Source organism: Vagococcus silagei, assembly GCF_004795745.1.
GTDB lineage: Bacteria > Bacillota > Bacilli > Lactobacillales > Vagococcaceae > Vagococcus > Vagococcus silagei.
Map to the genome: position 1 here is coordinate 1 of NZ_SDGV01000022.1, position 57,671 is coordinate 57,671.

Annotated in this window: 57 protein-coding genes, 1 other RNA gene and 2 pseudogenes (1 of these 60 running past the window's edge); 15 read left to right on the forward strand and 45 right to left on the reverse strand. The window is 34.5% G+C overall.

Annotation, left to right across the window (positions count from 1 at the left end; all coding sequences use genetic code 11):
- From ESZ54_RS09685 to ESZ54_RS09700, 4 genes are all read left to right on the forward strand, one after another.
- Window positions 1-324, forward strand: a 324-nt coding sequence (locus tag ESZ54_RS09685) for a transposase (protein ID WP_162615058.1), incomplete at its 5' end; no start/stop codon positions are given.
- A gap of 367 nt (window positions 325-691) precedes the next feature.
- A complete protein-coding gene (locus tag ESZ54_RS09690; RefSeq protein WP_162615156.1) occupies window positions 692-994 on the forward strand; it encodes a hypothetical protein in 303 nt (100 codons plus the stop codon).
- A 321-nt stretch (window positions 995-1,315) separates the two neighbouring features.
- Window positions 1,316-2,430, forward strand: a protein-coding gene (locus ESZ54_RS09695; protein WP_239433793.1) for an IS3 family transposase whose coding sequence is annotated in 2 segments (ribosomal slippage) — window positions 1,316-1,544 and window positions 1,544-2,430 — 1,116 coding nt in all. Because the reading frame shifts where the segments join, the coding sequence is not laid out codon by codon here.
- Between the two features lie 137 nt (window positions 2,431-2,567).
- On the forward strand, window positions 2,568-2,738 hold the full coding sequence (locus tag ESZ54_RS09700; protein WP_136137553.1) for a helix-turn-helix domain-containing protein: 171 nt from the start codon (window positions 2,568-2,570) through the stop codon (window positions 2,736-2,738).
- Window positions 2,739-2,785: 47 nt separating this feature from the next.
- Here the strand turns inward: ESZ54_RS09700 and ESZ54_RS09705 are convergent, their stop codons facing one another.
- A complete protein-coding gene (locus tag ESZ54_RS09705) occupies window positions 2,786-3,265 on the reverse strand; it encodes an AAA family ATPase (protein ID WP_136137480.1) in 480 nt (159 codons plus the stop codon).
- A 176-nt stretch (window positions 3,266-3,441) separates the two neighbouring features.
- Here ESZ54_RS09705 and yqeK point away from each other — a divergent pair, with 176 nt between their 5' ends.
- Together yqeK and ESZ54_RS09715 are read left to right on the forward strand one after the other, a co-directional pair.
- Entirely contained in the window at window positions 3,442-4,050 is a 609-nt protein-coding gene (gene yqeK / locus ESZ54_RS09710; RefSeq protein WP_136137481.1) for a bis(5'-nucleosyl)-tetraphosphatase (symmetrical) YqeK, read from the forward strand.
- Between the two features lie 338 nt (window positions 4,051-4,388).
- Window positions 4,389-5,150 carry a class I SAM-dependent methyltransferase gene (locus tag ESZ54_RS09715; protein WP_136137482.1) on the forward strand — a complete coding sequence of 254 codons (762 nt, stop codon included), beginning with the start codon at window positions 4,389-4,391 and terminating at the stop codon, window positions 5,148-5,150.
- A gap of 215 nt (window positions 5,151-5,365) precedes the next feature.
- Here the strand turns inward: ESZ54_RS09715 and ESZ54_RS09720 are convergent, their stop codons facing one another.
- The 8 genes from ESZ54_RS09720 to ESZ54_RS09755 all read right to left on the reverse strand — a co-directional run bounded on the left by ESZ54_RS09720 (window position 5,366) and on the right by ESZ54_RS09755 (window position 14,882).
- Window positions 5,366-5,959, reverse strand: coding sequence for a recombinase family protein (locus ESZ54_RS09720; protein ID WP_136137483.1), 594 nt, complete (start codon window positions 5,957-5,959; stop codon window positions 5,366-5,368).
- A 205-nt stretch (window positions 5,960-6,164) separates the two neighbouring features.
- Complete coding sequence (locus ESZ54_RS09725) at window positions 6,165-7,193, reverse strand: ABC transporter permease (protein WP_136137484.1); 1,029 nt, start codon at window positions 7,191-7,193, stop codon at window positions 6,165-6,167.
- Window positions 7,180-8,442 carry an efflux RND transporter periplasmic adaptor subunit gene (locus tag ESZ54_RS09730; RefSeq protein ID WP_136137485.1) on the reverse strand — a complete coding sequence of 421 codons (1,263 nt, stop codon included), beginning with the start codon at window positions 8,440-8,442 and terminating at the stop codon, window positions 7,180-7,182. The genes ESZ54_RS09725 and ESZ54_RS09730 overlap by 14 nt, the downstream gene beginning before the upstream one ends.
- Complete coding sequence (locus tag ESZ54_RS09735; RefSeq protein ID WP_136137486.1) at window positions 8,443-9,276, reverse strand: carbohydrate ABC transporter permease; 834 nt, start codon at window positions 9,274-9,276, stop codon at window positions 8,443-8,445.
- The gene (locus ESZ54_RS09740) at window positions 9,273-10,112 is read right to left on the reverse strand and encodes a carbohydrate ABC transporter permease (RefSeq protein ID WP_136137487.1); all 840 of its coding nucleotides are present in this window, start codon (window positions 10,110-10,112) and stop codon (window positions 9,273-9,275) included. The genes ESZ54_RS09735 and ESZ54_RS09740 overlap by 4 nt, the downstream gene beginning before the upstream one ends.
- Before the next feature lie 16 nt (window positions 10,113-10,128).
- Entirely contained in the window at window positions 10,129-12,366 is a 2,238-nt protein-coding gene (locus ESZ54_RS09745) for an ABC transporter substrate-binding protein (protein WP_136137488.1), read from the reverse strand.
- A 17-nt stretch (window positions 12,367-12,383) separates the two neighbouring features.
- The gene (locus tag ESZ54_RS09750) at window positions 12,384-14,546 is read right to left on the reverse strand and encodes a peptidase domain-containing ABC transporter (RefSeq protein ID WP_162615157.1); all 2,163 of its coding nucleotides are present in this window, start codon (window positions 14,544-14,546) and stop codon (window positions 12,384-12,386) included.
- Between the two features lie 129 nt (window positions 14,547-14,675).
- Window positions 14,676-14,882, reverse strand: coding sequence for a hypothetical protein (locus ESZ54_RS09755; RefSeq protein WP_136137490.1), 207 nt, complete (start codon window positions 14,880-14,882; stop codon window positions 14,676-14,678).
- A 297-nt stretch (window positions 14,883-15,179) separates the two neighbouring features.
- Between ESZ54_RS09755 and ESZ54_RS09760 the strand changes: the two are divergent.
- A pseudogene (locus tag ESZ54_RS09760) lies at window positions 15,180-16,206 on the forward strand (IS3 family transposase).
- Window positions 16,207-16,274: 68 nt separating this feature from the next.
- Here the strand turns inward: ESZ54_RS09760 and glpK are convergent.
- From glpK to ESZ54_RS09790, 6 genes are all read right to left on the reverse strand, one after another.
- Window positions 16,275-17,792, reverse strand: coding sequence for a glycerol kinase GlpK (gene glpK / locus ESZ54_RS09765; RefSeq protein ID WP_136137491.1), 1,518 nt, complete (start codon window positions 17,790-17,792; stop codon window positions 16,275-16,277).
- 157 nt (window positions 17,793-17,949) lie between these two features.
- A complete protein-coding gene (dtd, locus tag ESZ54_RS09770) occupies window positions 17,950-18,396 on the reverse strand; it encodes a D-aminoacyl-tRNA deacylase (protein ID WP_136137492.1) in 447 nt (148 codons plus the stop codon).
- A 13-nt stretch (window positions 18,397-18,409) separates the two neighbouring features.
- Complete coding sequence (locus tag ESZ54_RS09775; protein ID WP_136137493.1) at window positions 18,410-20,623, reverse strand: RelA/SpoT family protein; 2,214 nt, start codon at window positions 20,621-20,623, stop codon at window positions 18,410-18,412.
- A gap of 115 nt (window positions 20,624-20,738) precedes the next feature.
- Window positions 20,739-21,491, reverse strand: a complete 753-nt coding sequence (locus ESZ54_RS09780) for a 16S rRNA (uracil(1498)-N(3))-methyltransferase (RefSeq protein WP_136137494.1) — start codon at window positions 21,489-21,491, stop codon at window positions 20,739-20,741.
- 5 nt (window positions 21,492-21,496) lie between these two features.
- Window positions 21,497-22,444, reverse strand: coding sequence for a 50S ribosomal protein L11 methyltransferase (gene prmA, locus ESZ54_RS09785; RefSeq protein WP_136137495.1), 948 nt, complete (start codon window positions 22,442-22,444; stop codon window positions 21,497-21,499).
- Between the two features lie 15 nt (window positions 22,445-22,459).
- A complete protein-coding gene (locus tag ESZ54_RS09790; RefSeq protein WP_136137496.1) occupies window positions 22,460-22,939 on the reverse strand; it encodes a DUF3013 family protein in 480 nt (159 codons plus the stop codon).
- Window positions 22,940-23,265: 326 nt separating this feature from the next.
- Between ESZ54_RS09790 and ESZ54_RS09795 the strand changes: the two genes are divergently transcribed.
- On the forward strand, window positions 23,266-24,462 hold the full coding sequence (locus tag ESZ54_RS09795) for a cation:proton antiporter (RefSeq protein WP_136137497.1): 1,197 nt from the start codon (window positions 23,266-23,268) through the stop codon (window positions 24,460-24,462).
- 72 nt (window positions 24,463-24,534) lie between these two features.
- Here ESZ54_RS09795 and ESZ54_RS09800 read toward each other — a convergent pair whose 3' ends face one another.
- Entirely contained in the window at window positions 24,535-25,005 is a 471-nt protein-coding gene (locus ESZ54_RS09800; RefSeq protein ID WP_136137498.1) for a VOC family protein, read from the reverse strand.
- A gap of 78 nt (window positions 25,006-25,083) precedes the next feature.
- Between ESZ54_RS09800 and ESZ54_RS09805 the strand changes: the two genes are divergently transcribed.
- From ESZ54_RS09805 to ESZ54_RS09820, 4 genes are all read left to right on the forward strand, one after another.
- The gene (locus tag ESZ54_RS09805; RefSeq protein WP_162615158.1) at window positions 25,084-26,025 is read left to right on the forward strand and encodes a helix-turn-helix transcriptional regulator; all 942 of its coding nucleotides are present in this window, start codon (window positions 25,084-25,086) and stop codon (window positions 26,023-26,025) included.
- A gap of 54 nt (window positions 26,026-26,079) precedes the next feature.
- Window positions 26,080-27,369 carry a replication-associated recombination protein A gene (locus tag ESZ54_RS09810; RefSeq protein ID WP_136137500.1) on the forward strand — a complete coding sequence of 430 codons (1,290 nt, stop codon included), beginning with the start codon at window positions 26,080-26,082 and terminating at the stop codon, window positions 27,367-27,369.
- A 51-nt stretch (window positions 27,370-27,420) separates the two neighbouring features.
- A non-coding RNA gene (gene ssrS, locus ESZ54_RS09815) (6S RNA) lies at window positions 27,421-27,609 on the forward strand.
- A 137-nt stretch (window positions 27,610-27,746) separates the two neighbouring features.
- The gene (locus ESZ54_RS09820; protein WP_136137501.1) at window positions 27,747-28,220 is read left to right on the forward strand and encodes a universal stress protein; all 474 of its coding nucleotides are present in this window, start codon (window positions 27,747-27,749) and stop codon (window positions 28,218-28,220) included.
- A gap of 77 nt (window positions 28,221-28,297) precedes the next feature.
- On the opposite strand, the gene ESZ54_RS09825 is transcribed toward ESZ54_RS09820, so the two are convergent.
- From ESZ54_RS09825 to ESZ54_RS09880, 12 genes are all read right to left on the reverse strand, one after another.
- Entirely contained in the window at window positions 28,298-29,488 is a 1,191-nt protein-coding gene (locus ESZ54_RS09825; RefSeq protein WP_136137502.1) for an acetate/propionate family kinase, read from the reverse strand.
- Between the two features lie 23 nt (window positions 29,489-29,511).
- Window positions 29,512-30,519 (reverse strand): class I SAM-dependent methyltransferase, encoded by a 1,008-nt coding sequence (locus ESZ54_RS09830; RefSeq protein ID WP_420824365.1) that lies wholly within the window; start codon window positions 30,517-30,519, stop codon window positions 29,512-29,514.
- Between the two features lie 115 nt (window positions 30,520-30,634).
- Window positions 30,635-30,973, reverse strand: a complete 339-nt coding sequence (gene comGG / locus ESZ54_RS09835; RefSeq protein ID WP_136137503.1) for a competence type IV pilus minor pilin ComGG — start codon at window positions 30,971-30,973, stop codon at window positions 30,635-30,637.
- A complete protein-coding gene (gene comGF / locus ESZ54_RS09840; protein ID WP_136137504.1) occupies window positions 30,942-31,382 on the reverse strand; it encodes a competence type IV pilus minor pilin ComGF in 441 nt (146 codons plus the stop codon). The genes comGG and comGF overlap by 32 nt, the downstream gene beginning before the upstream one ends.
- Window positions 31,366-31,686: a hypothetical protein gene (locus ESZ54_RS09845; RefSeq protein ID WP_136137505.1), complete on the reverse strand. Its 321-nt coding sequence runs from the start codon at window positions 31,684-31,686 to the stop codon at window positions 31,366-31,368. The genes comGF and ESZ54_RS09845 overlap by 17 nt, the downstream gene beginning before the upstream one ends.
- A complete protein-coding gene (gene comGD, locus ESZ54_RS09850; protein ID WP_162615159.1) occupies window positions 31,661-32,107 on the reverse strand; it encodes a competence type IV pilus minor pilin ComGD in 447 nt (148 codons plus the stop codon). The genes ESZ54_RS09845 and comGD overlap by 26 nt, the downstream gene beginning before the upstream one ends.
- Window positions 32,100-32,393 carry a competence type IV pilus major pilin ComGC gene (gene comGC / locus ESZ54_RS09855; protein WP_136137507.1) on the reverse strand — a complete coding sequence of 98 codons (294 nt, stop codon included), beginning with the start codon at window positions 32,391-32,393 and terminating at the stop codon, window positions 32,100-32,102. The genes comGD and comGC overlap by 8 nt, the downstream gene beginning before the upstream one ends.
- A complete protein-coding gene (gene comGB / locus ESZ54_RS09860; RefSeq protein ID WP_162615160.1) occupies window positions 32,394-33,458 on the reverse strand; it encodes a competence type IV pilus assembly protein ComGB in 1,065 nt (354 codons plus the stop codon).
- Window positions 33,388-34,362, reverse strand: coding sequence for a competence type IV pilus ATPase ComGA (gene comGA, locus ESZ54_RS09865; protein WP_136137509.1), 975 nt, complete (start codon window positions 34,360-34,362; stop codon window positions 33,388-33,390). The genes comGB and comGA overlap by 71 nt, the downstream gene beginning before the upstream one ends.
- 534 nt (window positions 34,363-34,896) lie before the next feature.
- On the reverse strand, window positions 34,897-35,193 hold the full coding sequence (locus tag ESZ54_RS09870) for a hypothetical protein (protein ID WP_136137510.1): 297 nt from the start codon (window positions 35,191-35,193) through the stop codon (window positions 34,897-34,899).
- A gap of 173 nt (window positions 35,194-35,366) precedes the next feature.
- Complete coding sequence (locus ESZ54_RS09875; protein ID WP_136137511.1) at window positions 35,367-36,089, reverse strand: YebC/PmpR family DNA-binding transcriptional regulator; 723 nt, start codon at window positions 36,087-36,089, stop codon at window positions 35,367-35,369.
- Window positions 36,090-36,162: 73 nt separating this feature from the next.
- On the reverse strand, window positions 36,163-36,672 hold the full coding sequence (locus ESZ54_RS09880; protein WP_136137512.1) for a VanZ family protein: 510 nt from the start codon (window positions 36,670-36,672) through the stop codon (window positions 36,163-36,165).
- A 116-nt stretch (window positions 36,673-36,788) separates the two neighbouring features.
- Between ESZ54_RS09880 and ESZ54_RS09885 the strand changes: the two genes are divergently transcribed.
- Together ESZ54_RS09885 and ESZ54_RS12795 are read left to right on the forward strand one after the other, a co-directional pair.
- Window positions 36,789-38,597: a M3 family oligoendopeptidase gene (locus ESZ54_RS09885; protein WP_136137513.1), complete on the forward strand. Its 1,809-nt coding sequence runs from the start codon at window positions 36,789-36,791 to the stop codon at window positions 38,595-38,597.
- Between the two features lie 26 nt (window positions 38,598-38,623).
- Window positions 38,624-38,719: pseudogene (locus tag ESZ54_RS12795) on the forward strand (DUF3788 family protein); the annotation flags it as partial.
- 128 nt (window positions 38,720-38,847) lie between these two features.
- Here ESZ54_RS12795 and ESZ54_RS12770 read toward each other — a convergent pair.
- The 17 genes from ESZ54_RS12770 to ESZ54_RS09965 form a co-directional block, all read right to left on the reverse strand.
- Window positions 38,848-40,116 carry a C40 family peptidase gene (locus ESZ54_RS12770; RefSeq protein ID WP_162615161.1) on the reverse strand — a complete coding sequence of 423 codons (1,269 nt, stop codon included), beginning with the start codon at window positions 40,114-40,116 and terminating at the stop codon, window positions 38,848-38,850.
- Between the two features lie 116 nt (window positions 40,117-40,232).
- Entirely contained in the window at window positions 40,233-40,748 is a 516-nt protein-coding gene (gene mreD, locus ESZ54_RS09895; protein WP_136137515.1) for a rod shape-determining protein MreD, read from the reverse strand.
- Window positions 40,748-41,608: a rod shape-determining protein MreC gene (gene mreC / locus ESZ54_RS09900; protein ID WP_136137516.1), complete on the reverse strand. Its 861-nt coding sequence runs from the start codon at window positions 41,606-41,608 to the stop codon at window positions 40,748-40,750. Before mreC ends, mreD begins: the two co-directional genes overlap by 1 nt.
- A 144-nt stretch (window positions 41,609-41,752) precedes the next feature.
- A complete protein-coding gene (gene adhE, locus ESZ54_RS09905) occupies window positions 41,753-44,347 on the reverse strand; it encodes a bifunctional acetaldehyde-CoA/alcohol dehydrogenase (RefSeq protein ID WP_136137517.1) in 2,595 nt (864 codons plus the stop codon).
- A gap of 323 nt (window positions 44,348-44,670) precedes the next feature.
- Window positions 44,671-45,018: a preprotein translocase subunit YajC gene (gene yajC / locus ESZ54_RS09910; protein WP_239433794.1), complete on the reverse strand. Its 348-nt coding sequence runs from the start codon at window positions 45,016-45,018 to the stop codon at window positions 44,671-44,673.
- An 81-nt stretch (window positions 45,019-45,099) separates the two neighbouring features.
- Window positions 45,100-46,245, reverse strand: a complete 1,146-nt coding sequence (gene tgt / locus ESZ54_RS09915) for a tRNA guanosine(34) transglycosylase Tgt (RefSeq protein ID WP_136137518.1) — start codon at window positions 46,243-46,245, stop codon at window positions 45,100-45,102.
- 288 nt (window positions 46,246-46,533) lie between these two features.
- On the reverse strand, window positions 46,534-47,568 hold the full coding sequence (gene queA / locus ESZ54_RS09920; RefSeq protein ID WP_136137519.1) for a tRNA preQ1(34) S-adenosylmethionine ribosyltransferase-isomerase QueA: 1,035 nt from the start codon (window positions 47,566-47,568) through the stop codon (window positions 46,534-46,536).
- Between the two features lie 233 nt (window positions 47,569-47,801).
- Window positions 47,802-48,152 carry a CsbD family protein gene (locus ESZ54_RS09925; RefSeq protein WP_136137520.1) on the reverse strand — a complete coding sequence of 117 codons (351 nt, stop codon included), beginning with the start codon at window positions 48,150-48,152 and terminating at the stop codon, window positions 47,802-47,804.
- A gap of 99 nt (window positions 48,153-48,251) precedes the next feature.
- On the reverse strand, window positions 48,252-49,268 hold the full coding sequence (ruvB, locus tag ESZ54_RS09930; RefSeq protein WP_136137521.1) for a Holliday junction branch migration DNA helicase RuvB: 1,017 nt from the start codon (window positions 49,266-49,268) through the stop codon (window positions 48,252-48,254).
- Window positions 49,269-49,280: 12 nt separating this feature from the next.
- A complete protein-coding gene (gene ruvA, locus ESZ54_RS09935) occupies window positions 49,281-49,898 on the reverse strand; it encodes a Holliday junction branch migration protein RuvA (protein ID WP_136137522.1) in 618 nt (205 codons plus the stop codon).
- 187 nt (window positions 49,899-50,085) lie between these two features.
- A complete protein-coding gene (locus tag ESZ54_RS12580) occupies window positions 50,086-50,316 on the reverse strand; it encodes a hypothetical protein (RefSeq protein ID WP_204249542.1) in 231 nt (76 codons plus the stop codon).
- A complete protein-coding gene (locus ESZ54_RS09940; protein ID WP_136137523.1) occupies window positions 50,258-50,797 on the reverse strand; it encodes a GNAT family N-acetyltransferase in 540 nt (179 codons plus the stop codon). The genes ESZ54_RS12580 and ESZ54_RS09940 overlap by 59 nt, the downstream gene beginning before the upstream one ends.
- Window positions 50,798-51,079: 282 nt before the next feature.
- Window positions 51,080-51,508 (reverse strand): peptide-methionine (R)-S-oxide reductase MsrB, encoded by a 429-nt coding sequence (gene msrB, locus ESZ54_RS09945; RefSeq protein ID WP_136137524.1) that lies wholly within the window; start codon window positions 51,506-51,508, stop codon window positions 51,080-51,082.
- A 16-nt stretch (window positions 51,509-51,524) separates the two neighbouring features.
- Window positions 51,525-53,426, reverse strand: a complete 1,902-nt coding sequence (mutL, locus tag ESZ54_RS09950) for a DNA mismatch repair endonuclease MutL (protein WP_136137525.1) — start codon at window positions 53,424-53,426, stop codon at window positions 51,525-51,527.
- A 13-nt stretch (window positions 53,427-53,439) separates the two neighbouring features.
- On the reverse strand, window positions 53,440-56,052 hold the full coding sequence (gene mutS / locus ESZ54_RS09955; protein ID WP_136137526.1) for a DNA mismatch repair protein MutS: 2,613 nt from the start codon (window positions 56,050-56,052) through the stop codon (window positions 53,440-53,442).
- A gap of 14 nt (window positions 56,053-56,066) precedes the next feature.
- On the reverse strand, window positions 56,067-56,465 hold the full coding sequence (locus ESZ54_RS09960) for a YlbF family regulator (protein ID WP_136137527.1): 399 nt from the start codon (window positions 56,463-56,465) through the stop codon (window positions 56,067-56,069).
- A 17-nt stretch (window positions 56,466-56,482) separates the two neighbouring features.
- The gene (locus ESZ54_RS09965) at window positions 56,483-57,283 is read right to left on the reverse strand and encodes a TIGR00282 family metallophosphoesterase (RefSeq protein WP_136137528.1); all 801 of its coding nucleotides are present in this window, start codon (window positions 57,281-57,283) and stop codon (window positions 56,483-56,485) included.
- A 161-nt stretch (window positions 57,284-57,444) separates the two neighbouring features.
- On the opposite strand from ESZ54_RS09965, the gene ESZ54_RS09970 reads away from it, so the two are divergent.
- Window positions 57,445-57,671, forward strand: the start of a protein-coding gene (locus ESZ54_RS09970; protein WP_136137529.1) for a Rossmann-fold NAD(P)-binding domain-containing protein. It continues 418 nt past the right edge of the window; the window shows 227 of its 645 coding nt (coding positions 1-227); its start codon is at window positions 57,445-57,447; its stop codon lies off the right edge, out of view.

A 57,671-nucleotide genomic window follows, 5' to 3' on the forward strand; every position in this document is an offset into this window, starting at 1 on the left:
CCACTTCAAAAATGTCGTGAATGTCCACTATTTCATGAAAAAATATGTCAGAAAGTAATAAAAATCAAACAAAGTAGTGATATACGAAAATTTAATCATCCTGCACGCGGAACAAAAGCTTGGGAAAAACTATACGCTAAACGAAGTGCAGTTGAAAGAGTGAATGGCTATCTAAAAGAACATATGAAATTAAATGATACGACACACTATCAATCAGAAATTGTTCAAGTGGAACTATTATTGATTCAACTAGCTTATAATTTAAAGAATTTTGCAGCACAACGATTGTCACAAGAGAAATATAGAAAAGAACTAGTCGCTTAACTTCAAAAAACAATGATTTTGAAATTGGTCGAGTGTTTACTTTTCTAAAAAGTGAATTATGAAATTAGCTCAAATAATAAAACATATGTCTATGGTATCGCTCTTTCAATCGATAAAAACATATCTGATGATGGTTTAGAGGAAACTTTGAACAGAATTAAAAAAAAATATAATATAACAAATTTAGACGTTTTAAAAATGAAACTATTTTTATTTCCTTTAATTTCAAAGCAAAAAATAACGATGAAGCACATAGAATTTATGATGATATCAAAAAAAATACATATGAACTTCGTGATATTACTTTGACTGTTGAAGATTTTTAAAATAAAGGAGGTTTTAATCATGAGAAGTGTTTTTAGTTTCTATGGGTCAAATATCTTATGCAGATCAAGGAGTGAAGGATATTTCTGAAGCAAAAGTAGGCGATTATGTGATGATTAATGGCAAATTGAAATATGTTTCAGATGTTATTATTTCAAATGACGATCAAGTATATGAAGATGATACACCTCAATCTCTGAGAGCCCCGTTTTTCATTGTAGATGTAGTAAACACAGCAACAGCCCATTTTTCATACTATCCAAACAATTACTATACCTATCAGGGACTAAGAGTAAAATCTTTGCGAGAATTGCGCTATGATAACGGTTACAAAAAAAACATATAGAATCATTTCTACAACAATAGTGACATTATCTGAAACTGATAAGCGAATTGATAGTAAAATTGAATTACGACAATATTATTATACTGTTTACTAATCATTAAGTGATGATAAATAAAATACAAATAGAGAAAGTTGGTAGGCATGATATAAGTCGCCTCAACTTTCTCTATTTACTTTGAAATGGCACACTTTAAACTGGATAGGCTACACTTGACTAGACAGAAAAAATAAGGTGTGATAAACATAAGAAAACACACTGAAGGAATAGTCATGTCAGAACGTAAGCCTAGATGAACATTTTCAAAAGAATTCAAACAACAAATGGTGGATCTTTATCAATCCGGTAAGTCACGAGTAGATATTATTCGTGAGTATGATTTAACCCCTTCAACCTTTGATAAATGGGTAAAACAAAGTAAAACGTCAGGGTCGTTTTCCGAAAAAGACAATTTAACGCCTGAACAAAAAGAGTTGATTCAACTTCGAAAAGAATTAAAAAATCTTGAAATGGAAAATGATATTTTAAAGCAAGCGGCGCTGATATTCGGACGAAAAGGCAAGTAATATCTGCCAATAAACATAAGTATTCTATATCTGCAATGTGTCGAGTCCTTAATATTTCCAGACAAACCTATTACTATAAAGAAAAGAAGCCGTTAATTGAAAGTGAGATTGAAGAAAGAGTTGAAAAAATTTTTCAACAAAATAAAAAAGCTTACGGTGCCAGAAAAATTAAAAAGGCATTAAGTCTAGATGGTATCAATTTAAGTAGAAGAAAAATCAGAAGAATTATGAGACAGCGACATTTGGTTTCAGTCTATACGAAGGCCAGATTTAAAGTTATGGCATCTAAAACAAATGAGTCACCGATAAAAAATCAACTTAATCGAAACTTTGTTTCTCATATACCGCTGGAAAAAATTGTGACGGATTTAACTTATGTTAGGGTCGGCAATCATTGGCATTATGTTTGTCTCATCCTTGATCTGTTTAATCGAGAAATTATTGGATTTAGTTGTGGACCAAATAAAGATGTTGAACTCGTCAAACAAGCTTTTTACTCAATCCCATATGCTTTATCTCATATTCAATTATTTCATACAGATAGAGGGAAAGAATTTGATAATTATACAATTGACTCATTATTACAAACCTTTGGAATTGAACGTTCTTTAAGTAGAAAGGGAAATCCATGGGACAATGCAGTCGCAGAGTCCACGTACAAATCATTTAAAGCAGAGTTTGTTTACCAAAATCACTTTTCGACAATGAAAGAATTATCAGTTGCGTTATATGACTATGTTCATTGGTGGAATCATTTTCGGTTACACGGTGCACTGGATTATTCAACGCCACTTGGAGTCAGAGCGCAGAGATTAGCGATAGCTTCCCTTGAGGATGAGTCCAACTGTGATAATCGTGAGATAGCGAGTTGATTTTCACAGTCAATTCCTCGCAAATTACTCACAGTTGGAGAGGCTCATGGTCAAGGGTAACCGGATAACAGCTATAAAATTTTGACACCTTATAATTTTTGTCAAAAAAAGTGTTGCCATTCCAATTTTAGTAAGCAATTAAAAAAGTATCATTAAAAGATTTAGCTGATGAAGTAGGTATAACAAATGTTAATTTATCTAAGCTAAAAAATGCTAATGTTTCAGCTATTCGTTTTCAAACTTTAGATGCTATTTGTAAAGCATTAAAATGCCAGCCGGGAAATATTTTAGAATATGAAGAAGATTAAAATAGTTATTTAACTCGTTGCTTAACATAATCTGATGTTATATTGAGTTATAAATGATTACTACTTAATCCAACAAGACTATAAATTTCAACAACTATATTATTTACTGTTTGCTCCGTGGAAATTACAAAATCACTACTTTTAATGATTAACTGTTCAAAATCTCTTTTATCATTTTTTATTTTTTCCCAATCATGATTACTTTTACCGAAAGAGTTATTTTCTCTACTTAAAATACGTTCACGCATTATTTCTATTGGTGCAGTGAGTGTAATAATAAAATCTAGGTATGGATAGATTTCTTTTTGATTAATAGTTGTTCCAGAAAAGAAAATATCTTTATCGTTATATTCCTGAATATAGCTAATGATTCTACTTGTATCCATTTTGCGATCATTACTCAAATTATCCATATGAATCCAACCATCATAATCTAAATCTATACTATTGCTATAAGATTTACTTATTTGTTTAAGAACAGTTGATTTTCCAACTCCAGACATTCCAGTCAATAATACTTTTACCATATATCTACCTCCGATTAATTTTTTTACAATTATACCAAATGTAACTAATAACTACCAAAAGACTATAAATATCTCTTTTTGAAAAGTAATTTTTTAACTATTCGGTAAGCATAATGTAGCATTATACCAAGTTAAATTTAGGTATAATAATTTTAAAAAGAAGAAAGAGGTTTATTATGAAGACGATAGTTGATTATAAAATGAAATTTAAAGATGCTGAATTAGAAAACCAAGTTCAAGAATTTTTTGAATCGTACAACAAAGAAGAAGTAGCTACACATTCTATTGAAGTTGCTAATGAAGCTCGAAAAATGGCAAAAACATTCGGTTTGCCAGAAGAAAAAGCTTTTATTGCTGGGTTACTTCATGATACAGGTATAGTAATACCTCAAGAAGATAGGGTTCCATTACATATATCATTAAATGAAAAAGTCTTTGAAGAAGAAAAGGAACTGCCAATGATACTTCATCAAAAACAATCTGTTTTTATCTCAAGAGAAGTATTTGGAATAACTGATGAACAAATATTATCGGCAATTGAAAGCCATACAACACTTAAAAAGAATGCAACGGAGTTAGATAAACTTATATTTATTGCAGATAAAGTAAAGTGGGATAGAACGGATAACGCACCTTATTTGGATGATCTCAATAAAGCATTACGAAATTCTTTGGATGAAGGTTGTAAAGTATATATTAAATGGGCATTAAGTGATATTATTGTATTTCATCCGTGGTTAAAAGAAGCAATGGATGATTTAAAAATTAGTTATTTAACTGATTGATTAACATAATCTCTATTACTACTAGCTAAAAAGCCCTCAGAATGATTCTGAGGGCTTTAAATATTTTATAAGATAATTCTCCATGTTTTTCTTTTAATAGCTTCATAGTTTACATAATGTGGCATTATACTGAGTTAAAAATTTAAAATGAAATTGTTGATTAACTAAAGCATGGGTTATAATTAAGAAAATGAAAATACTAAGGAGTGAAATAGATGATGCGACGAGGTATCAACTCGATATAGCTAAGTGTGATAGACACTATATCGAGTATATTAATTCTATCAAGTTAGCTATATCGATAACTTAACAAATAAAAAAATTAAGGAGATATAGCAATGAATAAAAAACAATTAAAAAATGAATGGTTAATAAGTGAAGACAGACAAAAATATTTTAAGGGATGGGACTTTTCAAGTATTTCAAAAGATTTTTGGCAAGAATCAACTGATTGGGACTACTTCAAGATAGTAAATGAATATCTGCAACCTAATATGTCGCTATTGGATATGGGGACAGGCGGAGGTGAATTACTTATGACTTTTAAGCATCCACCATTAAAAACCAGTGTAACTGAAGGGTGGGTAACTAATTTTGAGTTATTACAAAAAAGATTAACTCCAAAAGGTATAATAGTAAAATTTGTCCAAGAAGATGATTTTTTAGATTTTCCTGATAATTCTTTTGATATTGTATTAAATTCTCATGAGTCATTTTTGATATCTGAAGTAAAGAGAGTTTTAAAACCAAAAGGTATATTTATTACACAACAGGTCGGAGATATGAATGGTGTAAATCTTGCTTCTCGTTTAATTCCAAACTATCAGAAGGATGACTTTACTTTACATTTATCTTCAGTAGTTAGAGAATTAAGAGAAAATCAATTTGATGTATTTGAACAATTTGAAGCATATCCTATCCAAAAATTTTTTAGCATGGATGCACTGATTTATTATGTTAGAACAATTTCTTGGGAATTTCCAAATTTTTCTGTTGAAACCCATATGGATGAGTTAATGTCTTTACAAGAAGAGCTGCTTAGAACTGGTTATATATACAATCAGGAACATAGATTCATGGTTGTAGCGAAAAACAATTAAAAAGAAATCGTGTTGCTAAATTTAGTTATTTAACCCTTCAGTAGACATAATCATTTATTATACCAAGTTGTAGAGTTACCAACGGATTCAGCAACCTACATTGTGAATCCTAAAAGGGCTACTTAAAAAATAAAGGACAAAAAGCTTATTTGACTATTTTCTAAACATTATTCCCTTGTGAATTTTAAAAGTCAGTAAATAAACTTTTTGTTTTTTTATTTCGCTCCTCTTTCAATCCCAAACCGCTCCCGATACCGCTTAAATGTCCTCCGATTAATCCCTGTCAACTGTTCAATCTCTTTCTCAGTATTCCCCTCACGATACAACAAAAAGGCGTGCTGAAGCTTTGGATCATTCTCCTGGTATTTTAGTTGTCCACCTTTAAACTTGCCTTTCTTTTTTGCTATCTCAATCCCCTGTTGCTGCCGTTCACGAATTCTCATACGTTCAGACTCTGCTTGATATTTATACAATTCAATCACCAAATTATTAATCAACCGTCTTAAATTTTCATCTTCAATTCCAGACATTGACGGTAAATTTAAAACCTCCAAAGTCGCGCCTTTTTGTTGAATTTGATTCATGATACTTGTCAAATCCTGATTATTTCTCCCCAAACGATCCAATTCTGTTACGACCACAATATCCCCTTCACGAATATACGCCAACATAGCTTTTAATTCAGGCCTCTCCACTGATTGCCCACTCACTTTATCCGCAAAAATTTTAGACGTGCCCTGAAGCAACTCAATCTGTCTATCTAGATTTTGATCTCTTGTACTGACACGTGCATACCCAATTTTACTCATAAACAGTCTCCTTATTGTCTTTTTTAAAATATCCAAATGCGCAACTTAAATGTCTTCTTATTTTCTCTCTTCATTATGAATAAAAAAATCAGCTTAAACAACTGGTATCACAGTCATTTAAGCTGATTATTATTTAAATTGATGTGCCTTGAATATTCAAGACAACAGGGTATAGGGTGATGTCTTCATTGTTTACAATTTATGACTACTTAATTTTCCTAATACAACGTGCTGAAATCTTTGTCAAAATAAATACTAAGACACTGTAAAATAAAATACTAAGAAAATTTTTTTCATAAATAAATTCATAAGTTCTTTTTGGCATTCGCATAAAGTCATATATCGATTGTTTTTCCTTTTCCCATAGTTGGCCATAAAATTCAAAATCTGACCATTTTGAGGGTATCCAATCAGCGGAAATAAGAACAACCCGATTTAGAATAATCAGCCACAATGCCAATAACACGACAAATAACATTATCATAGGACCATATTTTAATGCAGGATGCTTATTCGGTAGATCGAATGGTTTAGAAGAAATATATTCTCTAAATACCATCATTAATAAGTAACCAAATAAACTTAGGATAATTACTGCAACCAAAGCGTTAAAAATGTCATATGCTACAATTTTCCCTTTAATTTGATAATGGTTATTCAATTTATTTTGAATCGTTTTAGGAGAGACATTCATATCCTTTGGCACAATTGTCACAGTATCAAACGTTTCACTTTGATTTTTTTGCGGATGAATGATTAAGAGTTTAGAGATTATCTTCGGCACTATCGAAACAACTTTAAAATTCTGATTATTATATTTTACAGATTTACCAACAACATTTGTATCTCCAAATAATTCCTCCGCAAGAGGTTGAGAGATCGCACATGATTGGTAATCAAAGTCCAATAAACGAATGTCACTATCAAAAAGAAGATTTGTATGTCCGTTGGTTAATAAAACATCGGTATCAGTTTGCTTATTTAGTGTTTCGTTTTGAACATTTTCTCCAGATTTTTCCCTCCAAACAACAACATCTCCTATTTTTTGACTTGGTAAAAGTAAAGCATCTACTTGTTCCTGGGCAAATGATTGATGAGAATCATAAATTGATATGGTCTGAGAGTAAAAGCGATTGACCGCAAACAGGCTATTTAATCGATAAAAACAAACTAATGCCAACATAAACAACAAACATGCCATTATTCCGTTAATATTCAATCTAACTTTCTTCATGTTCTTGTGCTTTCATGATTCGAATTTGATCGCCATCACTCACAGTTTTGTTTAACTCTAAAACTATTTTTTTATCAATTAATTGATTGTTTTCATCAATTGCGACAACTGTTTCAGTTTTTGCTAGTATTTTTATTCTAACTTTTTTTGCAATTTTTTCTGAGCCTAGTATACCTTTTTGATCCTCAACAATTAAAACATAAGTACCACCCTTATCTTCATGAACAGCGTCACTTGGCACACAGTATTTATATTCTTTTGAGCTCTTTTCAATTGAAAAACTTGCCTCTGACCCATATTTTAATTGTGATTCGCCTAATTCAACTACAACATCCAATTTTAAATTATTTTCTACATTAGGTTTAACTTCAATCACTTGAGCATTTTCTTTTAATTTTTCAACATTTGCTTTATCAACACCGATAACTTTACCTTTTGAACCATTCATAAAATACTTTTGACTTTCTTTATCCACTTGCAATGTCAAAATATCTGTTGCTGTTTCATTTTCAATGGTCATTAAAGCTTGGCTCGTCACTGTATCACCTACTTGATTTTTTATTGTTGAAACATAACCTGTAATAGGTGACTGTATGATACCCTTATTATTTTTTAGTGTCTGTAAAGCTTGTAAACGATTGGCACTATCACGAGACATTTCCGCATTTTTATTAACCTCTGCTTCACTTTCAGCTAATTTTAGAGCTTGACTAGCAACTAATACGTTGCTTTCTTTTTGAGTTTTTGCTTGTTCTAGCTGGCTTTCTAAATCTGAAAGTGATTCAGATTCACCACTCGCTTTTGCCTTTTCCAGTTTTCCAGAAATAATCGCAACTTTACGTTCTTCATCCTTAACCACTTGCTGGTAGGTCTCGTTTGCTTGATCTACACGTAAAGATTGAATCGCCATATTTTTTTCTAACGCATTTATTTGTTCATCTAACAAATTTTGGTCAACTTGAAACAATGGACTACCTTTTTCTACTTTTTGTCCAAGATACGCATTAACCCCAGTAATTCTTAGATTTTCTTCTGAAAAAATTGGTGTGTTTTGTTTTTTTCTAACCGTTCCTATAGAAGTAAATTCTTCTTCTAATCGCTGACTACTCACTTCAGAAGTCGCTATTTTAGGAACCGTAAAACTCTTTGTTGCTCTAGATATGAAAGTAAATACAAGCATCACAAATAAGAATAAGATGATGAACCAATATTTATTTTTCTTAATTTTTTTTCTTTTATCGCTTCTCACTCACTTTTCCTCCGCTTGATTTAATGAATCACTCAATAAATACTTCTTGGTTACCTTCATAAATAAGATTGGTAAAATAATCGAAATCACAGACGTTACAAATGCAAGGTTGGCTTGATTTAACTCAATCCCTGATATAAACACAGGCAAAGTCCAAAGTTGCTTTGATTTTATGAATATTAATATTTGTTCTAAACTTCCCCAGTAGTCAAATAAGTTAAGCATTACAGAAATGATAATTGCGGGTAGACACATTGGGACGCCTATTTTCCAAAAAATTTGAACATCTGAAGCCCCATCAATTTTTGCAGACTCAATAATATGTTTAGGGATACTTTTAAAGTAAGGATAAATAACAAATATAGAGAGTGTATTAAAAATAGCGGGTAAAATTAAAGCGGCATGTGTATCTAACAGACCCATTTTTTTTAAGACAATGTACTGTGGTAACATCGTAACAACAAAGGGTAAAACCATTAAAATAATATAAAAATTATAAAGTACCTTCCGATACTTGAATTTCCCTTGCGCAAACCACCATGTTGCTGGTACATTAACTACCACTTGCCCCACCAAAATTAACGACGTGACTTTTACTGAATTCCAAAAAGCGATGAAAAAAGCAGGCGTATCAAAAAGAAGGGCAACATAACCTCTAAGTGTTGGGAATTGAGGAATAAACAAAAATGAAATATAGTCATGACCTGACACATCATTTAATTTCGAAATATACTCTAGTACCTCTTCATTTCCCATAAATGATCCTAAACAAATAAAGAGAATTGGATAAATCGTTAAAATAAGGACTGAAATTGCGATACTTTTTTTTATCATAATACTCGCTCCTCATTTGTGTTTAAATATTTTTGAGCTGGCAATACAATAACTAAGATGGCCATTAAATACAGAACACCACCCGCAGCCATTTTTTGTAACGCCATTCCCGCAAACCAATTATTAAATAAGTGCTGCAATAAATACATTTTTTCATGCGGATAATTTCCAGCTATTCCATAAATATCACGAAAAATTTTAAAAGCGTTAATAATTGAAAACAAGTACACCACAAAGGCTGTTGATTTTAGTTGTGGCAGTACAACATGAAAAAAAACTTGAAAACCACTTGCACCATCAACCCTTGCAGCTTCAATCATTTGTTTTGATATCTTAGAAATACCACCTAACCATAAAATCATCATATAGCCAAAATTTTTCCAAAGAAAAATTGTAACAATAACACCAAATGATAGATTTGTATTCAGCCAGTCAATTGGTTGATGAATTAAACTATTTAACATACCTGACTGACCAAATAGAAATCGCCAAAATAAAGACATTGCTGCTGCAGGTATTGAAAGCGGAATAATATACCAAACTTTAAATGTATCAAAATAAGCGATTGTTTCATACATGACATATGAAAATAAAAGTGTTAGAACCATTAAAAGTGGAATTGACACCAGTAAAAATAAAATCGTATTTTTTGACGCCAACAAAAATGCATCATTTTTTAATACCTCAATTAAGCTTTGAAAGGGGCCTGCTTTTTTAGAACCCGAATCTAACACAACCATTATGACTATGTTAAATAGAGGTATCAGGTAAAATAGAGAAACGCCAACTAGACTAGGAAGTCCAATCAATTGAATCCAGTTCACCTTTTTCCACATCTTCAAATCCCCCTTATTACTCAGCCATGTATAATTCAATTTTACGATACGCTTTTTTCGATGCAGATTTTGGACTCATTTTTCCTGAAACAACCTCATCTATGTTCTCCATCAAAATTGAAAAAATAGTATCGTCAAAAGATGACGGTTTATTTAAACCCTCAAATTTTTCTGTCCATTGATTGATCGTTGTTTCACTAATACCTTCAAATTGTACCTCTTTCTTCTTACCTGAATCTAGTTGAATTTTTTTCACTTCAGGAAATGACTGTTCCTTTATCATCTGTTTAAAGGACTGCTTACTCACTGGAATTCCTGAAATTGAAAGCTGTGATTGTACATCTTCAGATAGTGCATTTTTAAGAAATTCGTACGCTTGGTCTTGCTTATCACTTTTAGAAGAAATTGCTAAAATATTTTGAGGTATATAGTATTGCATCTTATTATCTTTTAATATAGACTCTGAAAATGATTTATCTATTTTTTTACTAATTTCAGTTTCTTCAATTACAAAATAATTATCAACATAATCAAATGCCGTCTGAACCTCTCCTAGTGCAACATTATAAAGTACACCTCTACCAACAACAAGTGTTGTTGATTCTGATAAATCCCATTCTTTAATATTTTTCATATAAACTAAATCATATAATCTTTTAATTGATGTATAAAAATCGGTCACATCTTGTTTTGTCCACTCTTGTTTAACATTACTATAATAAATTCTATAAAATACCAACATCATATTATCAAAATTATAATTTTCAAAAACAGGTGTTTTACTTTTCTGACTAAGTTTGACTAGATAATCCGTTAATTCCTTTAGGCTGTTTGTATGTTTTGCCAAGTCTGAGTCTCCGTACGCACTCATTCCGGCAAAGGTCATTGGTAATCCATAATATTTATCTCCCTGTTTATATGCTGACAAAACATTCGTAAATATCTTATCTGATTGTTGTTCTTTTATTATCTCAGCTAAATCTAATAATAAGTTTTGATCAATATAATTTTGAGCACGCACTCCATCCAATAATAAAATGTCTGGGCCATCACCACTCGCAAGCTGTGTATTTAATTTCTTCAACGCATCATTAAATGTCACACCATCCTCTACTCCAATTTCAAGCGACACTTTAATATCTGTGTGTTTATTTTCATAATCATTGCTAGCTACACGTACTGCTTCATTTTGACGAAGTTCATTTTCTGTCAAAGCATAAATTTTCAAGGTATTAGCTTCTGTATTTTTAACTTCCTTCTGACCTTCTGGGTTATAATTAAATAATTTATTTCCGTCTGGCGTTTCAAGAAAGGCTAGAATATTTTTTTTACCCCCTGGTATTACATTCAAAAGTTTATTTTTAGGATTTGACAATTGTGTTGCACGCTTCTCCATGAATTTTTGTTGCCCTTTGTCTGATACCTTTACAATATCATCAGTTAATGACAAGAGTAGCGATTGATCATCTTTACCATCAAAAGCAAAAACAATATTTTCAATATTTTTTTCTTTCAATACTATTTTATTGGCTTCTGTAAAAGCTTTACTCAGTGACTCAACTTTAGCATTTTCCAGATTAATCTTTTTAAACCCATTTAATGTTAAAAAATATAAATTATTTTTATACTGTTCAAAAGACAATACGAGTTCTTTTTCAGATAAAATTTGTTGGGCATTCCCTGATGTCATATCAAAAAGAAACGATCCTTTTTCACCTAAACCAACAGCCTGCTTCTCATCTACCCAAAACAAAGTTTGAATCTTTTGTTCTGTAATCATTGTATTTATTTCATTTGATAATTTTTCTATTTTTTTATCTTTTGTCAATTCAAAAATTTCTTGTCGTAAATTTGACTCGTCTGGACCATCTGCAATAACGGTTCTAATTAAACCTCTTCCATCCTCTGCAAGACGAACATCCGCATATTCCTTTTGTGTACCTGTTAACTGCGTACCAATATCAACCTGGTCTTCCCATGATTTTCCGTTATTTTCCGATGTCATAGTCTTAATTGTTTTTTCATCTTTTGTTTTCATCACAATCATTAATTGGCCATTATTATTTGGTAAAATATCCAAAACATGACCAGCATCCTTTGGCAACTCAATCTCTGATTCTTTAAAAACAGATACTTTTTCAGTTTTCTCATCATTTTTTTTATCAATCTTATCTTCTTTTTTTGAACTACAGCCTGTCCCAAATATAAGTATAATCGATAGAAAACTCAACATTAACCATTCAAATTTTTTCATTATTTTCAACACTCCATTCAATTTTTAATGGATACAAGTGACCCTCCATTAATTGATAGTATTTCATCACATTTTTCCAATAAATTTTTATTATGTGAAATATGGATAACTATTTTTTCATTCATTACATCTGAAATATAATTCATAATTTTATTAGTACTATATGCATCTAATTGACTAAATGCTTCATCTAAAATTAATACACTTGGTTTCATAATTAAAGCTCTTACAATTGCAATTCGCTGTTTTTGGCCACCTGATAAATTTTGAGCATTTTCACCAACAATAAAGTCATAAATTGATTCTCCACCACCGAACATGTCAAACAAACCACATTCATAACAAATAATATCAAGTTCTTCTTGTTTTACTTCATCACAACCTATAGTTAAATTCGACTGAATCGATCCTTTAAATAAAAATGTATCCTGTGATACATAAATAATTTTCTTTCTTAAATAGTCCAAGGGAACATCTTTAATATCAACAGTATTACATTTTATTTCCCCACTTGTTGGAACTTCTAGTGCCGTTAAAAGCTTTATAAAAGTACTTTTACCACTACCACTGTCTCCAACAATGCCAAAACTTTTTCCTCTTGTAAACTGAAAATTTATATTATCTAAAATATTATTTCTATAACCATATGCAAAAGAAACATTTTCAATAGAAATAGTATAAAATAAGTTCTCTATTAATTTATCTTTACATTTTATAACATTTTGATTGTTAAATTCTGTATTAGCATCTAAAACATCATTTATTCTGTCTATCGAAACAATAACTTGTTGAAATTGCGGAACAATTGCAATAATACTTTTAATTGGTGACATAAAATAAGTTAATAACATTTCAAACAAAATTAAATCTCCTAAAGTCATTACACCACTAATAACTAAATTACTACCTATCCAAAGAATAAGTAATGTTCCAATAGTATCAATAGCATCTACCTTAACATTTAAAGTAACTTGCAATTTTCCCAACCGATAATTACTCTTCAAAAAGTCCGATAAAATTTTAGAAAATTTTGATATTTTTTTCTCCTCACTTGAAGTAGATTTAATTGTAATAATTCCATCAGAAGATTCCTTAATTTGAGAGATAACTTCTGTATAATTCTTTTTTAAATTAATACTTTCTGTTCGAATTGAATTTTTATATAAAAAAATAATAACTAAATACAATATAACCATAACCATTGTTAAAAGAAATAATTGAACATTTATATTAATAAGAATCAAACTAGCAACCACAAGTAATAAAGAATTAATAATCATAGATATACCTGAACTTGAAAGTAACATCCTAATATCCGTAATATCCTGAAATCTAGAGACAATTTCCCCAGTATCAATACTATAAAAAAAAGAAAGTGGTAATTTAACAAGTTTATTAAAAAAATTTGAAATTAAATATTTATCAATATTTAAAGATAATTTTAAAATAAAAAAATTTTTAATAAGATTAAAAATAATATTAACTAATGTTACCAACAAAAATAGTATAAACAATCGATTCATACTATTGAATAACAAATTAAACTGTTCTCTAAAACCATCTATTTGAATCCCACTTGAACCTAAAGACTTTCCAATTATGAACTCATCAATAATTTTTCTATAAACAAAAGAAGTAAAAATAGAAAAAAACGCCATAATAATAGAAACAGTTAATATTACAAATACCTTATTTCTATTTTCAATAATAAGTTTATAATACTTTACTTTACTTTTTTTATTGTTATTAATTTTATTAAAATTCATTCCAGGAAATACAGTTATAATATATCCCGTCCACAATTCTTTAAATTCTTCTACACTAATTATTTTATTTCCATCACCAGGATCAAAAATAGATACTCTATTTGCTTCAACCTTATTTATCACAATATAGTGCGCCTCTAAATTTTTTGTAATCACATGAGCAATAAACGGTCCTACATTCGTAGATGAATTCATAAAATCCAAAAGATCCACATAATTTCCTTTAAAAGCATCTGCTTCAAAATTATACTTTTTTGCTGTTTCAATTAATGACAAAATATTACTACCATTTTGATCAACTTTTGCTTCTTCTCTTAATTCAACCATACTTATATTAACACCATAATATTTAAATATAGTGGCAAGACAAGCTATACCACAATCTTGTTTATTGTGTTGTTTCACTCCATTCATTCTCATGACACCATCCCTAAAATAAGCTCTTTCAATTTTGAAAGAGCTTATTCCTATATAATAATTTTATCTTTCAACATTTTTAACAAAAGAAGAACTCTTCTTTGTATGGAAGAGTTCTTAAAATTATTAGTATGGATGCCCTGGTCCAGAAATGCCACTATAAGAAATATAATTATAATAATGACCTTTTCTTTCAGAATGTGCTCCAGCATTATATATAGCATCACTTTTATTTCTCATATGATTAGATGTATATCTACACTTTGAACAATAATAATGATAACATAATCCACCAGATACCTTCTTCTTTTCACCTAAATTTAACTTTTTCATCTTTTACTCCCTCCAATCTGTTTTATTTTATATTATAATATTACCACGTTTTAAAATCAAACACAATAAGTTTCTTTGTTTTTTAAAGCGCTTACTTTGTCAGAAACTAAACGACAATAGAATTAACGTTTTATATTAATTCATATTATAATTATTTTTTACAACTTTAACTATATTACAAATTACCTTTATAACTTTTCTATAATGAATAGGTTACACTTTGGATAGGCTACACTTGACTAGACAGAAAAAATAAGGTGCCTATACTTAATAAAAAACAGATTAGAAGCTTATCTCATGACAACTAACAGAAAACCAAGACGGACCTTTAAAGAATCGTTTAAGAAACAAATGGTGGAACTCCATAAATCAGGAAAACCTAGAAAAGATATTTTAAGAGAATATGATTTAACGCCATCAACTTTTGACAATTGGGTCAAACAATACAATCAGTCAGGATCATTCAAAGAGAAAGATAATTTGACGCCAGAAGAAAAAGAGTTGCGTGAATTACGTAAACTAAATAAAGAATTGATGATGGAGAATGATATTTTAAAGCAAGCAGCGCTGATATTCGGACGAAACGAAAAATAATTACCAAAAACACTCAATATCAGCTATGTGCAAAGTACTTGGTATTTCTAGACAAACTTACTATTATAAAGAAAAAGCAATGCCTTCTGAGGCAAAATTAGAAGAGTTTATTGAATCAATCCTTAATAAAAGTCGAAAAAATTATGGCACTCGAAAATTAGTTTCCAACTATACAAAAGTACATTTTAGAGCAGTGAAAACAACTGTCAATGACTCACCAAATAAGAATATACTAAATCGTAATTTTTCAAACAAAAGACCTTTAGAAGCTATCGTTACAGATTTAACTTATGTTCGAATAGGAAAAGCTTGGCATTATATTTGTCTGCTATTAGATTTATATAATCGAGAAATTATCGGATATACTTACGGAAATAAAACAGATGCGCACCTTGTTCGACAGGCTTTTGCGCGTATTCGATATTCTTTAAAACATGTTGAAATATTTCATACGAATAGAGGAAAAGAATTTGATAACCAAACAATAGATCAAATTCTTGAAACTTTTGATATTGAACGGTCACTTAGTAGAAAAGGCAGTCCGCATGACAATGCCGTAGCCGAATCTACCTATAAGTCTACGAAAGTAGAATTTGTTTATCCTAATCATTTCCAAACCTTAAAAGAATTAGAGATTCAGTTATTTGATTGCGTTCATTGGTGGAATAATTTTTGTCTACACAGTTCTTTAAATTATGAACCCCCTGTCTTTTCACCATATGAAAGATAGCTCGCACTTTTAATTTGAAATGATTTAATTTTAGGGATAGACTACATTCGTCAATCACTTCATAAATATTATCTAAATCTTTTACCCAAATGTTTAAATTGTTTTGTTGCTAAAACGGCTTCTTGCCAACCTTCATATAAATAATCGCGTTCTGTTACTGACATTTGCGGTGTGAAAATATCACCATTTTTTTGGAAATGATGTAATTCCGTTTGATCTTTCCAAAAACCAACTGCCAAGCCGGCAAGATATGCAGCGCCAAGTGCTGTCGTCTCTAAATTGGGCGCTCTTTGCACATCAATATTTAAGATATCTGCTTGAAATTGCATTAAATGATTATTCTTAGCTGCGCCTCCATCCACTTTTAAGAGTGGCATCTCAATCCCTGCATCTTCTTTCATTGTTTCAATCACTGCTTTAGATTGATAGGCGATAGACTCTAGCGTCGCCTTAACAAAATCTTCTTTGGTTGTACCTCGCGTTAAACCAAAAACAGCGCCTCTAGCATCTGAATCCCAGTACGGTGCACCCAAACCAGTAAATGCCGGCACAACATAGACACTATTATCTCCAGTTGAAGCATTGGCAAGTTCTTCCGATTCTGGTGATGTTTCAATCATTCTCAACCCATCACGCAACCATTGAATTGCAGACCCAGCAACAAAAATGCTACCCTCAAGTGCATAATAAACTTTTCCGTTCATACCATATCCGATTGTTGTTAAAAGATTATTTTTAGAGAGTTGCGGTGTTTCACCTGTATTCATGACAATAAAAGCACCCGTGCCATATGTATTTTTGATCATGCCTGGTTCAAAAGCCAACTGTCCAAATAAAGCCGCTTGTTGATCACCAGCCATTCCAGAAATTGGTACCTCACCACCATAAAAATGGTAGCTTTTCGTATAGCCGTAAACTTCGGAATTACTTTTAACTTCCGGTAAAAGTGCGGTTGGAATATTTAATAAATCTAAAATTTCTTGATCCCACTTCAATTCATGAATATTGTACATCATGGTCCGTGCAGCATTTGTATAATCAGTCACGTGAACGTCACCATTGGTCAATTTCCATAAAATCCAAGAATCAATTGTTCCAAAAGCTAACTCACCGTTTTCAGCTCGTTCTTGCGCACCTTCCACATGATCCAGTAACCAACGGACTTTGGTAGCAGAAAAATAGGCATCCACAATTAAGCCAGTTTTTTTATGAATCAATTCAGCATGACCTTTTTCTTTTAATTCATCCGCAATTGGCGCTGACTGACGTGATTGCCAAACAATAGCGTGATAAATCGGTATCCCAGTTTTACGGTCCCATATCACAGTCGTCTCTCTTTGATTGGTAATCCCAATTCCTTTAACTTGTGACGGACGAATACCGGACTCAATAAATGCCCCTGCAATCACAGATTGGACCGAATTCCAAATTTCATTGGCATCATGTTCCACCCAGCCTGATTCAGGGAAATATTGGGTAAATTCTTTTTGTGAGCTCCCTGCATTTTTACCGTTTTTATCAAAAAAAATAGCCCGTGAGCTTGTTGTCCCTTGATCAATTGCTATTATATATTCTTTTTCTGCCATATTGTTTCCTCCCACTACCCTTTAAAACGTTTTCTCTTATAAATTACAACTATCATACCTTATTTTATTTTAAAAAACTAGTTTTCTAAGAGGGATTTAATTACAGAAAAAGAGTCTAAAACGAATTAATTTTTGTCGTTTTAAACTCTTACTATTTTTATTTATTTTCTGTATCAAAAACAATCGTTACTGGACCATCATTGACTAAACTTACTTCCATATGCTCCCCAAATTCGCCTTCAAAGACTTCTAACTCTTCAGCACGAAGTCCGTCATTAAAATATTGATACAACTCTAATGCTTCATCAGGATGAGCCGATTTAGTAAAACTTGGTCGGTTACCTTTTTTAGTATCCGCCAAAAGCGTAAATTGTGAAATAGATAAAATTTGTCCGCCCACTTGATGAAGATCTAAATTCATTTTGCCTTCATCATCTTCAAAAACGCGCAGCTTACTCACTTTACGGACTAAGTAATCCGCATCTTCTTTCGTATCACCATCTTTGACACCTAGAAGAATCATATATCCAGTTTGAATTGAGGACTTTTCAACACCTGCAATTGAAACACTCGCTTTTGACACTTTTTGAACTACTGCTCTCACATTGCCACTCCTCTTAACTATTTGTTCGTTTCACACTGTAAACATCTGGAATCATACGGATTTTATCCACAATTTTTTCCAAATGAGACAGATTAAATGTTGAAACTGTGATATGAATGACAGCCATATCTTTTGTCGGTCGCGCATCCACACCTAATAACTTTTTAGAATGGGCATTAACAACTAACAGAATATCATTTAATAACCCAGTACGGTTGAAACCATAAATTTCTAAGTTTGCATTATATTCTTGACTGCCTTGAACAGCAGAATCTTCCCAATCCACTTCAATCAAACGCTGTTCTGCATCTGGTGAATTTAACATATTAGCACAATCCGCACGGTGAATTGAAATACCGCGACCTTTGGTAATATAGCCTACAATTTTATCACCTGGAACTGGATTACAACAACGGCTTAAACGGACTAATAAATTATCTGCACCTTGAATTACTACGCCACCTTCGTGACGAATAGTCATTTTGTTAGGATCTTTAATTTGTTTTGGCTGACGAAGTAAATCGTCGACTTCTTCTTGTTGTTTCTTAATCCCACGTTCTTTACGTTCTTTTTCAGTGATTCGATTGTAGACACTTTGAACGGTCACTTCACCAAAACCTAAAGCAGCGTATAAATCATCACTTGATTGAAAATTAAATCTTTCCAAGGCATCAGCTAATTTCTCTTTGGTTAAGAAATCTTTTGGTACGAAACTATTTTCTTGTAAATGACGCTCCAGTGCCATTTTACCTTTTTCAACATTCTCTTCACGATCTTTAATCTTGAAGAAACGCTTAATTTTATTTCGCGCACGACTTGTCGCGACAATATTTACCCAATCACGACTAGGTCCAAAGGAATTAGATGACGTTAAAACCTCAATAATGTCACCATTTTTTAGTTTATAATCAAGTGGCACCATTTTACCGTTAACTTTAGCCCCTGTTGTTTTATTTCCAACTTCCGTATGGATATTGTATGCAAAGTCAAGCGGCCCAGCACCTTTTGGTAACTCAGTTACATCACCCTTTGGTGTAAACACAAAGACTTTGTCACTAAAAATATCACCCTTTACACTTTCCATGAAGTCAGAGGCATTGTAGCTTTCATCCTGAAGTTCGATAATTTCACGCAATAAACTAATTTCATTGGCGTTTTTATCATCTTGTTTTTCTGTTTTACCTTCTTTATAAGCCCAGTGAGCGGCAACCCCAAATTCAGCAATACGGTGCATATCCTTGGTTCTAATTTGAATTTCAATTGGATTGCCATTCGGTCCAATTACAGTTGTATGTAATGATTGATACATATTAGCTTTAGGAACGGCAATGTAGTCTTTAAAACGACCGGGTAATGGTTTCCATTTTGTATGAATCGCGCCTAAAACAGCATAACAATCCTTAATACTATCCACAATTACCCGAATCGCGAGTAAATCATAGATTTCATCAAAATCTTTTTTCTTATCTTTCATTTTACGATAAATCGAATAAATATGTTTTGGACGACCATAAATATCAGCTTCAATGTCTAATTCTTGGGCTGATTTTCCAATTTCGTCAATTGTTTCTTGAATATACGCTTCACGCTCGACACGTTTTGACTTCATCAAATTCACAATGCGATAGTATTGACGAGGATTTAAATACCGTAACGAACGGTCTTCTAATTCCCACTTAATCAAACTAATCCCCAAGCGATGCGCAAGCGGTGCATAAATTTCAAGGGTTTCTTTTGCAATACGGCGTTGTTTATCATCGCGTAAATGTTTCAACGTCCGCATATTGTGCACGCGGTCAGCTAATTTAACCATAATCACGCGTAAATCTTGGGCCATTGCCAATAACATTTTACGGTGATTTTCAGCTAATTGTTCTTCATGAGACTTATACTTAATTTTACCTAATTTTGTTACACCATCCACCAACATGGCAACATCTTCACCAAATTCAGCTTTTAAATCATCATTGGTTACCTCAGTATCTTCAACCACATCATGTAAAAATCCCGTTGCAACAGTATGCGGATCCATTCTAAGTTCCGCTAGAATCCCCGCAACTTGAACCGGATGTATAATATAAGGTTCTCCTGATTTTCTAAACTGTCCTTCATGTGATTCTGTCGCATACTCACACGCCTTTTGGACAAACGCTACATGCTCTGGACTCATATATTCAGATACCATATTAATGACATCTTGAGCCGATAAAATCTCTTCCTTAGGCATGTCCCAACACTCCTTATAAAAAAAAGTACTTTGATGAGTACTTTTTTAACTTATTTTAATATTGTATTCATTATACTCACTTTAAAATAGCTTTTCAATCTTAGTGTAACATTTTTTATCCTTGAAGTTCCCAAGCATAGCTCATTGCGGCTAAGCAGTATAATGGTGCCGTTTCAGCTCTTAATATACGAGGACCTAAACCACAAAGTTTAGCACCATGTGCTTCTAAATCGGCAATTTCTTTAGGGTGTAAGCCCCCTTCTGGTCCAAAAACAACCAGGACACGACTTCCAGGCGCTAATTGCGTAATCATTTTGGTAAAGGTTGCTTGTTCACCTTCTTTAGCAGACTCTTCGTATGCAACCAAAATAGCATCAAATTGAGCGGTCTGAGCAAGTAATTCTTTATAACTCGCTAACAGTTGAACACTTGGCAAGCTTTGACGATGTGACTGTTCCGCTGCTTCTTTACAAATCTTAGTCAAACGGTCGGCTTTTTTGGCTAATTTTTTAGCATCCCATTTCACAACTGAACTTTGCGCGGGAAAACCAATCAATTCATTCATGCCCAGTTCAGTACCTTTTTGCGCTACCCACTCCATTTTGTCACCTTTTGTATAGCCACAACAAATTGAGACGTGGTATGGCATCTCTTTTAACATTGCTTCTTGCTGAATTTTTTTTAGTTCAACATGCGTCTCAGTAATTGCCACAACTTCTGTTAAAAACGTGATTTGATTGGTGAACGAAACAAAACATTGCTCGCCAATCGTCATGCGCATCACCCGGACAGCATGATGATAATCATTGTCGACAAGTTTTAATGGTAACTGCTCATCATAAGCTTGATTGATAAAATAGCGTTGCATAATTCTTACTCCTCAATCTTTTTATTCAAAATAAAGGCAAACCAATCTTTTTGTTTGAACGTTTGATCCACTTCAAATCCAGCTGCATAAACAGCCTCTAAAACGATGTCAACTTTATCTTCAATAATCCCTGAAATAATAAAGCTTCCAGTATCTTTCAAATTACGATAAGCATCTGGCACGAGTTCAATAATAATATCAGCTAAAATATTCGCTACAATAACATCTGCTTGGGTATCGATACCAACAAGCAAGTTATTCGCAGCAACATGAACATCTTGAGCTACAGGATTTAATGCCATATTTTCTTGTGCTGCTTGGACAGCGACTTCATCTAAATCATAAGCATAAACTTCCTTCGCACCTAAGTATTTACTTGCAATACTTAAAACACCTGAACCTGTCCCTACGTCTAAAACGGTCTCTCCGCCACGTAAAACAACTTCTAAAGCTTGTAGAGTTAAACGTGTTGTTGGATGTGTTCCCGTCCCAAAAGCCATGCCTGGGTCCAACGTGATGATATGTTCATCCTCCGAATGAGGTGTGTATTCTTGCCAATCAGGTACAATCGTTAAATACCGACTAATCATCACTGGATGATAATATTTTTTCCAAGCTGTCGCCCAGTCACTTTCGACAACTTCACTTAATGACAGTTCATTCTTGCCAATGTCCAAGCCAAAACTTGTCAATTCGGCAATCTTATGTTTAATCGTTGGTAAAATTTCTGGTAAGAAAATTGTTTCAGGGAAATAAGCCGTTACTTCTGCCCCTTCACGAATATGATCTATGGTTTCAATGTCTAACAATTCGCCATAAGGATCACTTTTAAAGTTTTCTAAATCTAACGCATCTTCAATGGCCACACCATTTGCGCCAGCTTCCATCATAATATTTGAAATTGCATCAATTGCTTCACTCGATGTCAACACGGATACTTGATTCCATTTCATCAGTTTACATTCCTCCTAGTAACTTGGGTACGGATAAGAAATAGTCGCCTCAATATTAGCAACTTTTGCTGCAAAAGCTTCTTCATCCCAGTGTAATTCAAAAAATTCTTGCGTTTCATCGGTTAAAAAGTCTAATAAATCATCTTCACCTTGCACCACGACTTCGCCCAAATAACTAGCAAAAATATCAATAAATTCTTTTGATAGACCTCGTTTTTTATCAAAAGAAATCATCGTTAAATAATCCTCTGCATCAAATTCCGTTTCATGTCCTTCAACAAAAAATAGTATACCATCTTGGAATTCAATAATTTCTTCTTCCGAAACGATTCCTTCACCATCTTCAATGGCTTCTTGGCTTTTATTTTCAGCATAAAACGCTAAAATAATTTCAACAGTGTGATTACGTTTGTTCCAATCCATTGCAAAATCGATATCTGCAACATTCTTTTCAATTGCTGATTCTAGATACGTTAACATATTTTCTTTTTTCATGTTTCCACTCTTTTTCTATTAGTTTACTCTATCATACAAGAGAATATCCGCTTTAACAATCAACATTTTCATAACTTTTTTGATTTTTTTAAATTATTGATTCGGCCCATGATATCAGTCCTCAGCACTCTTTTTTATCATCTTCCTTCATATTAATATTCAATTTTTATGCTTTTTTATTTGAAAATGTTTCCAATTTAACATAAACTAATAATATCTTGTATACAAAATGGAGGTGTCATGAGTATGGTATTCACTGGAAATTATTTAACTGCTGATTTCGATCACAAAACCTAAAAAACTGAATCACGAAAGGATCAAAAATTATGGATATTTTATTAACTTTAGGGTTAATTATTTTGCTTACAAAAGTTGCAGACAGTATTGCAATTAAAATGGGGTTACCCTCGGTTGTCGGAAGTTTAATTATCGGAATTCTCGTTGGACCATCCGTTTTCAACCTCATTCAAAATGATTTATCAATTGAATTACTTGCCCATCTCGGCGTCCTTCTTTTAATGTTTATCGCTGGAGTTGAAAGTGATTTACGCATCTTAAAAAAATACTTCAAGCCTTCGCTTATCACCGGCTTATTAGGTGTCCTCGTACCCTTTGCGACATTCTTTGTTGCTTCAAGACTTTTCCAACATTCTTTAGAAACAGCACTCTTTATTGGGCTGATTTTCGGGGCTACTTCACTGAGTATCACCATCCAAGTCTTAAAAGAACTTAATTTTATGCAAACAAAAGAAGGTTCCATCATCATTGGGGCAGCAATCTTAGATGATATTATCGTTGTCATCATGTTGAATTTAATTTTAAACATTGTCAATCCTGATACAACAACTGCTGATATACTCCCATTCTTATTAAAAAATGTTTTATTCTTCATTTTTATTTATCTATTCGGCAAATTTATTGTGCCACTTCTCGTTAAAGTATTAGATTATATCGATATTCCAGAAAAAGATGTCGCATTCTCACTAATACTAGTATTCTTCCTTAGCTACCTTGCAGATGTCATTGGTATGTCTGATATCATTGGCGCATTCTTTGCAGGTATTCTTATTTCTCAAACTACATTTGCAGAAAACGTGGAACATAAAGTCACCAGTATTACTTTATCCATGTTCGCACCTATTTTCTTCGTAAGTATTGGCTTAAATCTTGTTTTAGATGGCTTAAGCTCAAATCTTTCACTCATTATTATTTTCAGTATTTTAGCAGTACTTTCTAAATTTGTTGGTGGCTTCCTTGGTGGGAAAGCTGATAAATTTAACAATTCAAGTAGTGCAATTATTGGCGCAAGTCTCGTTTCCAGAGGAGAAATGGCTTTAATTTTAATCGCGCTTGGTTTAAGTGATGGTTTTATCGATCAATCGATGTATGCTGCACTTGTTCTTGTGATTATCTTTACGACAGTTGTCGCTCCAATTCTATTAAAATTCACGATTTCAAAACATGCTTCCAAAACAGAAGAAGTATCCGAACAAACCTACAATGTTAGCGAATGTGAAGCATAACTAATTTTTTAATCAAACAATAAAATAAGCGTATCAAACTCGTTTTATTAAGAAGGAGTTTGATACGCTTATTTATTTTGAACCTTTTTTACTTGGATCTTTTTCACGTTCATGTGTCAATTGAATCATTTGGCCAAACGGATCTTTAACAATGGCATAAAAATCAGCAAATTCATTTTCACTAGGGGCTTGATACACCACTACATCGGAATAACGCATAATTTTATTGTAGATTGATTTTGCTTCTTGTAAATCTTTCGTTAACATACTAAAAGATATTTGTGTACCCGCACTAAATTCCATGTTCTCATAAAAAGGATTATCGGCAATTTGTAACTCAGTTTCCCCAATCTTAAGTATCGAATGTGAAATAAAATGCTCAGTTCCCTTTTTTAATTCAAGTTCTGGATTGAGTTGATTTTTAAATTCTTGATTTGTAATCTTAAAAAGCAGCTCACCATTAAAGACCTCTTGATAAAAGGTAATTGCTTCTTCAGCTTTACCATTTAGAGTTAGAAATATTGCAAAATTTAATTGTGTCATCTTGTGTTCCCTCACTTTCTTTGATAAGTTTAGTATAACAATCAAAGGTGTCAATCCATGATACCATTGGAGGGAAATATGCAAAAAACAGAGCGCATCAATCAAGAATTATTCTTCTTGCACGACAAAAAAAGTTTTAATTTAAAAGATCTCATGACCACTTTTAACATTTCAAAAAGCACCGCACTGCGCGATATTAGTGAACTGGAAAGCTTAGGATTACCCCTTTACGTCGAGCCCGGACGTTATGGTAAATATCATTTACTTGAAACAAATCTTTTACCACCAGTTTACTTTAGTGAAAATGAAATCTATTCAATTTTTTTTACACTCCAACTTTTAGAACTCATGGCTAATTCTCCGTTTGGACATGTCTACAATCAAATTACAGACAAACTTCTCCAAACTTTTCCGGAACAAACACAACAGAAAATCGAACAAACCATAGACTGCGTCCGTTATGATGGCATTATGCAAACCATGGATACACCGTATCTTGATCAAGTTTTTGAAGCCATCTTAAAACAGCAAGTTTTAACTTTTTCATATCATCGAAAAGAAATAGAAACACGTTTACTCTATCCTGTTCGCTTAGTCCATCGCAATGGACATTGGTATTGTATAGGATTTGATTTAAAAAAAGATGAATATCGTACTTTTCGTTGTGACTTTATGCAAGAAATTAAACTGTTAGACAAACAACCGCTTACCCTTTCAAATGAAGAGATTGAGGCAGCACTCCAAGAACAAAACAATCAATTTCGAACCCTTGAATTTAAAGTTGAAATTAATCAAAAAGCTTACCATCTTTATCAACAAAATCATTATCCCAACCTAAAAGTATCGCTTAAAAATCAGCACTATTTATTAACAGGAAGTATTAATCCTAGTGAACTTGATTTCCTTACCAATTATCTCTTACAATTTGGAGAAAATATCCTTTCAATTGAGACACCAGAAGTAAAAATAGCCTATCAAGCACTATTAAAAAGAATGCAACAACAAGCAGAGAACTTTTAAGAGGGTTCACGACATATGGTATACTATCACTATAACTTTAGGAGGACATCTGAGATGCAAAAACCATTAGCTTATAAAATGCGACCAACTACAATTGATGAAGTTGTCGGACAATCACACTTGGTCGGGCCCGGAAAAATCATTCGTCGAATGGTGGATGCAACAAGATTGTCATCAATGATTTTGTATGGTCCTCCAGGGACTGGAAAAACAAGTATTGCCAGTGCAATTGCTGGTTCAACACACTATGCATTCCGCATTTTAAATGCAGCAACTGATACAAAAAAAGACTTACAAGTTGTCGTTGAAGAAGCTAAAATGAGTGGTTCAGTCATTTTATTACTCGATGAAATTCACCGTTTAGATAAACCTAAACAAGATTTTCTTCTGCCTCACCTTGAAAATGGTCGTATTGTTCTTATTGGAGCAACTACTGAAAACCCGTATATTACCATTAATCCAGCGATTCGAAGCCGTACACAAATTTTTGAGATTTTCCCTTTACAGCCTGAAGATATTGAAAAAGCGGTCTCAGCTGCCCTAGAAGATAAAGAAAAAGGATTGGGTAACTATCACATTAATATCCAACCAGAAGCCCTGACACACCTTACACGTGCGACACACGGTGATTTAAGAAGTGCTTTAAATGGACTTGAACTTGCTGTAATGTCGACAACTCCTGATGAAGAAGGCATTATTCAACTCACATTACCAATTTTAGAAGAATGCATTCAAAAAAGAGCTCTCTCGCATGACAAAGATGGTGACGCCCATTATGATGTCATCTCTGCATTCCAAAAATCCATTCGCGGGAGTGATGTTGACGCAGCTTTACACTATCTAGGTCGTTTAGTTTTAGCAGGAGAACTGCCTACTATTTGTCGGAGATTACTTGTCATTGCCTATGAAGATATTGGCTTAGCCAATCCGGGCGCTTGTCAACGAACGGTAAGTGCTGTTCAGGCAGCAGAAAAATTAGGTTTCCCTGAAGCTAGAATCCCTTTAGCAGAGGCTGTTATCGATCTCGCACTTTCGCCTAAATCAAATTCCAGTCTGCTTGCAATTGATCGCGCGATTGCTGATATTAATCATGGTTTTTTCGGTGGCGTACCCAATCATTTAAAAGACAGTCACTATGCCGGAGCTGAAAAACTAGATCGTGGTGTAGGATACCTCTATCCCCATGATTATCCAGGTAATTGGGTTCAGCAAGATTATCTACCTGAAAAATTACGCCAAAAAGAATATTATTCACCGATAACTAATGGCAAGTATGAACGTGGTCTAGATGAGCAATTAAGCAAAATAAAAAAAGCAAAAACTTTATCTAAAAAACCGAAGTAGGCAATCAATTAAAATTGCTCATTCTTTTTTCTTATGTTACTATTAATCTATAGATATCTGTGATGTACGCGGAGCACACATAAGTGTTGACCGAACAAATCGTTTTACATTGGGAGTCAACGAATCGCAATAAAAAACAGGCCTTATCACTTGGTAGTTTGGCGTTGTGAAAGAGATTCCCACCTGCATATTCAGCGGGTTCAACCATCTGGTGCTCAAACCGGCATTAACGGATGTCTCTATTTTTGAAGCGAAATGCTTCTTTTTTTTGCTCAAAATCAGACGTGTTTTAGAAATTGTGTTATTATTAGATAAAGACAAACTTTGTCTTTTATCTTAAAGATACGGCAAAGTAATTTCAGAAAGGGTGTTTGATTATGTTTGAAGAATACAAAAATATACTTGTCGCTGTTGATGGTTCGAAAGAATCTGAATTAGCCTTTAAAAAAGCGGTTCAAGTTACAAAGCGTAATAATGCAAAACTTTTTGTAGCACATATTATTGATGTACGTGCTTTTGAATCCATCTCTTCTTTTGATGAAACCATGGCCGAAGAAGCTGAAAAAGCAGCAAAAGAAACGTTAGACTCTTATTTAGAATATGCTGAAAATAACGGCGTCACAAATGCAGAATATCTAATCGAGTACGGCGCTCCTAAAACTGTCATTGCCAAAGAATTACAACGTAGTAAAAATATTGACCTTATCCTATTAGGTGCGACTGGTCTTAATGCAATGGAACGTATCTTAATTGGCTCTGTTTCAAGTTATGTTGCGCGTCACGCACATTGTGATGTTCTAATTGTCAGAACTGATTTAGAAAACAAACGCTTTGAAAAAAAGAAAAAATAAATATTAAATAAATCAAAAAAAGAGCGTCAAGAATTGGGTTACTTTGAACCAATCTTGACACTCTTTTTATTTTTCAGTTATTTTTTTAATGCTTCAACGTCACGAGCAATCATTAATTCTTCATCTGTTGGAATTAAGAAGACTTTAACTTTAGCATTTTCAGTTGAAAGAACGGTTTCTTCACCGCGAACATTGTTTTTACTTTCATCAATGTCACAACCTAACCAAGTTAAACCATTAATAACATTACGACGCATATCAGCATCATTTTCACCGATTCCGGCTGTAAAGACAATTGCATCAACACCGTTCATGGTTGCAATGTAGCTACCGATATATTTACGTACACGGTCTTCAAAGATTTCAATTGCTAAACCAGCATCTGGATTTTCTTCTGAAGCTTCTAATAAGTCACGCATGTCACTAGATACGCCTGAAATACCTAGTAAACCTGATTCTTTATTTAAAATATTGATCATATCTTTAATATCAGTTAAACCTAATTTATCCATTAAGTAAGGTAAGATTGATGGATCAATGTCACCTGAGCGAGTCCCCATTGTAAGACCTGCTAATGGTGTGAATCCCATTGAAGTATCGATTGATTTACCGCCATCAACAGCTGTAATTGATGCACCATTACCTAAATGGCAAGTAATAATTTTTGTTTCTTCAATTGGTTTACCTAATAACTCAGCGGCACGTTCTGAAACGTAACGATGGCTTGTACCATGAGCACCATATTTACGTGCTGCAAAATCATTATAATATTGTTTTGGTAAGCTGTATAAATAATTAACAGCTGGCATAGAAGTATGGAAAGACGTATCAAAAACACCTACATTTAGTGTTTCTGGTAATAATTTTTGGAATACACGAATAACGGTTGCTTCTGCAGGATTATGTAATGGTGCGAATTCTGCTAAGTCGTCGACTAATTTTAACGCAGCATCATCAATGATTGTTGATACTTTAAAATGTTCGCCACCAGCAACAATACGATGTCCAGCACCTGTAATTTCTTCTAATTTATCAATAATGTTTAATTTAATTAATTGCTCTAATAACATGTGGATAGCTACTTCATGATTCTCAATATCTTGAACTAACTCAAATTTTTGACCGTCCCCATATTTAATTGTAAAAATCGAATCATTTAAACCAATTCTTTCTACAATCCCTTTTGCAATTACAACTTCTTCAGGCATTGAATAAAGTTGCCATTTTAAACTAGAACTTCCCGCATTTACTGCAATTGTCTTTGCCATTTTTAAGACTCCTTCTTTACTATTTATTTAATATTGGCTTCTCGCCAAGATTTAAACTCTTTGATAAAATTTAACACAATGTCATTGTCCTTCATTGATACTAGGTCGGCAACGAAAATTTCTTTTGCTTGCTCGGCAGCAGCACCATGATTTTGGAAAATAACAATCGATTTACTTAAACTTTTTTGACTGAATAACGCATCAGGTAATTTAACAATTGCTTGTAAATACACATCTGACATTAACCATGTTTTTATCTGACCTGCTTGTTCGGTCTCTAAAAAGTTGGTTGGCATTAAAAAGACGCCATAACCTGAGTCACGTACATATTTCATACTTTGCTCTAATAACAAATGATGCGCATATGTATGACCTTCTGCAACACTAACTTTAAACTCTTTTACGCGTTCATCATGCGGATAATACCCGATTGGTAAATCCCCAATTGCCACGTCAACCGGATCCATCAACAAAGGTTGTAAACTATCCTGATGGAATAATTGGACATCTAAATCTAACCATTCCTGATTCACAGCACTAATACTAAGAAGTGTCTCATCCACATCAACGCCGTAACCTTTTAAACCGTCCTCTGGTGTTTCAAGGTTGGCTAAGACTGTTGCCAACAAGTTTCCTGTTCCAACCATTAAATCAGCAATGCGAATATCTTTTTGATTATGCATCAAAGATTCAATCATGTAAACAAACAAATAACCTAAACTATCTGGTGTCAATTGATGATTGGCTTGAACGGGTTCTTTTCTGATCCCTTGTAAAAGCAGCAATTGTTCCACCTTACGTTTTTCTTCGCTCGACAACGACAATTGTGACAGTTCTTGATAACGTTCATTCAGATAAGCAACTGTTTCTTGATTAGGCACACCCTCAATTACACGAGCTTGTTGGCCATCTAAGAAGTTTTCTAAGTTTTCAATATAGGCATCATAGAAAGATGTGCCTAGTTCTTCTTGTAATTTTACGACAGCTTCACTCATCAGTTGAAATCCTCGTTCAATATCTCGTTGTGACAATTAAAAACACCTCTTCCTTCATGATTAGAAAAATCCATGTACTGTTTATTTTAGCGAAGAAATTTAAATAATTCAAGGTACATTATTGATAAAAAAGAGAAGTAAACAATAAAGTTTACTCCTTTTCTTCGATAAATTGATTATTATACAGTTGAAAACCATTTTTTAGTGTTGTTTTAAGCTCCAGTTTGGTCCTAGTTCTATTCATACGCACGTTTCCATGATTATAATAGAGCGTTACTTTTTTACTTTCAGGGTTCTGAGAGACTTCTTGATACGCCAACTCCTGCACTGTCTGTGCAATATAGTAGTCTTTGGTCTGCAGATAAAACTCTAAAGTCATCTTTAAGCTATCACAAACATAAATTGTCAGAATCGTTGTTAAACTTAACAATCCTAGGACCGAGAATAGAATACCGCCTTCATTCTTTTTGGGGAAATAACAAGAAAACATGTTTTTCTTCATCAATCATAATCACCTCGACTTCAATTGCTTCATCAAATTCATAAAATTTTACCGATTTAACGCTTAACATTAAAGGATGATGACCTGGTTTTTTTCGAATCATTTGTTGATAATGTTCAATAGTTATACGATCAATTTCATCAGAGCGTCTCCGATCTTCAAATACTAATTTTGACTCTTCACAACGAATCAGCACTAACTCTTTAATTATATTCTCAAGTTGAATCTTCCCCACCTGAAACTCAAGTTCAGTCTGATGAGTATATTTTTCTTTCACTTGAATTAGCACTTTTAAGGCCGGTTGAAATAATAAGAGACAACTCATTAAAACGGCAAGTGACACCAAACATTCAATTAAAGAAAAACCAGCTTTATTAAAACTATTCTTGATAGACATGTAATATTTTCCCTTGATATTTTAATTGAATCTGGTTTGTATTTTTCTTTAAAATAGTTACGCCATTTTCTGCTAAATATTCTTGATAATGCTGACTTTGATAAACTTCCTCCGTTTTTAAATGACTCAACTCATAGCAGATCATCGCTGCCTCGACATCTTTTTTTGCTTGCTCAATTAGACAGATTTGCGAAATTAATAATTTAAGAATTAATAATATTGTCGTACAGAGAATACTAAGTGCGAATAGGCTTTCACTTAATAAATACCCCCTACAATTAAAGTTTGGTTTCTTTTTTAACAAGTTTGGCACTCCCCATCTGACAAATATATTCAATTTTTTTATTATGATGATGATCAATAAATTTAAAACGACCTAAACTTTCACGATTTACCCCTGTCTCACCTTTCAAACTCACACGTGTACTACTTATGAGTTCGACTTCTTTCGGCAATTTAAATAGCTCAACTCGTACCTCTCCGTGATAATAATAAGAAAACGAAATGGTTTGTTGCGATACATCAGGTACTATATCGGATTGCCTTCTTTCAACAACAGCACTTTGCTGAATATGTTGATAGTATTGTGAGAACTCGGCAAAAGTACATTCAACCAACCATTTTTCTTTCAAATCACGAAAGGATAACATGGGTAGTAGAATAAAAAACATTGTGATGCTCAAAGTAATCAATGTTTCAATCAGCGTAAACCCCTGTTTATTCATTCTTAGTAAATTTTTGATATTGTTTATATTGCTTATCTGTGATGTATTTTTCATCTTTTAATGTTTTAACAGAAGGCTGTACATCCAAATCTTCATGTTCAAGCATATAAAGTTCAAGTTGTGTCTCTACCACTTTGACGATACCTTCTTTTTCCTGTTCCAAAGCACTCTCACGATGTTTTGATATATTAGGTACAAACAGAACCAACAAAATTGAAATAATAAATAAAACGACTAACATTTCGATTAATGTAAAACCTTTTTTATCTTTAATAACTTTTAACATTTAGATCATTCCTTCCATTCCTTGATAGACGGGTAATAATAATGAAGCATACAAATAAATAATCAAACAGGCAATCAACATAAAAACAAACGGCTGCAAACATTCGATTAAACGCTCCATCTTCAAAGTTAACTGACGCCATTCTTCCATACCATAAATAACTAATTCCTCACCTAATGCCCCACTGACTTCCCCTTTTTGAATAATTAACAGTAACGGCGCATTTAAAAATTGCCAATCTTGAACAATTCGACTCATTGCAAACCCTCTTTCAATTTTCCTTTTTGTGACTCCTGACATCTCTTGCATCAACGGCGTATAACCCGAACGACTCATAACAAAAATAACGTCACGTATTTCCATACCTTGAGCCAACAAATGGCCCCATTCCACTCCAAATAGTGAGGTATAGTAGTGCTTCAAATAGCTACCTAAAATGGGCGTTCTTGTAAGGATTAATGCGCGATCAATTGCTGATTTTCTTTTGATGTGACACCAAAAGAAAAATAAAAAAACGACAAGAGTCACTAAAAATCCTAAAGCCAGCCATGGCATTAGCTTTAACAACCACATTTCTTTTGATTGAGGTTGGTCCATTGATAATTCTTCTATTTTTGGTGTTAAAAATACTTTCATACCAATCAGTAACATGCCAATAAATAAAACAAGAAACAGCGGATAAATCAGCATTTTACGTAATTTCTCCTTATTTTTTTCACGCTGCTTCATTTGTTTTGTCATTAACAGCAATGTTTGCGCAAAGTCACCATGAATCTCTGCAAACTGAATTTGCGCTAACTGGATATCACTCAAGCCTAACATTTTTAAACAACGATTCAGTGGTTCACCATTTTCCATTGACAAAACAATTTTTTGTAGCAGTTGCTTATGTTGTGTTTCCACTAAACATAAAAAGGCCATACTTTGTTGAAAGCTAAAGCCATGTTCTAGCAATTGCGATAGCAACAACAAAACTTGATAACGTTCTTTCGCATTAAGTGTTTGTTTGCGAAAAGTTTTGATAGGTTGATTGAGAAATAATTTTAGTCTGGTAGGCTGTTTCAAGACTTTTTTGCCATGTACTCACCTCTCTTTTTTGCAATGTTAAATCATATAAAACGCCGTAGTCATTTGCAGCTGTTGTCAAAGGAAGAATCTCTTGATAAATTAAGCCTGACACAGACTGAGAAAATTCATCTCTCGTAATCCCTAAGTCGAATAATCGTTCTTCAATCTGGTTTTTACTCCGAGCATGAATCGTCGAAAAAACCAAATGTCCTGTTAAAGCTGCTCTCATCACAATCTGAGCTGTTTCTTGATCACGAATTTCGCCGACTATCAAAACATCGGGACGATGACGTAAACATACCTTACTTAACGATTCATAAGTTAAACCTATTTTTTCATTCACTTGAAATTGTAAAAACTGTGCATCTTCAATTTCCACCGGATCTTCAATAGTGATAATTTGCCGACGTTTCTTATCCAATAAATACTTTGCCAAGCAATACATCGTGGTTGTTTTCCCTGCAACCGTCGGCCCTGAAAACAAATACAGCCCTTTATCTTGAATTGTTCCCTTTAACAAATCCCACTGCTCAGGTAAACAAAATGTTAGCCCCGTATTACCTTTAGTTTGATATAAAAAACGTAAAACCAAAGTCTCTCGGTTACGATAATCAGCAACTGTTGATAACCTAAATCTTGTTTGCCATTCTTTTCGTTTGATAGTCGCACTACCAACTTGAACTTTACGTCGTTCAGAAACGTCCATGCCACCTAAATATTTAAAGAATAAAATTAATTTTTCTGCTTCTTCAATGCTAATTTTTCGCTCCGAAATAATCTGGTCATGATAACGAAATGATAGTTCATACTGATTACAGTCAATTGGAAAAATGTATAAATCACTTGCTGATATTTTCACCCCCTTCTTTAATAAGTGATACGCTGTTCCTTTTATTTTCATCGCAACCTCCTTTCATGCTTAAGGTAAGTTAAATACAGTCATTTATTTTTAAAACACATTAGTAAGCGCTTTATTGTTTAAGCAGTGCTATAATTAGGTTGAATCGAAAGGATATGCTTGGAGATTCTTTCTGAAAAAACACAAAAAAACCTTTACGAATTAATAAACTACCCAAATAAACCAAAAAAAGACTTTTTTAAAAAATAGTCTTGCAGTTATTCGTTCGAGTGTTATTATTGTTAGAGTGCATGTTGGGATGTTCCATTTAACATCACTTACAAATGAAACGTTGTTCTAGTATTATGCTTATCGTTCGTAAGCTCATCAAAAAAGAAAGAAGGGGTATTAATGAAAACACTACTTATTACTGTGATTGCAGTGTCTGGATTTATTGTCGCTTTAGGTTATCTTTTAAAACTTTATACGGCAAATAAAAACAAAAAAAATGATAAATAACCACAAAAAAACAGATTGAGTTTTACTTCCTCTTTTATAGAGGGTACTCAATCTGTTTTTCATATCTATAAATATTGCTTAAATTCTAGTCCAGGTGATTACTTTGATAACGAAAAAGACTATTGGTACACCAAAAATAAGCAGAACAAATAAAATTGCTTCTGAACTTTTCTTTTTCCCAACAAGCCAAATATTTTTTTTCTTACTTTGAATAGCATAACTATTGCGATATTCTTCTGGAATTAATGCCAGGAACAACGACATCATAAACAATAGTAACAGGCGAATATACCAAACTGGATGTGAAAACATTGTTTGCCACCAAAGTAGTGTGTAAGTAAACCAGAATGCCGCATCTAAAAATCTAACACTCATGAGTCTCATCATTATCACCCTATTTCTCAACTTCCGCTGAAAACACGTTCGTTTTTTATAAATTATAGTACGTTTAAGCAAATATGTCTATTTAGACTTCGCATTCATATCAATTAAAACAAAAAACTCTAATAGTCTTCCTGTAAAAGCGAGACTATTAGAGTTTAAAAATTTTAACTTGCAGATGTGAAGACTTCAGACACATCATCGTCATCTTCTAAAGCTGTGACGATTGTCTCAAGAACTTCTCGTTGTTCTTCTGATAATTCAATTAAAGTTTGCGGTACCATCGTTAATTCAGCTTGGGCTAACACATACCCTTCTGCCTCAAGTGCATCGCGAACATCAGGAAAATCAGTTGGCTCTGTAAAAATTTCAAAGACTTCATCAGAAGATTCCAAGTCTTCGCCACCAGCTTCTAAAACTGACATCATCATTGTATCTTCATCAACATCCAAGCCTTCTCGTTCAATCGCAAGATAGCCTTTACGGTCAAACATATACGCTACTGAACCCGTTTCACCGAGTGAACCGCCATTCTTATTAATGGCAACACGTACGTTTGTTGCAGTACGATTCTTGTTATCTGTAAGTGTATGAACTAAAATAGCTACTCCTGCTGGTCCATAGCCTTCATAAACAATTTCATCGTAGTTCTCACCTTCGCCTGCTGCGCTGGCTTTTTTGATTGCTCTTTGAATATTATCATTTGGCATATTCGCAGAGCGTGCTTTATCTAATACCATACGTAATGAAGGATTAGTAGATGGATCAGGGCCACCGCTTTTTGCTGCCATATATATTTCACGAGATAACTTTTGAAAAATCTTACCGCGCTTAGCATCTTGTGCGCCTTTACGACCCTTAATGTTATTCCATTTCGAATGTCCTGCCATTCTAAATCCCTTCTTTCTAAGTTTCTTCTACACTCGCATTTTACCATAGTTCACAAGTAAAGGTAACCTAGCATTATTTTTTCCGTTTTTTGTGACCTTTCCAAAGGACAATCACTAGACAAATCACACAGGCTGTTAGAGCACCGATGCTGTCTAATAAAACATCTTGAAATAAAGGACTTCTACCACCAGTAAACAATTGATGCGTTTCATCTAACGTTGCATAACCCGTCGCGCTCATCCAAGCTGTCAAAAAGCTAATAAAAGCACTTTTAGTTTTTTTAAATAATAACAGAAACAAAGAACCACCTAAAACAAAATAGGTAAAGAAATGCGCCCCTTTACGAATAAAAAATTCAATAAAATAAAAGTAGCCTTTTTCCTTAATGCTAATAGGCCCCCCAGCATAACTAAATTCAAATTGACTTAAAAAGGCGTGAAAGGGTTGATTTTTTAATACTTTTTGTAATATTGGGACTGCTGATTGTTGTTCATAAGTTTGTGATGAACTAATAAACAAGATAGCCATTACTAATAAGGCAATGATTAAATAAAAATTGCCATTTTTCATCATTTTTTTCATAATTTCTCTCCTTGATTTATTCATCTTACCGTTAATTATTATTTATTTCAATTGAATTTATTTTTTCTTTCTTAATTCATGTATAATGAGATTATATTAAGGAAGGAGTTAAGAATATGACATATTCATTAATTTGGGATTTAGATTCATTATTTGAAGGAGGCATTGACTCTCCAAAATTACAAGCACGTTTATCAAAACTTGACGAAGAAATTGATGCTTATTCTAAAAACGTAATTGCTTGGGAACCAGGTGCGGAAAATGTTGCCGCCTTTAAAGCACTAATTGACCAAGAAGAAACAATCAGTAAAGGTATTTCACAAACAATCAGCTTCATTACAGCTATTCAATCTGCGGATACAACAAATAAAAAAGCCGTTGCACTTTTAGCTGAACTATACAAAAAAATGACAATTTACGATAACATTGATGTTATTTTAACTAAAAAAATCACTGCTCTTTCTAATGAAGAATGGGAAAAATTATTAGCTTCACCTTTATTAGATGCACAAGGTATTCGTTTCAACTTAAACGAAAATCGTGATAAAGGTCGCCGTTTATTGAATGAAAATGAAGAAGCGATTATCAATCAACTGACAATTGATGGTTTTACAGCTTGGAGCGAACACTACGACACATTAGTTGCTCAATTAAAAATCCCATTTACTGAAGCAGATGGTACAACGGTTGAACTTTCAGCTGGTCAAGCCTTCAACCGTATGATGGGTGATGCCGATGCTAAAGTTCGTCAGGATTTATTTGCAAAATGGGAAGAAACTTGGGCAGAGAACGCACCCTTATTTGCAGATACTTTAAATCACTTAGATGGCTTCCGCTTAAATAATAATACTTTACATGGCATTGATAACCATTTAACCATTCCACTAGAATACAACCGCATGCAGCAAGCTACTTTAGATGCAATGTGGGGTAGCATTAATGATAACAAGAAACCATTCGCTGACTTCTTAATCCGTAAGGCAAATCTTTTTGGGAAAGAAAAAATGGAATGGCAAGATCAAGACGCTCCTGTTATTTTAGGTGACTTTAAAGAACGCCGCTTCCCATTCGATGATGCAGCTGATTTTATTATTGAAAATTTCAATCAATTTAGTCCTAAAATGTCCGACTTTGCTAAAATGGCCTTCGAAAAAAGCTGGATTGAAGCTGAAGATCGTCCTGGAAAACGCCCTGGCGGTTATTGTACTGGTTTACCTGAAAGCCAAGAGTCTCGTATTTTCATGACTTACGGTGAGTCAATCAATGAAGTGGCAACACTTGCTCACGAGCTTGGACATGCTTTCCATTCACACGTTATGTGGGATTTACCAACAATGAGTCAGGATTACGCAATGAACGTTGCCGAAACTGCAAGTACTTTTGCGGAATTAATTGTTGCTGATGCAACTTTAAAACAAGCAACAACTGAAGAAGAAAAAATCAACTTATTAGATATTAAAATTCAAAATGCGATTGCAATGTTCTTAAACATTCATACACGTTTTATTTTTGAAAATAACTATCATGTTAAACGAAAAGAACAACTTTTAAGTGATGAAGATATTACTGAATTAATGGTTGCTGCTCAAGAAGAAGCATATGCTGGATCTTTAGCTACTTATCATCCTCACTTCTGGGCTAGTAAATTGCATTTCTATATTGATAGTGTGCCATTCTATAACTTCCCATACACATTTGGCTACCTATTTAGTTTAGGAATCTATGCTTATGCACAAGAAAAAGGCACGAACTTTGAAGATGACTATATTGCACTTCTTAGAGACACAGCTTCAATGACAACAGAAGAATTAGCAAGCAAACACTTAGGTGTCGACTTAACTAAACCTGATTTCTGGCAAGCTGGAATCAGCATTATTGAAAAAGACGTTGCTGAATTTATGCGCTTAACAGAAAAATATATCTAATCTATTGATTATGAAAGAGGTTGTGACAGAAGTGTTCATCTTCAAGAAATGAGAAGGAAATCACGAAAATTGCTTTTCAAATTTTTGTGATTTTCGGCTTATTTCCGAAGAATCTATTTCTGCGACACAGTTTAGTTTCTAAAAAGAGGACTGTGACGTACTTATGTCACAGTCCTCTTTTTAATGCCTAAATTCGACTTTAAGACACAAAAAAAGTAGAGCTCATATGCTCTACTTTTTATAAGTTTAATTAGTTAACACGTACTGCAAAGTCTGGTGACCATGCTGACATGCTTTGAACCATAACGCTTTGACCAGGTGATGGAGCGTGGATATATTGTCCACCGCCAACGTAAATTGCTACGTGGTAAGTTGAACCTGCGCCACCCCAGAATAGTAAGTCTCCAGCTTGTAAGCTTGAGAATGATACACGAGAACCTGCACTCTCTTGAGGTACAGTCCAGCCACCGATTTCTCTTCCGGCTGCATTACGATATACATAAGATGTGAATCCAGAACAGTCAAATGATCCTGGTCCTTTAGCTCCCCATACATATGGTTTACCAATATGTTTGTAAGCTTCTGCAACAATTGCATTTCCGTTAGCCGATGGAGCTGGGTTAGACGGTTGTGCTGGTGTTGGGTTTGGAGCCGGTGTTGGATTACTTGGTTGTTGTCCTTGATCTCCTTGGTCAGGAGCTGGTGTTGGTTGTACTGGAGTAGTTGTTGAAGCTGTTCCTTCACCAGTACTTGTAGAACCAGTTGTAGATTTAGTATCTTTACTGATAGATTCTACAGGTTTAGCAGCTTTTTCAGCAGCTTTAGTTTGTTCTTCACGTTTTTTCTCAGCTTCTTGTTTTTCTTTCAAGAATGCATCTTTTTTGCTTTGTTCTGTTTCTTTTTCAGCAGAAATGCCACTTACAACAATTGTTTGTTGTAATTCTTGATCTTCAAGTTCGCCTTTTTTAGCTTCTAATTCAACTGCATTTTTTTGTAATGAAGCTGATTTAGTTTCAGTTTGATCTTTTTTAGTTTCAACAGCTGTCATGTCTTCTTTTTGTTGTGCCATTAAATCATTGTTAGCACTAACTAATTTAGAAGCAGCCATCACACGTGTTACAGCATCAGAAATAGAATCTGATTCCATTACAACGTCTAACATAGTTGAGTTTGCAGAATCAACTTGTGCTGAACGAGCTTGCTCTTTAATAGCAGCGTCACGTTTTGCAATACGTTGTTCTAAGTTTTTGATTTCTCCAGAAAGTTTAGTAATTTCTTTTCCTAATGAAGCTTGTTCAGTTTGTAATTGAGAAGCTTCTGCCTTAATTGAAGAAATTGATGATTGAATGCCAGCTAATTCTTTAGCTGCTGCATTTTCTTTTTCTTTAAGTTCGTTAATTTTTTTATCTTGAACTGAGACTTTATTGTCAACTGTGTCTGCACTAGCTACCATAGGAAGAGCTGTTGCAGATAATGTAATTGTACTAATTAAAAGTGCTTGTAAAACTTTCTTCTTCACGTATTCTTCCTCCAAGAGTTTTAAATATTTTTTAAGTTTTTCTTTACGACAAAATGATTGTAACATAGTCAGATGTCAGCCATATAATGAGAATGTTACAATCATATTTCAAAACTTTATTTTTTTACGTTAAACAGTTTTTTTAGTGGTGCCATGCAGATCAAGATCAAAATGAGATTTAACAGTAGCGTTGGCGCTAAATTTCGCGTAAACACATCTAAGATTGTTGTGACTGTTAAACCAAAAACACTTAATAAGAACACGCGTCCTAACGATAAAAAAGTCACAAAAATAATGAAACTCAAGATGATTGTTAGTGTATTTGGGATGACATTTTCAAAGACAAAATACATTACCCAAATAATTAATGGAAATAAAATAAGGTTGATTCCTAAGACATTATAATAGTAAGAATCGTACAATAAACCAATAATTGTTGCGAGTGATACCATATAAGCTTTATCCATTTGAAACGTTGCAAACATCATAACCATTAATAATAAACAGCTTGTAAAAGACATCGGCACACTCAACATTGACAGAATTGCATTACTGATATGACCATCTAGAAGCATCAAGAAAAAGAGCAGAATTGGCAACACATACGGCACATACGCTTTACTACTTTTCATTAGTCGTTACCTGCCATTTTTTTAATTACAGTCACTGTCCCTACATCATAAATATCTGCAATTGGTGTGACCAAAATTTCATCGTGGAGACCTGTTTTACTTTTCTTAATTTCTTTAACTTCACCAACAAGTAATCCTTTAGGTGAGTTACTACCAAGGCCCGATGTTGATACTCGATCGCCTTTTTTAATATCTTTAGTTGTTGTGAGCTGTGTGACCGTTAATGTATGTGTTTTACTATTGTAAGCATTCATCAAACCATAAGCTGCTTTATTCCCTTCAGAGGTAATCATGACTGGAAAATGATTAGTATTTTGATTAACAGTTGTTAATAATTCTACTTTTGAACTGTTTTTTTCTGCAATAATGACGCGTCCAATCAAACCCTTATCGCCCATCACTGCCATATTAACTGCTACGCCATCTTTTGTTCCCTTATTAATGACTAAAACATCTTGCCAAGAATCCGGCGAACGATTGACAACACTCGCATTTACCGCTTCATAATTTGAAAGTGTTGAGTTTAGTTCCAATTGCTGTTTTAATTTTTCGTTTTCACGTTTATAATTCGCAATTTCAGTTTCTAGCATCGCGTTGTGATCGATTCTCTTTTTCAAACGATCATTTTCTGTATAGGTACTAAATAAATTAACAACTGCTTTCACACTATTTTCAACCCCTTTTACTGGAGCTAAAATAATATGGTCAATTGTTGTAATGGCACCATTGACTTGCGATTGACCAGGCAAACTTTGCTTTTTCTTATCTCGCTGCATTGCACTAACGCTAACTAATGACACAACAGCAATTAAAATGATCAATGCAATAATAATATTTTTACTTGAATTAAATTTTTTCACCTTAACACCTCGGCAATATTTTAAGTTGAATACACATTCTTCATTTTATCATTAATTGAAGTAGGATGCTATTAATCCTACTATTATTTGCCAAAAAAGAAGAAGAAAGCAGCTGCCCTCTTCTTCTTAAACTCATCTCTATAATTAACCTTTATACGCATCAATAATAATTTGTTTTAGTTCGCTAATTAATGGTTCTTTAGGATTAGCTGTTGTACATTGATCTTCATAAGCAAGTTCAGCCATACGGTCGACAGTGCTATCAAGAATTTCTTGTGTCACACCTTGAGCTTTCAAGTTCATTTCAATACCACAACGACGTCCTAATTCAGTGATTTCTTTCGCTAAAGCTTCTACTAATTCTGCTGTTGTATTACCTTTTAGTCCTAAGAAGCGGGCAATATCAGCATAGTCTGTATCAGCTCTAAAGAAGTCATATTTAGGGAATAATGCATGTTTAGATGGATCTTTTGCATTATAACGTACCACGTGTGGTAACAGAATCGCATTTGTACGACCATGTGGAATATCATACTCGCCACCAATTTTATGGGCAATTGAGTGACTAATTCCTAAGAATGCATTGGCAAACGCCATACCGGCCATTGTTGAAGCATTATGCATTTTTTCTCTATTTTCTAAGTTAGGATTTTTAACTGAATCTTCAAGATAATCAAAGACTAAACGAATCGCTTGTAAACTTAAACCGCGTGTATAATCTGATGCCATTACAGATACATAAGATTCAATCGCATGAGTTAAAACGTCCATTCCTGTATCAGCAGTTACTGAAGCTGGGACACTCATTACAAATTGTACGTCAACGATTGCTACATCTGGTGTTAAGGCATAATCTGCTAATGGATATTTCACGTGTGTTTCACTATCAGTGATAACGGCAAATGGTGTCACTTCTGCACCAGTACCTGATGTTGTTGGGATACATACCATTTTCGCTTTATTGGCAATTGGTAAACGATACGCACGTTTACGAATGTCTAAGAATTTTTGTTTAGCGCCAAAGAAGTCTGTTTCTGGATGTTCGTAGAATAACCACATACCTTTAGCCGCATCAATTGCTGATCCACCACCGATTGCAATTACTGTGTCAGGTTCGAATTCGCGCATTTTTCTTGTTCCTGCTTCAACTGTTTTTGTTGAAGGGTTAGGTTCAACATCAGAGAACATTTCGAAAACAACTTTGTTACTACGTTTGTATAGTTCACGAATTACTTTATCGGCATAGCCAAATTTAACCATACCAGGGTCACAAACGATAAAGACACGTTCAACATTTTGCATTTTTTGTAAGTATTGAATTGAGTTCTTTTCAAAGTAGATTTTTTCAGGTAATTTAAACCATTGCATATTATTTCTCCGTTTCGTTAATGTTTTTGTATTAATCAAGTTAATCGCTGTTACATTTTTTGAAACTGAGTTCTTACCATAAGAACCACAACCTAATGTTAATGATGGAATCATCTCATTGTAAATATCACCAATCCCACCTTGAGCAGCTGGACAGTTGATTAAGATACGACATGCGTTCATACGAATACCATATTCAAGTTGTAAATCTTCATCTTCTGAATGCAGCACTGCTGTATGTCCTTCACCACTTAATTTCAGCATTCTCTCACATAATTGTAAGCCATGTTCAGTATGATTTGCTTTGAACATTGCTAAGACTGGCGATAATTTTTCACGAGATAATGGATATTTTTCACCAGCATCTGGTAATTCAGCAATCAGAATCTTAGTTCCCGCTGGCACTTTGATTCCTGCAAGTTTTGCAATCGATACTGCAGAGTGACCAACGATTTTTGGATTAACTGCTGTTTTTGCTTCATTCATTACAGCACCTTCAAGTTTTTCTAACTCTTCAGGTTTTACAATATAAACTTGATGCGCTTGGAATTCTGCTTTCACTTCATCATAGATTTCTTTATCAACGATAATACCTTGTTCTGACGCACAGATCATACCATTATCAAATGATTTTGAAACAATTAAATCATTAACAGCACGTTTAACTTTAGCTGTTTTTTCAATATATGCAGGTGTGTTACCAGGGCCCACGCCTAATGCTGGTTTACCAGTTGAGTAAGCAGCTTTGACCATCGCTGATCCACCTGTTGCTAAAACAATTGCCACACCATCATGATTCATTAAAGCATTTGTTGCTTCTAATGATGGGTGTTCAATCCATTGAATACAATCTTTAGGAGCTCCAGCTTCAATCGCTGCGTCACGTACGATACGGGCAGCTTCAGCAGAACATTTTTGAGCGCTTGGATGGAAAGCAAAAATAATTGGGTTTCTTGTTTTCAAAGCAATAATCGCTTTAAAAATTGTTGTTGATGTTGGGTTAGTTGTTGGTGTCACACCACAGACAACTCCGACAGGATCGGCAATTTCCATGATACCTTTTTGTTCATCTTCATTGATGACACCGACAGTTTTATTATATTTAATACTATTCCAAATGTTTTCAGAGGCAAACATATTTTTAATTGCTTTATCTTCAACAATCCCACGGCCAGTTTCTTCAACAGCCATTTTAGCTAAAAGCATGTGTTTATCTAGAGCTGACATCGCCATGTGGTGAACCATTTTATCCACATCTTCTTGTTCAAATGCTTTTAATTCTGATAAGGCATTTTGACCTTTAGCCACCATTTCATTGATAAACTCTTGGACGTTTTCTACTTCTTTTTTTGCTTTATTTTCTTTTGCCATAATATCCCTCCGCACTTCGTTATGTATTTCACAAATAAAATATAAACCATTTTAGCTGTCTTGTAAAGTGTTTTTGTGATATATTTCACTAAAAATCAAAAGAATACGTTTTCACAAACAATTTTTTCATGTTTCCTTAAAAACAAAGGTTTTAGATAGCGTTTACATTTGTTTTTGAAAATTTTTTTTGTTACTTTTTCTCAATTCTAATAATAATTTTATTCATTCCAATCCTATCAGAATTGAGAATATTTTTAACGATTGATAATATTGTACGAAAAAAAAGACCCTAACCAAATGTTTGGTTAAAGCCCTTGCTTAAATTAAGCATCTTTATTTTCTTCTTCAGTTTCTTCGATGACTGTTTCAACAACTTCAACTGGAGCTTCTTCTTCTGTTTGAGTTGGTTGAGAACTTCTTACAGTCTTGATTGCACCACGTTCAAATTCTAAGTAAATACCTTCACAGTCTAAAGTAATTGTGCCTTTATCTTCGTTGACTTCACTGATTACACCGTATAAACCACCGATTGTTACAACTTCGTCGCCAGATTTCATGCTGTTTAACAACTCTTGACGTTCTTTTTGTTGTTTTCTTTGTGTACGAGTCATGAAAAACATCATCCCACCTAAAACAACAATCGGAAGTAATAAACTTGCCATTTGATTCATATTTCCACCTCTATTCTCTCTTGTCTACATAAAACACTTTAACAAATTTTATCTTAATACACTAGTTTTAATTCATTAATTTTAAAAATTCTTCGCATTTTTGTCATTAAAACCATATTCTTCAAAGAAAGCTTCACGGAATTCAAGTAAATTATCATCCATAATAGCTTGACGAACTTGACGCATCACATCATGTAAGAAGTATAAATTATGGTAACTTGTTAAACGTAAGCCAAATGTTTCATCGCATTTAATTAAGTGACGAATGTATGCACGGCTATAGTTACGACAAGTATAACAGTTACATTTTTCATCTAATGGTCGGAAATCATTTGTATATTTAGCATTCTTAACAACTAAGCGACCTTGACTTGTCATACATGTTCCATTACGTGCAATACGTGTTGGTAAGACACAGTCAAACATATCGACACCACGAATGACACCATCAATTAATGAGTCAGCAGTACCAACTCCCATTAAGTAACGTGGTTTATGATCTGGAATTAGTGGTGTTGTATATTCAAGCATCTCATTCATTTCTTTTTTAGTTTCACCAACAGACAAGCCACCAATTGAATAACCGGGGAAGTCCATCGCAACTAAATCACGTGCACTTTGTTGACGTAAATCTTTATAGCCAGCACCTTGAATAATACCAAATAAACCTTGTTGATCTGGTTTTTGATGTGCTTTTAACCCACGTTCGGCCCAACGAGACGTTCTTTCGATTGAGCGTTTTACATAGTCATGACTTTCGTAGAATGGTGGACATTCGTCAAAACTCATCATAATGTCTGGACCTAATTGGTTTTGGATTTGAATTGCTTTTTCTGGTGATAAAAACATTTTAGAACCATTTAAATGATTTTTAAAATGAACTCCTTTTTCCTCAATTTGACGCATATCCGCCAGTGACCAAACTTGGAATCCACCTGAGTCTGTTAAAATACCTTGGTCCCAGTTCATAAACTTATGAAGACCACCAGCCTCCTCAACAATATCTGCACCTGGACGTAACCAAAGGTGATAAGTGTTACTTAAAATAATACCTGAGCCCATTTCTTTTAATTCTTCCGGCGCCATTGTTTTTACTGTTGCAAGTGTGCCTACGGGCATAAACATTGGTGTAGGAAACGTGCCGTATGGGGTAATGATTTCACCTAATCGAGCACCTGTATGTTTTTCTGTTTTAATCAATCGATATTTAATAGCTGGTTCTGACATCTATGACCCTTCTTTCATTGTTTTTATTTGGTGTGATGCTTTTGCTTTATTTAATCCGGGGTTCGTGGTCAGAAATTCAGCACCAAGTCAATCCTGTAAATAAATCAAAAATCGATTTTTTTACAGGATTGCCTTGCTGTTCATTTCTAAGCGACCACTCACCCCCTTTATTTAATCTGGAATTCAAGTGCTGAGACTCGGCATTAAGTCCATCCATCTATTCAGACAAAAAACGTCTGATCACATGGATTACCTTACTGCTCGTCCCAAAACGCCCTTTCATTCACTTTATTTAACGAACATGGCGTCACCGAAGCTGAAGAAACGGTATTTTTCGTCTACGGCATGTTGGTATGCGTTTAGAACATTGTCTTTACCGGCAAAGGCACTGACTAGCATAATTAATGTTGATTTTGGCAAATGGAAATTTGTTGAAAAAGCATCAACTAATGTAAATTCATAGCCTGGTTTGATAAAAATATCAGTCCAACCACTATCGGCTTGAATGTCGCCACTGAATTTAGTTCCAATCGTTTCAAGCGTGCGAATTGATGTTGTACCTACCGCTACAATACGGCCACCTGCTGCTTTAATTGCTCGTAATTTCGCAGCTGATTCTTCGGATAATTCATAGAATTCACTATGCATCTCATGATTATCAACATCATCAACGCTCACTGGACGAAATGTTCCTAAACCTACATGTAAGGTTAAATAAACCAATTTAACCCCTTTAGCTTGAATCTTTTCTAATAATTCATTGGTAAAATGTAAGCCTGCTGTTGGTGCTGCAGCTGAACCATTTTCTTTCGCATACACTGTTTGATATCGCTCGTTATCTTGCAACGTTTCTTTAATATATGGTGGTAAAGGCATTTCACCTAACGACTCTAAAATCTCCAAAAAGACACCTTCATAGCTAAAATCAATCATTCGTCCACCGTGTTCAAGTTCTTCAACAACAGTCGCTTTTAAGCGTCCATCACCAAAAGAAATTTCTGTCCCAATTTTAGCACGTTTCGCTGGTTTAACTAAAGTTTCCCAACGATCGCCTTCAGTATTGGTTAATAATAGGACTTCTAAATGTCCGCCTGTTTCAGGTTTTTCACCATGCAGACGTGCTGGTAAAACGCGCGTATTGTTCATCACAAGTGCATCGCCCTCATGAAGTTCATCAATAATATCAAAAAAATATTTATCTTCAGTTTGACCTGTTTCTTTATCTAAAATTAACAAGCGAGACGTTGCTCTTTCTTTTAAGGGCGTCTGCGCAATTAATTCTTCTGGTAAATCAAAATCAAAATCTGATGTACTTAATGTCATCTCTTGTCACCTTTTCTTTTCAAGTCTTTCTGTTGTATTCTATCATCTTTAGTCCAAAATAAAAACATCTAGCCCTACTTTTCGTTAGCAGCTGTTTCAATCTCAACAAAGGAAAAGGAAGTGTGACTTTAAAAGTAAGCCATACTTCCTTAATTTCAAACAAACGGTGCTACAAAAATAGCTTCGGTAAAAATAAGCCGAACACTTAATTATAATCTCGTATGTATCTTTCATTAATTTGTCTTATTTTGTAGTTTGTCCTTCAAATCATTTGTGCTTGTCACACGGTCCATAAACTCTTTTGTTTTACCTTTTAAATCGTCACCCACGCCCGAACTGGCTACTTGATCGACAATTTTTGAAGTTTGAATTGCTACATCATGTAGCACATCTTTAGAATTCCCAACAAATTGATCAACTTTTCCTTCTGCTTTCAATTCATCGTTGCCTATAATCGAACCTGTTGCTTCTTTGACTTTGCCCTTAATGACTAAAGGATTTAAAGAAGGCTTGCGATTCTTCTTCCAAATCGCAAATGCTGCAACTGCTCCTAGAGAGCCTAAAATTAAACCTGTTTTTTTCATAATATGCATCGCCTTTCATGTGTTCGTTATACTATCCATTATAGCGAAACATTGACAAAAAGGCTCATCATAACCCTTATAAAGATTAATAAGTATTCCTTAAGTGTTATTTGGATTAATATATCCCAGATGATCATAGGCTAAATCCGTGACCATCCGACCACGTGGTGTACGTTTCAGAAAACCTTTTTGAATCAAATAAGGTTCATACATGTCTTCAACAGTTTCCATCTCTTCGCTTATATTAACCGCAATCGTTGAAAGCCCAACAGGACCTCCTTGATAAAGTTCAATCATTGTTTTTAATAATTTTTGATCAACATAATCGAGGCCTTTGTCATCGACTTGGAGTAGTTGAAGCGCTCGGTCAGCAATTTTAACATCAATCTGACCATTGCCTTCAACTTGTGCTACATCACGTACACGTTTTAGTAAACGATTGGCTATTCGAGGTGTCCCTCTCGAACGACGTGCAATTTCGAGTGCACCTAAATCTAAGATATCAGTCGCGAAGATTTCAGCTGAACGCAAAACAATCTCTTGTAAATCCGTTTCCTCGTAGTATTGCATATGCGAAATAATCCCAAAACGATCTCGCAAGGGAGCTGATAGCATTCCTGCCCGTGTTGTTGCCCCAATCAACGTGAATGGGGGTAAAGGAAAATGAACGGGATGCGCGGTTGGCCCTTGCCCCACAATAATATCGACATAAAAGTCTTCCATCGCAGAATAGAGTAATTCTTCAGCAACACGTGGTAAGCGATGAATCTCATCAATAAACAAGACATCGCCTGGCTCTAATTCATTAAGCATAGCGACTAAATCACCAGGTCGTTCAATTGCAGGGCCACTTGTCGTTTTAATTGAAACATTCATTTCATTCGCAATCACCATTGCCATCGTTGTTTTACCTAATCCCGGAGGACCATATAATAAAACATGGTCCAATGTTTCATTCCTTTGGCGTGCTGCTTGAATGTAGATAGAGAGTTCTTCTTTCACTTTATCCTGACCAATATATTGTGATAAATATTGCGGTCTCAATGATTTTTCAATCATTTCTTCATTTTCTTCGATTATCTCACTCGAAAGGATACGATTCTCTTCATCAGACATTTACAAGCCTCCTTATTTTTTCATTAATAATTTCAAGCCTTGGCGTAAATAATCATCCGTTGTAGCCAAGACTTCTTTTTCTAATTCCTTCGTGATGCGCTTCAATTCTCGCTCAGTATAACCTAACGCTCTTAGTGCTTCAAGTGCTTCATTTAGCGTACTTTGCGTTGATTGATTAAAGAGTGTTTCCTGTTTTCCTGCAGCAGCTACCGCATCCGGACTCATTTCAAGACCATCAAGTTTTCCTTGCAAATCAAGCACAATTTGGCGTGCTGTTTTTTTACCAACACCTGGAAACTTCGTCAAGTAAGCATCATCATTTGTTTCAATCGCATAAACAAGACCGCCGTGGTCATCAGAAGCCATGATTGCTAGACCACTCTTAGGCCCAATGCCCGACACACTAATCAACTTCAAAAAGAGTTCTTTTTCTTCTAAAGATCCAAAACCATAGAGTAACTGCGTATCCTCACGCACCACTTGATGAAGATAGACCAGAACTTCTTTTTGAAAATAACTAGAATATTTAAATGGATTAGCTACCGCAATTTTGTAACCAACCTGATTCACTTCTAAAACAATGTAATAAGGACTCACAAAAGTGATAATCCCTTTCATATATTCGTACACACCATTACCTCCGTACACATGTTCCCTAAATTATAACATAGAATAACCCGGTGGTGAAGAAAGCGTTTTGGAGTGAGCAGTAAGATAAGCGGATGAAGCTGACGGTTTGTGTCAAATTCAGGCGATTAGCTTAATGCCGAACTCCAGCTTTCTGAACCCCGTCAATAACCCGGTGGTGAAGCTCAGCTCACTGAACCCCGTTACCCAAGGTGATTTTTGGAGCGTTTAGAGGTAAGTCACAAGCCAATCTTGCGAATAAATTGGTTGATAATTTAATCGCAAGATTGGCTTGTGACCGAACCTCTGCTCCAAAAATCCCGGCTATCTCAAGTGGTGAAGCCGGCGCCTTGTTGTGAACATTACGCCCTACTATCACCAAACCATTCATCTCGTAGAATTCCATAACGAATCGAATCATAGTACCGGCCATTATAATAACGAACTTGACGCATTTGCCCTTCTTTAGTCATACCTAACTTTTCACCAACTGACATCATGCCAATATTGCCCGACCACGTTGTAAAACCAATTCTTGGTAGATATTTAAAATGATTGAACAAATAATTTAACCATAATTTAAAACACACCGTTCCGATTCCTTTGCCCCAATAAGTAGAATCATATAAACAAATCCCCATCTCTAACCAATGTTTAAGCTCACCATCATCCCAATATGAAAAAACTTGACCGACAACCTCTTGATCCACTTCAATCACTGCCATCATCTCAGAAGCGACAAAATTTTCTAATGCCACCGCTTGGTAGTGTTCAAATGTCATCACAGGTTCATTAAAATATGGTCCATTCCATTTTCTCCACTCTAAATCTTTTTGATAGGCTAACTCCCACAAAAGATAAATATCTTGCTCAGTATAAGGACGTAGCTTTACTTTTACCATGATAAATTCCTCCTTATAGGACTTAATAGCATTCTTTACTTTTTCTTAAAAAATTAATCATAAAACTAGACCAGTTTGGACACATTTTATTCATATTTCTTAGCTATTATATGTGTATACCAACAAAACAACCCTAACAAACTTTTCATTTTATTTACTCCTCCAAAGTAAATAAACAACTCCTTTTTTGACCTAAGTTCATCGCTTAGGTTTTTTTTTATGCCCTGAAAGATAAAAAGCCTAATCTTCAGTTATGACCTTTGATGAAGATTAGGCTTTTCATTATTTAAACAAGGTTAGGTACGGACCATATCCTTCTTGTCTCATCTCCCGAACAGGTACAAAGCGTAAGGCTGCACCATTAATACAGTAACGCAACCCTCCTTGATCAGCCGGACCATCGGTAAAGACATGACCCAAATGAGAATTCGCTGATTGGCTACGGACTTCAACTCGTGCACGACTCAAACTTAAATCTTCTAACTCTTTTAAAATCGCAATCGGTTTAGTAAAAGAAGGCCATCCACATCCCGCATCATATTTATCTTTTGAAGAGAATAAAGGTTCACCACTTACGATATCGACATAAATGCCCTCTTCAAACATACGATCATATTCACTCGAAAATGGATGTTCAGTCCCATTTTCTTGCGTTACTTGATATTGTAATGGCGTTAAACGTTGACGTAGCTCTTGTTCTGTTGGTTTCATTTTGAGTCCTCCTCAATTAATGTGCATCTTGAACACGTTTGAATAATCGTTCCATCTCATAATTTGTAAAATGAATTAAAACAGGACGTCCATGTGGACAGTTATACGGATTCTCGCATTTTGCTAAATCGACTAATAATTGGCGCGCTTGCGGTTCATCGAGATGATGATTGGCTTTAATTGATTTTTTACAGCTCATCATAATAGCCGTACTTTCTCTAAAGGCCGCAACACTCACCTGACCATTTTCTAATACCAAATCAATCATCTCACGAATAATACTCTCTTCTTCACCACGAGGATACCAAGTTGGATGTTGACGAACAATAAAACTGCGTGAGCCAAAAGCTTCTAAGAAAATGCCTACTTGTTCTAAAATTTCCAATTGCTCTTTTATTTTCATAAAATCATCAATAGTATATTCCAATACTAATGGTAAAAGTAATTCTTGATAATCATCTGTTACTTCACCTATTTTTTGGCGGTAATACTCATACTTAATTCTTTCCTGAGCCGCATGTTGATCAACGATGTATAATCCCTTTTCACTTTGAGCAAATAAATAAGTCCCATGCATTTGACCAAAATACTCAAGTGTTGGAAATGCTTCAAGAGGAGCAACACGCTCAGGCGGTTCAGCTGTCACTAATTCGTCGACTGCCAAATCAATCTCTGGTTCTAATGACGTAATCGTATCAACAGATTCAGTGTTTAGACTTCGGTTAGGTTGCGATTCAGACACCGTCGGATTAACAAAAAAGTCACCCGTTTGAGGATCATAATTTAAATTCGTTTCAGTGTTCGTTGTAAACGGCACTTGTTGTTCTTGTCCTTGCAGTTTATTCTCTGGCTGTAATGATAATTGTTCCACACGTTCTTCTGCTTGTATTTTTTGACGATACGCACTAGAATCACCCACACCAGGAATTAAGTTTTCTTTAGCTAACGTCTCGCTAATAGCCTTACTAATAAGTTGCATCAATTCTTGTTCCTTACTCAAACGAACTTCTTGTTTTGTCGGATGAACATTAACATCCACAAGTAATGGATCCATCTCAATATGTAACACAACGAGTGGGAAACGACCCACCATTAATTTAGAACCATATCCTGTGACAATTGCTTTATTTAAAATAAAATTACGAATATAACGACCATTAATGATTATAGATAGATAATTGCGACTCGCTCGTGTCACTTCAGGTAACGAAATATAGCCACTTATTTTAAAATCTAAATCTTCACCTGAAATAGGTAACATCTTCTTCGCCGTTGCTACCCCGTAAATACCCGCAATCGTTTGACGTAAATCACCACTACCGCTTGTCACAGTCATACGATTACCATCATGCATTAAACGAAAGGCAATATCAGGGTGACTCATCGCTAAACGATTAACAATGTCACCAATATTCGCTAATTCTGTTTGCAATGTTTTCACATATTTAAGCCGTGCTGGTGTATTAAAGAATAAATCCTCGACTGAAATATTGGTTCCTTTTCTTAACGAATGAGGTTGGTTTTTCTCAACTTGGCCTCCTTCTAAATAAAGAGCGGTTCCCTGTCCAGTACCAGTCGATGTTTCAATGGTAATTTTCGAAACAGAAGCAATACTAGGTAAGGCTTCACCTCGAAATCCCAGTGAACGAATTCTAAATAAATCATCACGTGTATGAATTTTACTTGTCGCATGTCGCTTAAATGCATTTAAGACATCACCCGGTCCAATTCCATCGCCATTGTCAATAACTTGAATTTTACGTAAACCTGCTTCTTCAAGAAAAATATCAATTTGGGTACTATTGGCATCAATCGCATTCTCAACTAATTCTTTAACCACTGATGCCGGGCGCTCTACTACCTCACCTGCTGCAATCTGGTTGGCTAAAGTTGTTGAAAGTTCTAAAATTTCTGCCATTCGTTTCACTCCCTTACTCTTTTGTTAATGTCATTTGTAAATCATAAAGAACCGTCATTGCTTCCATCGGTGTCATGGTCATCAAATTAACTTCTTTTAATTTTGCTAGGACTTGATTATCCTGGGCCGAGGTTTCACCAAATAACGACAATTGATCTGGTTCAGCTAATGTAGGAGCTATCTCTGTTTCAGCAACAGCTAACATCTCTTTCAGTAGTGGTTCTTCTCCAAAAACAGTTTTAACAGGATTGTCTTCTAACGAAGCTAAAATCAACGTCGCACGTTTTAATAGTTCATCTGGTAAGCCCGCCAATTTAGCCACATGAATCCCATAACTTTTATCAGCTGCTCCATCCATCATCTTATGTAAAAAGACAACTTCTCCATCTTGTTCAACAGCACCCACATGGGTATTTTTAAGCCCACTCAACGTGGTTTCTAAAGCTGTAATTTCATGATAATGGGTTGAAAAGAGCGTTTTCGCCTTAACATACTCATGGATGTGTTCGATGATTGCTTGAGCCAACGCCATCCCATCATAGGTTGCTGTTCCACGTCCCAACTCATCAAATAAAATTAAACTATCTGGCGTAGCATACTGCAACGCTTGATTCGCTTCCATCATTTCCACCATAAAGGTACTTTGACCAGAAATTAAATCATCTGATGCTCCAATTCGTGTAAAAATCTGATCAAAAATAGGTAATATTGCCGCTTCAGCAGGTACAAAGCAACCCATCTGCGCCATCACAACAATTAATGCCAATTGACGCATATAAGTACTCTTACCTGACATATTCGGCCCTGTAATAAGTAAAATATCTGTCTCCGGATCCATTAAGACGGAGTTCGGTACATATTCTTTCGCACCCACTACTTTTTCAACAACTGGATGACGGCCTTCAATTAATTCTAGACGATGGCTCCCCTTAGTCAATTCTGGTCTCACATAATGATAGCGTTCACTGACAGACGCAAAACTTTGCAAAACATCCAGTGAAGCAACAGCTTTCGCTACACGTTGCAGCGTTTGAATTTGCTCCTTAATTTGATCACGAACACCGATAAATAATTCGTATTCCAAATCTTGCGATTTTTCTTCTGCTTCAAGTAGCAGTGCTTCTTTTTCTTTTAATTCTGGCGTGACATAGCGTTCAGCATTCGCTAAGGTTTGTTTACGTTCATAGCGACCTTCAGGTAACGCGCCGATATTACTTTTTGTGACTTCGATAAAGTAACCAAACACGCGATTAAATTTAATTTTCAAATTTTTAATACCTGTGATTTCGCGTTCTTTTGCTTCTAACTCTGCTAACCATTGCTTTCCATTATGCATCGCTTCCCGATACTGATCTAAACGTTCATGATAACCATCACGAATGACTTGCCCTTCAGTAATCGATAACGGTGCTTCCTCATGAATTGCCCGACCAATTAAATCCGATACTTCTGCAACTGGATCTAAGTCCGCCAATAAACTTTGCCATTGACCTTCATCAATTCCTGATAAAATTGCATGAATATACGGCATTTGGTCTAAAGACTGCTTTAATTGCAACAAATCACGGCCATTGGCACTTCCCAATGACACACGTCCAACTAGACGTTCTAAATCATAAACTTTTTTCAAATAGTCTTTAATATCCATGCGTTCAAAGTAAGCCGTCAAAAGACTCTCAACTCGGTCTTGGCGCTCTTGAATCAAGCGTTCTTGAATTAAAGGACGATCGAGCCATTGTTTCAGCAAACGACCACCCATCGCCGTATTCGTTTCATCCAATAACCATAATAATGTGCCTTGTTTCTCACCCGTTCGAATTGAACGTGATAGTTCTAAGTTGTATTTAGAATAATAATCCATTTTTAAGAAATGACTTGGTTCATACGCAATCGCTGGTTGAATATGACCCAATGAACGTTTTTGCGTCCGATCTAGATACGCTAACAAAACTAATGTTGCTTTTTTTGCTAATGAATCTGTTAAATCTGCCGTCAAATAACTAAGCTCTGCGTTTTGATCAATCTCAATTTGTTCTGACACTAAAATATGACGCGTCTCAAATTGCTGTGTTAATGCATCCGGGATGCCACTTCCTAGCACAATCTCTTTCGTTTGCAGACTGCTGCACTCGTTTAGGACACTTTCCTCATCTTGCAAACGGCTTGCTTTAAGCTCACCAGTACTTAAATCTGTATAAGCAAAGCCAAAACCTGTTTCTTCAACAATTAAAGCCGTCAGATAATTATTTTCTTTTGCAGCTACTTCTTTACCATCAACTTTTGTACCTGGTGTAATCAATTGGACCACTTCCCGTTTAACCATGCCTTTGGTTAATTTTGGGTCCTCCACTTGCTCACAAATTGCTACTTTATAACCTTTTTCAATTAAAATATCGATATAACCTTGTGCCGAATGATGTGGCACGCCACACATTGGAATCGGATCATCTGCATTTTTATTACGACACGTTAAAGTTAACTCTAAAATTTGCGCCGCTTTTTCAGCATCGTCGTAAAACATCTCATAAAAATCACCTAAACGGTAAAATAAAAAGGCATCTGGATATTGTTCTTTGATTCCGAAATACTGCACCATCATTGGTGTATGTTTTGTTTTTTGAGGCACGCTACCCATCCTTTCTACTGTTCGTTTGTTTTATGCTCTTCTAGTCGTTGATTAAATTCATGTTCTAAGACATGCGTTAAATGTTGTAAAATATCATTTGCTTCAATTAATTTCTCACGATATACGATGACAAGTGGATGTTCATCAAATTCTTTTTGTTTTTGGTTTGCCAAACGAATCGCTTCTTGTTCAGCTTGTGGTTTATCATAATGAGCAAAATTGACCGCATCTTTTTGATGTTGCTTAATATCTTCAACTAATTGACGTAACACTTCGTTTTTTTCGATCTTCAGGGCAATTTTTTGATAATCTTGAATGGCTTCATGTTGCTGCACATTTTGCAATAACTGATCCATTGCTACCTGAAGCTCTGGACTATATTCTGCTCGGCGTTTTTCTTCTTGATTTTCCATCTCGTTGTCCTCTTCTTCTATTCTCGGAAAGGATGATCGGCATTAATGACTGCCGCCTCAATTTTTTTAGCTTTACCCGTCTTGTCATCAATTTCAATCACACAATATGACAATTGTTCGCGACCTTCTGTCACCACTTCAAAACGATGTGGCAGTGCCGTTCTAAATTTATCAATGACTGCTTCTTTTTGCATCCCTAAAATACCATCATAAGGACCTGTCATGCCGACATCTGTTAAATGAGCCGTGCCTTGTGGTAAAATACGTGCATCATTGGTTTGAACGTGCGTATGTGTGCCAATTACGGCTGATACTTTGCCATCCAAATACCATGACATGGCTAATTTTTCACTCGTTGTTTCACCATGAAAATCAACAAATACTAATGGCGTGCGTGCATGAGCTTCAACTAACAATTCGTCCATTTTAGCAAAAGGATCATCCAAAGCCACCATAAAACTTCGTGCTTGTAAATTAATCACAGCTAGTTCAACTTGATTGACTTTAACAAAGACCATACCTTGTCCTGGCGTAGTTGCATCTGGAAAATTAGCCGGTCGAACCATCTTTTTTGCTTTCCCAATAAATTCAAAAATTTGACGATTGTCCCACGCATGATTACCTAATGTGACAACATCGGCTCCATCTTGTAAAAATTTTTTATATATTTTTTCTGTAATTCCTCGACCTGAGGCAGAATTTTCTCCGTTCACAATCGTCACCTGCGGACGATACTTTTTCTTTAATTTTGGTAAATAATAAGAGATCGCATCGCGACCCACTGATCCAACAACATCTCCAACAAATAATATTTGCATGAATTGGCCTCTTTTCTAATTTAACTACTTCTTTCATTTTAACAAGTTTTATCCGCAAATTAAAGTCATCCGATTAGTCAGAACGCTTAATTAAGCGATTATTGTCTAAGATATGTTAAAATAAATTGAAAATCAATACAATAATAGGAGCGAAACAAAAAATGCGCAAACTTGTGATTTTTGGTGGAAGTGGGTATATTGGACAAGCAGTCTGTCAAGAAGCATTAGCACAAGGTTTTATAGTTTATAGTATCTCGAAACACGGTAAACCGACAAAACAAGCAGATTGGATGCATCATCCTAGCATGACATGGCTCCAAGCAGATATTCTCCAAAATTTCGCTTGGCAAACGCAAATTCCCAAAGATGCTTCCTACCTTAATTTAAT

Bases quoted from the DNA above. Each gene is read 5' to 3' on its own strand.
- ESZ54_RS09690 (WP_162615156.1), top strand. From the start codon at position 692: ATGGGTCAAATATCTTATGCAGATCAAGGAGTGAAGGATATTTCTGAA.
- ESZ54_RS09705 (WP_136137480.1), bottom strand. From the start codon at position 3,265: ATGGTAAAAGTATTATTGACTGGAATGTCTGGAGTTGGAAAATCAACT.
- yqeK (WP_136137481.1), top strand. From the start codon at position 3,442: ATGAAGACGATAGTTGATTATAAAATGAAATTTAAAGATGCTGAATTA.
- ESZ54_RS09715 (WP_136137482.1), top strand. From the start codon at position 4,389: ATGAATAAAAAACAATTAAAAAATGAATGGTTAATAAGTGAAGACAGA.
- ESZ54_RS09720 (WP_136137483.1), bottom strand. From the start codon at position 5,959: ATGAGTAAAATTGGGTATGCACGTGTCAGTACAAGAGATCAAAATCTA.
- ESZ54_RS09725 (WP_136137484.1), bottom strand. From the start codon at position 7,193: ATGAAGAAAGTTAGATTGAATATTAACGGAATAATGGCATGTTTGTTG.
- ESZ54_RS09735 (WP_136137486.1), bottom strand. From the start codon at position 9,276: ATGATAAAAAAAAGTATCGCAATTTCAGTCCTTATTTTAACGATTTAT.
- ESZ54_RS09740 (WP_136137487.1), bottom strand. From the start codon at position 10,112: ATGTGGAAAAAGGTGAACTGGATTCAATTGATTGGACTTCCTAGTCTA.
- ESZ54_RS09745 (WP_136137488.1), bottom strand. From the start codon at position 12,366: ATGAAAAAATTTGAATGGTTAATGTTGAGTTTTCTATCGATTATACTT.
- ESZ54_RS09750 (WP_162615157.1), bottom strand. From the start codon at position 14,546: ATGAATGGAGTGAAACAACACAATAAACAAGATTGTGGTATAGCTTGT.
- ESZ54_RS09755 (WP_136137490.1), bottom strand. From the start codon at position 14,882: ATGAAAAAGTTAAATTTAGGTGAAAAGAAGAAGGTATCTGGTGGATTA.
- glpK (WP_136137491.1), bottom strand. From the start codon at position 17,792: ATGGCAGAAAAAGAATATATAATAGCAATTGATCAAGGGACAACAAGC.
- ESZ54_RS09775 (WP_136137493.1), bottom strand. From the start codon at position 20,623: ATGCCTAAGGAAGAGATTTTATCGGCTCAAGATGTCATTAATATGGTA.
- ESZ54_RS09780 (WP_136137494.1), bottom strand. From the start codon at position 21,491: ATGCAACGCTATTTTATCAATCAAGCTTATGATGAGCAGTTACCATTA.
- prmA (WP_136137495.1), bottom strand. From the start codon at position 22,444: ATGAAATGGAATCAAGTATCCGTGTTGACATCGAGTGAAGCAATTGAT.
- ESZ54_RS09790 (WP_136137496.1), bottom strand. From the start codon at position 22,939: ATGAAAAAAGAAAATATGTTAACGTATCTAGAATCAGCAATTGAAAAG.
- ESZ54_RS09795 (WP_136137497.1), top strand. From the start codon at position 23,266: ATGGATATTTTATTAACTTTAGGGTTAATTATTTTGCTTACAAAAGTT.
- ESZ54_RS09800 (WP_136137498.1), bottom strand. From the start codon at position 25,005: ATGACACAATTAAATTTTGCAATATTTCTAACTCTAAATGGTAAAGCT.
- ESZ54_RS09805 (WP_162615158.1), top strand. From the start codon at position 25,084: ATGCAAAAAACAGAGCGCATCAATCAAGAATTATTCTTCTTGCACGAC.
- ESZ54_RS09810 (WP_136137500.1), top strand. From the start codon at position 26,080: ATGCAAAAACCATTAGCTTATAAAATGCGACCAACTACAATTGATGAA.
- ESZ54_RS09820 (WP_136137501.1), top strand. From the start codon at position 27,747: ATGTTTGAAGAATACAAAAATATACTTGTCGCTGTTGATGGTTCGAAA.
- ESZ54_RS09825 (WP_136137502.1), bottom strand. From the start codon at position 29,488: ATGGCAAAGACAATTGCAGTAAATGCGGGAAGTTCTAGTTTAAAATGG.
- comGG (WP_136137503.1), bottom strand. From the start codon at position 30,973: ATGTTTTCTTGTTATTTCCCCAAAAAGAATGAAGGCGGTATTCTATTC.
- comGF (WP_136137504.1), bottom strand. From the start codon at position 31,382: ATGTCTATCAAGAATAGTTTTAATAAAGCTGGTTTTTCTTTAATTGAA.
- comGD (WP_162615159.1), bottom strand. From the start codon at position 32,107: ATGAATAAACAGGGGTTTACGCTGATTGAAACATTGATTACTTTGAGC.
- comGC (WP_136137507.1), bottom strand. From the start codon at position 32,393: ATGTTAAAAGTTATTAAAGATAAAAAAGGTTTTACATTAATCGAAATG.
- comGA (WP_136137509.1), bottom strand. From the start codon at position 34,362: ATGAAAATAAAAGGAACAGCGTATCACTTATTAAAGAAGGGGGTGAAA.
- ESZ54_RS09870 (WP_136137510.1), bottom strand. From the start codon at position 35,193: ATGAGTGTTAGATTTTTAGATGCGGCATTCTGGTTTACTTACACACTA.
- ESZ54_RS09875 (WP_136137511.1), bottom strand. From the start codon at position 36,089: ATGGCAGGACATTCGAAATGGAATAACATTAAGGGTCGTAAAGGCGCA.
- ESZ54_RS09880 (WP_136137512.1), bottom strand. From the start codon at position 36,672: ATGAAAAAAATGATGAAAAATGGCAATTTTTATTTAATCATTGCCTTA.
- ESZ54_RS09885 (WP_136137513.1), top strand. From the start codon at position 36,789: ATGACATATTCATTAATTTGGGATTTAGATTCATTATTTGAAGGAGGC.
- mreD (WP_136137515.1), bottom strand. From the start codon at position 40,748: ATGAAAAGTAGTAAAGCGTATGTGCCGTATGTGTTGCCAATTCTGCTC.
- adhE (WP_136137517.1), bottom strand. From the start codon at position 44,347: ATGGCAAAAGAAAATAAAGCAAAAAAAGAAGTAGAAAACGTCCAAGAG.
- yajC (WP_239433794.1), bottom strand. From the start codon at position 45,018: ATGAATCAAATGGCAAGTTTATTACTTCCGATTGTTGTTTTAGGTGGG.
- tgt (WP_136137518.1), bottom strand. From the start codon at position 46,245: ATGTCAGAACCAGCTATTAAATATCGATTGATTAAAACAGAAAAACAT.
- queA (WP_136137519.1), bottom strand. From the start codon at position 47,568: ATGACATTAAGTACATCAGATTTTGATTTTGATTTACCAGAAGAATTA.
- ESZ54_RS09925 (WP_136137520.1), bottom strand. From the start codon at position 48,152: ATGAAAAAAACAGGTTTAATTTTAGGCTCTCTAGGAGCAGTTGCAGCA.
- ruvB (WP_136137521.1), bottom strand. From the start codon at position 49,268: ATGTCTGATGAAGAGAATCGTATCCTTTCGAGTGAGATAATCGAAGAA.
- ESZ54_RS12580 (WP_204249542.1), bottom strand. From the start codon at position 50,316: ATGATTCGATTCGTTATGGAATTCTACGAGATGAATGGTTTGGTGATA.
- ESZ54_RS09940 (WP_136137523.1), bottom strand. From the start codon at position 50,797: ATGGTAAAAGTAAAGCTACGTCCTTATACTGAGCAAGATATTTATCTT.
- msrB (WP_136137524.1), bottom strand. From the start codon at position 51,508: ATGAAACCAACAGAACAAGAGCTACGTCAACGTTTAACGCCATTACAA.
- mutL (WP_136137525.1), bottom strand. From the start codon at position 53,426: ATGGCAGAAATTTTAGAACTTTCAACAACTTTAGCCAACCAGATTGCA.
- ESZ54_RS09960 (WP_136137527.1), bottom strand. From the start codon at position 56,465: ATGGAAAATCAAGAAGAAAAACGCCGAGCAGAATATAGTCCAGAGCTT.
- ESZ54_RS09965 (WP_136137528.1), bottom strand. From the start codon at position 57,283: ATGCAAATATTATTTGTTGGAGATGTTGTTGGATCAGTGGGTCGCGAT.